At 61.5% G+C, this 57,322-nt stretch carries 55 protein-coding genes, 1 tRNA gene, 1 other RNA gene and 1 pseudogene (1 of these 58 cut by a window edge); 29 read left to right on the top strand and 29 right to left on the bottom strand.

The features are described from left to right. Both dapC and dapD read left to right on the top strand, forming a co-directional pair. Positions 1–393, top strand: partial view of a succinyldiaminopimelate transaminase gene (gene dapC / locus BMY52_RS07035; RefSeq protein WP_090252691.1) — the final stretch only. Its footprint begins 801 nt before the window's first position; only the last 393 of its 1,194 coding nucleotides appear in the window; the start codon falls outside the window, past its left edge; its stop codon occupies positions 391–393. A gap of 88 nt (positions 394–481) precedes the next feature. Then, the gene (gene dapD / locus BMY52_RS07030) at positions 482–1,303 is read left to right on the top strand and encodes a 2,3,4,5-tetrahydropyridine-2,6-dicarboxylate N-succinyltransferase (RefSeq protein ID WP_090252687.1); all 822 of its coding nucleotides are present in this window, start codon (positions 482–484) and stop codon (positions 1,301–1,303) included. Between the two features lie 80 nt (positions 1,304–1,383). Here the strand turns inward: dapD and BMY52_RS15835 are convergent, their stop codons facing one another. Genes BMY52_RS15835 through cysM form a run of 4 tightly spaced genes read right to left on the bottom strand, consistent with a single transcriptional unit; the run spans position 1,384 to position 4,542 of the window. Beyond that, entirely contained in the window at positions 1,384–1,512 is a 129-nt protein-coding gene (locus BMY52_RS15835; RefSeq protein WP_281244073.1) for a hypothetical protein, read from the bottom strand. 14 nt (positions 1,513–1,526) lie between these two features. Continuing rightward, positions 1,527–2,858: a 23S rRNA (uracil(1939)-C(5))-methyltransferase RlmD gene (gene rlmD / locus BMY52_RS07025; protein WP_090252684.1), complete on the bottom strand. Its 1,332-nt coding sequence runs from the start codon at positions 2,856–2,858 to the stop codon at positions 1,527–1,529. Continuing rightward, on the bottom strand, positions 2,855–3,655 hold the full coding sequence (locus BMY52_RS07020) for a 3'-5' exonuclease (protein WP_245740667.1): 801 nt from the start codon (positions 3,653–3,655) through the stop codon (positions 2,855–2,857). The genes rlmD and BMY52_RS07020 overlap by 4 nt, the downstream gene beginning before the upstream one ends. Beyond that, on the bottom strand, positions 3,652–4,542 hold the full coding sequence (cysM, locus tag BMY52_RS07015) for a cysteine synthase CysM (protein ID WP_090252682.1): 891 nt from the start codon (positions 4,540–4,542) through the stop codon (positions 3,652–3,654). The genes BMY52_RS07020 and cysM overlap by 4 nt, the downstream gene beginning before the upstream one ends. A 39-nt stretch (positions 4,543–4,581) precedes the next feature. On the opposite strand from cysM, the gene BMY52_RS07010 reads away from it, so the two are divergent. The 3 genes from BMY52_RS07010 to BMY52_RS07000 all read left to right on the top strand — a co-directional run bounded on the left by BMY52_RS07010 (position 4,582) and on the right by BMY52_RS07000 (position 10,369). Further along, positions 4,582–6,573 (top strand): TonB-dependent receptor plug domain-containing protein, encoded by a 1,992-nt coding sequence (locus BMY52_RS07010; RefSeq protein ID WP_090252679.1) that lies wholly within the window; start codon positions 4,582–4,584, stop codon positions 6,571–6,573. A 494-nt stretch (positions 6,574–7,067) separates the two neighbouring features. Then, positions 7,068–7,622 carry an ABC transporter substrate binding protein gene (locus BMY52_RS15385; protein WP_177169880.1) on the top strand — a complete coding sequence of 185 codons (555 nt, stop codon included), beginning with the start codon at positions 7,068–7,070 and terminating at the stop codon, positions 7,620–7,622. Then, positions 7,622–10,369 (top strand): ATP-binding protein, encoded by a 2,748-nt coding sequence (locus BMY52_RS07000; RefSeq protein WP_090252674.1) that lies wholly within the window; start codon positions 7,622–7,624, stop codon positions 10,367–10,369. The genes BMY52_RS15385 and BMY52_RS07000 overlap by 1 nt, the downstream gene beginning before the upstream one ends. On the opposite strand, the gene acpS is transcribed toward BMY52_RS07000, so the two are convergent. The 14 genes from acpS to rpoE form a co-directional block, all read right to left on the bottom strand. Continuing rightward, positions 10,356–10,736, bottom strand: coding sequence for a holo-ACP synthase (gene acpS, locus BMY52_RS06995; RefSeq protein ID WP_090252672.1), 381 nt, complete (start codon positions 10,734–10,736; stop codon positions 10,356–10,358). The two genes, BMY52_RS07000 and acpS, sit on opposite strands and share 14 nt — an antisense overlap. Next, entirely contained in the window at positions 10,736–11,476 is a 741-nt protein-coding gene (pdxJ, locus tag BMY52_RS06990) for a pyridoxine 5'-phosphate synthase (RefSeq protein ID WP_090252670.1), read from the bottom strand. Before pdxJ ends, acpS begins: the two co-directional genes overlap by 1 nt. Beyond that, positions 11,473–12,177, bottom strand: coding sequence for a DNA repair protein RecO (gene recO / locus BMY52_RS06985; RefSeq protein ID WP_090252667.1), 705 nt, complete (start codon positions 12,175–12,177; stop codon positions 11,473–11,475). Before recO ends, pdxJ begins: the two co-directional genes overlap by 4 nt. Beyond that, a complete protein-coding gene (gene era / locus BMY52_RS06980) occupies positions 12,174–13,115 on the bottom strand; it encodes a GTPase Era (RefSeq protein WP_281244072.1) in 942 nt (313 codons plus the stop codon). The genes recO and era overlap by 4 nt, the downstream gene beginning before the upstream one ends. After that, the gene (gene rnc, locus BMY52_RS06975; protein ID WP_090252664.1) at positions 13,112–13,795 is read right to left on the bottom strand and encodes a ribonuclease III; all 684 of its coding nucleotides are present in this window, start codon (positions 13,793–13,795) and stop codon (positions 13,112–13,114) included. Before rnc ends, era begins: the two co-directional genes overlap by 4 nt. A gap of 2 nt (positions 13,796–13,797) precedes the next feature. Continuing rightward, on the bottom strand, positions 13,798–14,169 hold the full coding sequence (locus BMY52_RS06970; RefSeq protein ID WP_090252662.1) for a DUF4845 domain-containing protein: 372 nt from the start codon (positions 14,167–14,169) through the stop codon (positions 13,798–13,800). A gap of 104 nt (positions 14,170–14,273) precedes the next feature. After that, positions 14,274–15,098, bottom strand: a complete 825-nt coding sequence (lepB, locus tag BMY52_RS06965; RefSeq protein ID WP_090252659.1) for a signal peptidase I — start codon at positions 15,096–15,098, stop codon at positions 14,274–14,276. Positions 15,099–15,211: 113 nt separating this feature from the next. Beyond that, positions 15,212–17,038, bottom strand: a complete 1,827-nt coding sequence (gene lepA, locus BMY52_RS06960; protein WP_090252874.1) for a translation elongation factor 4 — start codon at positions 17,036–17,038, stop codon at positions 15,212–15,214. Between the two features lie 124 nt (positions 17,039–17,162). Then, positions 17,163–17,405: a glutaredoxin family protein gene (locus BMY52_RS06955; protein WP_090252657.1), complete on the bottom strand. Its 243-nt coding sequence runs from the start codon at positions 17,403–17,405 to the stop codon at positions 17,163–17,165. A gap of 4 nt (positions 17,406–17,409) precedes the next feature. Next, positions 17,410–18,861, bottom strand: a complete 1,452-nt coding sequence (locus BMY52_RS06950) for a DegQ family serine endoprotease (protein ID WP_238626951.1) — start codon at positions 18,859–18,861, stop codon at positions 17,410–17,412. 70 nt (positions 18,862–18,931) lie between these two features. After that, on the bottom strand, positions 18,932–19,408 hold the full coding sequence (locus BMY52_RS06945; RefSeq protein ID WP_090252655.1) for a SoxR reducing system RseC family protein: 477 nt from the start codon (positions 19,406–19,408) through the stop codon (positions 18,932–18,934). After that, complete coding sequence (locus tag BMY52_RS06940) at positions 19,405–20,391, bottom strand: MucB/RseB C-terminal domain-containing protein (RefSeq protein ID WP_090252653.1); 987 nt, start codon at positions 20,389–20,391, stop codon at positions 19,405–19,407. Before BMY52_RS06940 ends, BMY52_RS06945 begins: the two co-directional genes overlap by 4 nt. Before the next feature lie 4 nt (positions 20,392–20,395). Continuing rightward, positions 20,396–21,022, bottom strand: a complete 627-nt coding sequence (locus tag BMY52_RS06935) for a sigma-E factor negative regulatory protein (protein ID WP_090252650.1) — start codon at positions 21,020–21,022, stop codon at positions 20,396–20,398. A gap of 24 nt (positions 21,023–21,046) precedes the next feature. Beyond that, on the bottom strand, positions 21,047–21,622 hold the full coding sequence (gene rpoE / locus BMY52_RS06930; protein WP_090252648.1) for an RNA polymerase sigma factor RpoE: 576 nt from the start codon (positions 21,620–21,622) through the stop codon (positions 21,047–21,049). 347 nt (positions 21,623–21,969) lie between these two features. On the opposite strand from rpoE, the gene nadB reads away from it, so the two are divergent. Together nadB and BMY52_RS06920 are read left to right on the top strand one after the other, a co-directional pair. Further along, positions 21,970–23,607: an L-aspartate oxidase gene (gene nadB / locus BMY52_RS06925; RefSeq protein WP_090252645.1), complete on the top strand. Its 1,638-nt coding sequence runs from the start codon at positions 21,970–21,972 to the stop codon at positions 23,605–23,607. A 4-nt stretch (positions 23,608–23,611) separates the two neighbouring features. After that, complete coding sequence (locus BMY52_RS06920; RefSeq protein WP_238626955.1) at positions 23,612–24,457, top strand: sulfurtransferase; 846 nt, start codon at positions 23,612–23,614, stop codon at positions 24,455–24,457. A 6-nt stretch (positions 24,458–24,463) separates the two neighbouring features. On the opposite strand, the gene orn is transcribed toward BMY52_RS06920, so the two are convergent. After that, the gene (orn, locus tag BMY52_RS06915; RefSeq protein ID WP_090252640.1) at positions 24,464–25,009 is read right to left on the bottom strand and encodes an oligoribonuclease; all 546 of its coding nucleotides are present in this window, start codon (positions 25,007–25,009) and stop codon (positions 24,464–24,466) included. Positions 25,010–25,105: 96 nt separating this feature from the next. Between orn and BMY52_RS06910 the strand changes: the two genes are divergently transcribed. Together BMY52_RS06910 and rsgA are read left to right on the top strand one after the other, a co-directional pair. Continuing rightward, the gene (locus tag BMY52_RS06910; protein ID WP_090252868.1) at positions 25,106–25,447 is read left to right on the top strand and encodes a 4a-hydroxytetrahydrobiopterin dehydratase; all 342 of its coding nucleotides are present in this window, start codon (positions 25,106–25,108) and stop codon (positions 25,445–25,447) included. A gap of 19 nt (positions 25,448–25,466) precedes the next feature. Further along, complete coding sequence (gene rsgA, locus BMY52_RS06905; RefSeq protein WP_090252638.1) at positions 25,467–26,345, top strand: ribosome small subunit-dependent GTPase A; 879 nt, start codon at positions 25,467–25,469, stop codon at positions 26,343–26,345. 24 nt (positions 26,346–26,369) lie between these two features. Here the strand turns inward: rsgA and BMY52_RS06900 are convergent, their stop codons facing one another. The 8 genes from BMY52_RS06900 to BMY52_RS06865 form a co-directional block, all read right to left on the bottom strand. Then, entirely contained in the window at positions 26,370–27,215 is an 846-nt protein-coding gene (locus tag BMY52_RS06900) for a hypothetical protein (protein WP_143050441.1), read from the bottom strand. A 22-nt stretch (positions 27,216–27,237) separates the two neighbouring features. After that, positions 27,238–27,582, bottom strand: coding sequence for a histidine triad nucleotide-binding protein (locus tag BMY52_RS06895; RefSeq protein ID WP_090252631.1), 345 nt, complete (start codon positions 27,580–27,582; stop codon positions 27,238–27,240). Between the two features lie 43 nt (positions 27,583–27,625). Then, entirely contained in the window at positions 27,626–28,222 is a 597-nt protein-coding gene (recR, locus tag BMY52_RS06890) for a recombination mediator RecR (protein ID WP_090252627.1), read from the bottom strand. Positions 28,223–28,229: 7 nt separating this feature from the next. Further along, a complete protein-coding gene (locus BMY52_RS06885) occupies positions 28,230–28,556 on the bottom strand; it encodes a YbaB/EbfC family nucleoid-associated protein (protein WP_090252624.1) in 327 nt (108 codons plus the stop codon). A gap of 107 nt (positions 28,557–28,663) precedes the next feature. Further along, on the bottom strand, positions 28,664–30,292 hold the full coding sequence (dnaX, locus tag BMY52_RS06880; protein ID WP_090252622.1) for a DNA polymerase III subunit gamma/tau: 1,629 nt from the start codon (positions 30,290–30,292) through the stop codon (positions 28,664–28,666). A gap of 61 nt (positions 30,293–30,353) precedes the next feature. Beyond that, positions 30,354–30,450, bottom strand: an RNA gene (gene ffs / locus BMY52_RS06875) — signal recognition particle sRNA small type. Between the two features lie 78 nt (positions 30,451–30,528). Next, positions 30,529–34,074 (bottom strand): ATP-binding protein, encoded by a 3,546-nt coding sequence (locus tag BMY52_RS06870; protein ID WP_177169879.1) that lies wholly within the window; start codon positions 34,072–34,074, stop codon positions 30,529–30,531. Next, positions 34,071–35,339 (bottom strand): metallophosphoesterase family protein, encoded by a 1,269-nt coding sequence (locus BMY52_RS06865; RefSeq protein ID WP_090252615.1) that lies wholly within the window; start codon positions 35,337–35,339, stop codon positions 34,071–34,073. Before BMY52_RS06865 ends, BMY52_RS06870 begins: the two co-directional genes overlap by 4 nt. A gap of 110 nt (positions 35,340–35,449) precedes the next feature. On the opposite strand from BMY52_RS06865, the gene ispG reads away from it, so the two are divergent. Further along, positions 35,450–36,679, top strand: coding sequence for a flavodoxin-dependent (E)-4-hydroxy-3-methylbut-2-enyl-diphosphate synthase (gene ispG, locus BMY52_RS06860; protein WP_090252614.1), 1,230 nt, complete (start codon positions 35,450–35,452; stop codon positions 36,677–36,679). Between the two features lie 20 nt (positions 36,680–36,699). Here the strand turns inward: ispG and BMY52_RS06855 are convergent, their stop codons facing one another. After that, a complete protein-coding gene (locus BMY52_RS06855) occupies positions 36,700–38,136 on the bottom strand; it encodes an HDOD domain-containing protein (protein ID WP_090252612.1) in 1,437 nt (478 codons plus the stop codon). 119 nt (positions 38,137–38,255) lie between these two features. Between BMY52_RS06855 and motA the strand changes: the two genes are divergently transcribed. The 6 genes from motA to pufA all read left to right on the top strand — a co-directional run bounded on the left by motA (position 38,256) and on the right by pufA (position 41,894). After that, positions 38,256–39,113 carry a flagellar motor stator protein MotA gene (gene motA, locus BMY52_RS06850; RefSeq protein WP_090252609.1) on the top strand — a complete coding sequence of 286 codons (858 nt, stop codon included), beginning with the start codon at positions 38,256–38,258 and terminating at the stop codon, positions 39,111–39,113. Positions 39,114–39,119: 6 nt separating this feature from the next. Beyond that, positions 39,120–39,974: a flagellar motor protein MotB gene (motB, locus tag BMY52_RS06845; protein WP_090252605.1), complete on the top strand. Its 855-nt coding sequence runs from the start codon at positions 39,120–39,122 to the stop codon at positions 39,972–39,974. Between the two features lie 9 nt (positions 39,975–39,983). Further along, positions 39,984–40,934 carry a LysR family transcriptional regulator gene (locus BMY52_RS06840; protein WP_090252602.1) on the top strand — a complete coding sequence of 317 codons (951 nt, stop codon included), beginning with the start codon at positions 39,984–39,986 and terminating at the stop codon, positions 40,932–40,934. Positions 40,935–40,991: 57 nt separating this feature from the next. Beyond that, a tRNA-Val gene (locus BMY52_RS06835) sits at positions 40,992–41,066 on the top strand. A gap of 381 nt (positions 41,067–41,447) precedes the next feature. Next, a complete protein-coding gene (gene pufB / locus BMY52_RS06830) occupies positions 41,448–41,606 on the top strand; it encodes a light-harvesting antenna LH1, beta subunit (protein WP_090252600.1) in 159 nt (52 codons plus the stop codon). Positions 41,607–41,696: 90 nt separating this feature from the next. Beyond that, positions 41,697–41,894 (top strand): light-harvesting antenna LH1, alpha subunit, encoded by a 198-nt coding sequence (pufA, locus tag BMY52_RS06825; RefSeq protein WP_090252597.1) that lies wholly within the window; start codon positions 41,697–41,699, stop codon positions 41,892–41,894. A gap of 179 nt (positions 41,895–42,073) precedes the next feature. Here pufA and BMY52_RS16010 read toward each other — a convergent pair. Continuing rightward, positions 42,074–42,340 (bottom strand): annotated as a pseudogene (locus BMY52_RS16010) (hypothetical protein); the annotation flags it as partial. 150 nt (positions 42,341–42,490) lie between these two features. On the opposite strand from BMY52_RS16010, the gene BMY52_RS06820 reads away from it, so the two are divergent. The 13 genes from BMY52_RS06820 to BMY52_RS06755 all read left to right on the top strand — a co-directional run bounded on the left by BMY52_RS06820 (position 42,491) and on the right by BMY52_RS06755 (position 56,809). Further along, positions 42,491–44,413 (top strand): methyl-accepting chemotaxis protein, encoded by a 1,923-nt coding sequence (locus BMY52_RS06820; RefSeq protein ID WP_090252594.1) that lies wholly within the window; start codon positions 42,491–42,493, stop codon positions 44,411–44,413. 29 nt (positions 44,414–44,442) lie between these two features. Next, a complete protein-coding gene (locus BMY52_RS06815; protein ID WP_090252591.1) occupies positions 44,443–46,032 on the top strand; it encodes a chemotaxis protein CheW in 1,590 nt (529 codons plus the stop codon). Positions 46,033–46,098: 66 nt separating this feature from the next. Then, positions 46,099–47,181 (top strand): protein-glutamate methylesterase/protein-glutamine glutaminase, encoded by a 1,083-nt coding sequence (locus tag BMY52_RS06810; protein WP_090252590.1) that lies wholly within the window; start codon positions 46,099–46,101, stop codon positions 47,179–47,181. Positions 47,182–47,206: 25 nt separating this feature from the next. After that, positions 47,207–47,833 (top strand): HEAT repeat domain-containing protein, encoded by a 627-nt coding sequence (locus tag BMY52_RS06805; protein WP_090252587.1) that lies wholly within the window; start codon positions 47,207–47,209, stop codon positions 47,831–47,833. A gap of 5 nt (positions 47,834–47,838) precedes the next feature. Further along, positions 47,839–48,684 (top strand): CheR family methyltransferase, encoded by an 846-nt coding sequence (locus BMY52_RS06800; protein WP_090252584.1) that lies wholly within the window; start codon positions 47,839–47,841, stop codon positions 48,682–48,684. Continuing rightward, complete coding sequence (locus BMY52_RS06795) at positions 48,681–49,058, top strand: response regulator (protein ID WP_090252582.1); 378 nt, start codon at positions 48,681–48,683, stop codon at positions 49,056–49,058. Before BMY52_RS06800 ends, BMY52_RS06795 begins: the two co-directional genes overlap by 4 nt. Continuing rightward, the gene (locus BMY52_RS06790) at positions 49,055–51,703 is read left to right on the top strand and encodes a chemotaxis protein CheA (protein ID WP_090252579.1); all 2,649 of its coding nucleotides are present in this window, start codon (positions 49,055–49,057) and stop codon (positions 51,701–51,703) included. The genes BMY52_RS06795 and BMY52_RS06790 overlap by 4 nt, the downstream gene beginning before the upstream one ends. Beyond that, complete coding sequence (locus BMY52_RS06785; protein ID WP_090252577.1) at positions 51,703–51,945, top strand: hypothetical protein; 243 nt, start codon at positions 51,703–51,705, stop codon at positions 51,943–51,945. Before BMY52_RS06790 ends, BMY52_RS06785 begins: the two co-directional genes overlap by 1 nt. A gap of 4 nt (positions 51,946–51,949) precedes the next feature. Beyond that, positions 51,950–52,324 (top strand): response regulator, encoded by a 375-nt coding sequence (locus tag BMY52_RS06780; RefSeq protein WP_090252574.1) that lies wholly within the window; start codon positions 51,950–51,952, stop codon positions 52,322–52,324. 10 nt (positions 52,325–52,334) lie between these two features. Next, positions 52,335–53,609: a methyl-accepting chemotaxis protein gene (locus tag BMY52_RS06775; protein WP_143050439.1), complete on the top strand. Its 1,275-nt coding sequence runs from the start codon at positions 52,335–52,337 to the stop codon at positions 53,607–53,609. Between the two features lie 35 nt (positions 53,610–53,644). Then, positions 53,645–54,436 (top strand): ParA family protein, encoded by a 792-nt coding sequence (locus BMY52_RS06770; protein WP_090252571.1) that lies wholly within the window; start codon positions 53,645–53,647, stop codon positions 54,434–54,436. A 504-nt stretch (positions 54,437–54,940) separates the two neighbouring features. After that, positions 54,941–56,071, top strand: a complete 1,131-nt coding sequence (locus BMY52_RS06760; protein WP_090252570.1) for a GGDEF domain-containing protein — start codon at positions 54,941–54,943, stop codon at positions 56,069–56,071. A 480-nt stretch (positions 56,072–56,551) separates the two neighbouring features. Beyond that, a complete protein-coding gene (locus tag BMY52_RS06755; RefSeq protein WP_143050438.1) occupies positions 56,552–56,809 on the top strand; it encodes a hypothetical protein in 258 nt (85 codons plus the stop codon). Positions 56,810–57,322 lie beyond the last annotated feature (513 nt).

The raw sequence follows: 57,322 nt of genomic DNA, 5'->3' as shown, positions 1-57,322 counted from the left end.
CATTTCCACCAGTACCGCACCTACCATGGCTGTGCCATGGCACCTCCAGCCCAGGCCGCCAGCATTGCCGCCTGGAATGACGAATCCCACGTGCAGGAGAACCGGAGGCTCTACACCCGCAAGTTCGATGCGGTTCTCCCCATCCTGAACGGGGTGCTGGAGGTTCAGCGGCCCGACGCAGGCTTCTATCTATGGGCGCACACCCCCGTTGATGACGACACCTTTGCCCGCGAACTCTTTGCCCGTGAACACGTGACCGTGCTGCCTGGCAGTTACCTCTCGCGTTCCACCGCGACAGGCAATCCAGGCCAAGGGCGGGTTCGCATGGCGCTGGTAGCGCCGTTGGAAGACTGCATCGCCGCTGCCCACCGCATTCGCCGTTACCTGGAGTGAATGAATCCGACCCAGGCGCAATGACAGCAGTGATAATCACCCTTTAAAATTCACACATCAATCGTTTTGCCCCCCCAGAGGAACTCCCATGAGCGACATTCAGACCCTGATTGAAGACGCCTTTGAACGACGTTCGGAAATCACCCCACGCAATGCCGAGACCCGCCTGCGGGATGCGGTGATGGAAACCATCGACATGCTGGATCGGGGCACGGCCCGGGTGGCGGAAAAGCGCGATGGCGAATGGGTCGTGAATGAATGGCTCAAGAAGGCCGTGCTGCTTTCCTTCCGCATTAATGACAACCAGTTCATCAAGGGGGGCTTCACCAATTATTTCGACAAGGTGGATTCCAAATGGGCCGACGTGAACTCGCGGGAATTACGTGAAGGCGGCGTGCGCGTGGTGCCACCTGCCACCGCCCGTCGAGGTGCCTTCATCGCACCGAGCGTGGTCCTGATGCCCTCCTATGTAAACATCGGTGCCTTTGTGGACACAGGCACCATGGTGGACACCTGGGCCACGGTGGGCTCCTGTGCGCAGATCGGCAAGAACGTGCATCTGTCCGGCGGTGTGGGTATCGGTGGCGTGCTGGAACCCCTGCAGGCCTCGCCCACCATCATTGAAGACAACTGCTTCATCGGAGCCCGCTCCGAGGTGGTGGAAGGGGTGATCGTGGAGGAAGGCTCGGTGATCTCCATGGGGGTCTACCTGGGTCAGAGCACCCGCATCTACGATCGGGAGAAGGATGAGATCACCTTTGGCCGCATCCCGGCCGGCTCCGTGGTGGTCTCAGGCAACCTGCCCGCCAAGGATGGCAAGTACAGCCTGTACTGTGCCGTGATCGTCAAGAAGGTGGACGAGAAGACGCGCTCCAAGGTGGGCATCAACGAGTTGTTGCGGGACATCTGAGCTCCGGGGTCTCCCTTGACGCCCCTCTCCCGCTGGCGGGAGAGGGGTTGGGGTGAGGGCGGAGCGGCTGACCCATCACATCAGCCCCTCTTCTCCCTCCGCTCCCTCAACGCCCGCTTCACCGACCAGATTTGCCAGGCGCAACCGCCCAGCAGGATCGCAGCCGTCAAAAGGCCCTTGCTCAGGACCAGGGTGGTGGTATCGATCATGATCTGCCTCGCTGTCAGCGGCTGAACACCGCCATGGACTCCACGTGAGCCGTGTGCGGAAACATGTCCATGACACCCGCCGCCTCCAGACGATAGCCATGTTGCCGGACCAGTTCGCCCGCATCCCGGGCCAGTGTGGCCGGGTTGCAGGAGACATAGACGATCCGGCCTGGCGCCAGGGCCGCCACCGGCCCCAGCACCTCCCGGGCGCCCGAGCGGGGCGGGTCCAGCAGGACCCGATCCACCGGCTCGGACAACCAGGGGGCCCCGGCAAGGTCCGCACTCAGATCGGCGGCAAAGTAACGGGTGTTGTGGATACCGTTTTTGACTGCATTCTCCCGGGCCCGTTCCACCATGGCCGCATCCCCCTCCACCCCCGTCACCCGGGCGGCCCGCCGCGCCAGCGGCAGGGTGAAATTACCCAGGCCGCAGAACAGATCCAGCACCCCATGCTCCGGCGCCACCTGCAATAGCTCCATGGCCTGAGGCACCATGCGGTGGTTCACGTCGCGATTCACCTGGATGAAGTCCACGGGGGAGAACGGGATACGCAGGCCCTCGTCCGGGTGGGTGAAGCAAAGCCCCGCGGGTGATTCCGGCCACAGGGGGTTGATGCTGTCCGGGCCACCGGGCTGCAACCAGATCTGCAGATCATGGGCCTGGCCGAAGGTCTTCAGACGCTCCCGGTCCCCCTCGGTGAGAGGATCCAGGTGACGAAACACCAGGGCAGTTGCATCATCGTCCCCCACACCCACTTCAATCTGCGGGATCCGGTCCCGCGCCTGCATGGCGGTGAGCAGATCCCGCAGGGCCATGATGCGCTCACCCACCGCCGGATGCAGCACGTGGCAGACCTCCAGTTCGGCCAGATAGGGGCTGCCCCGCTCCCGAAAGCCCACCAGCACACCCCCCTTTTTGGGCACATGCTTCACGCCCAGGCGGGCCTTGCGCCGGTAGCCCCACCGGGGGCCGGTGATGGCGGGGAGCACCCGTTCGGGACTCACACCCCCAAGATGCTGAAGATTCTCCAGCATGGCCTGCTCCTTGGCCCGCACCTGGGCGGCTGGATCCATGTGCTGGAGCACGCACCCGCCACAGATACCGAAGTGGGGGCAACGGGGTTCCACCCGATCGTTTGAGGCCTCCAACACCTGGTCGACACGACCTTCGTCATAACGGCGGCGACGCTGGGTATATCGGAAGGTCACGGTCTCGCCGGGCAGCACCCCATCCACGAAGACGGCCTTGCCTTCCACGCGGGTGACACCGCGCCCCTCGTGGGTCATGGAGTCGATATGCGCCTGCACCGGCGTATCCGGCAGTTTATTGCGTTTTCTGGGACTCATTCCGGGGGGTGTCCGAGCCAGGCCTCATGGAAGGCCTGAAGATGGGTGGCCTCTGAGGCCTGCAACAAATTGGCCACGCGCCCCTCTTCCCGGGCCAGGCCTTCATCGCTGAGGCGGCCCCTGAGGTGTTCAAAGCGCAGAAAGACCAGGTAGGTGTTGAGCACGTCCGTCTCGCAATAGTTGCGGATACCCTGGATATCACCGCCCAGCCAGGCATCCCACACATGGGCGCCGTTCATGCCCATCTTGCCGGGAAAGCCCAGCAGCGTGGCGATTTCGTCCAGGGGCGCATTGGCGCGCATCTGGAAGCCGGCCAGCACATCCATCAGGTCCACGTGGCGCCAGTGAAAGCGGGAGAGGTAGTTGTTGTAACGAAAGCTTCGATCATCATCGCCGGTATCCCAGTACCGGGGCGCCGACACCTTGTGGAGCAGCGAGCGATAATGCAGCACCGGCAGGTCGAAGCCGCCGCCGTTCCAGGTCACAAGGGTGGGACCATACCGCTCAATGCCCTCGAAGAAGCGTCGCACCAGTTCGGCCTCGTCCGAGTCCGGGCCTCCCAAAGACCACACCCGCAACTGGTCACGGGTGGCCAGGACCACGGAAATGGCCACCACCCGATGCAGGTGGTGAGCCAGAAACTCATTACCGGTCTTTTGCAGCCTCAGTTGGGACAGGGCCTTGGCGACCTTGGCATCATCCAGATCATCCAGGCCATGAATCCTGCGACCACCGTCGACGTCGGGGATGGTCTCAATGTCGAAGACCATCACCGGTTCCGCAAAGGCAGCCGTCATGCGGGAAACACGCCAGTGGAGATATAGCGGTCACCGCGGTCACAGACGATGGAGGCGATCACCGCATTCTCCAATTCAGCCGACAGCCGCAGGGCCGCCGCCATGGCGCCCCCGGACGAGACACCCGAGAAGATGCCCTCCTCCGCCGCCAGTCGCCGCATGGTCTGCTCGGCCTCGTCCTGGGAGACATCGATCACCGTGTCCACGGCGGCGGGATCAAAGATGCGGGGCAGATAGGCCTCGGGCCAACGGCGGATACCCGGGATGCTGGAACCCTCGATGGGCTGCACCCCGATGATCCGGATGTTCGGGTTCTGTTCCTTAAGATAGCGCGACACCCCCATGATGGTCCCGGTGGTGCCCATGGAACTGACGAAATGAGTGATCTGCCCCTGGGTGTCCCGCCACAACTCCGGGCCGGTGGTCTCATAGTGGGCACGGGGGTTGTCCGGGTTGGCAAACTGGTCCAGCACACGCCCCTTGCCCTCGGCGTGCATCCGCTGGGCCAGGTCCCGTGCGCCCTCCATGCCCTCCTCTTTCGTGACCAGGATCATCTCGGCGCCGAAGGCCTTCATGGCGGCACGCCTTTCAGCACTCATGTTTTCCGGCATAATAAGGACCAGCCGATAACCCCGGATGGCCGCCGCCATGGCCAGGGCAATGCCCGTGTTGCCACTGGTGGCCTCGATCAGGGTATCCCCGGGCTGGATGTCACCGCGGGCCTCGGCATGGCGGATCATGCTCATGGCCGGGCGATCCTTGACGGAACCGGCCGGGTTGTCGCCCTCCAGTTTGGCCAGCAGGACATTGGAGGTGTCACCCGGCATGCGCTGCAGCCGTACCAGGGGCGTGTTGCCCACGCAGGATTCCATCGTCGGATAATTCATCGCTAAAGGTCGCCTCGAGACTCAGGGCCCATTATAACCATGCCGGACACCCCTTTCGAAATGCCACCCGAAAGTCGCCGGAAGCTCCTGTCGTCAGGCAACTACCGCTGGATGGGGCTCACGGGTCTGGGCCTGGTGGGAATGAGCCTGATCTTCCCCGTGGTGGCCGAGGAGTCATGGCCTACCGAGCAGGATTATTTCATGGATCTGCCCGTGGTCCTGACGGCTACCCGCCTGGAGCAACCCCTGTCCGAGGCGCCCGCTTCCATCACGATCATCGATCGTGAATGGCTGGAAGCCAGCCAGGCGCGGGACCTGACGGATCTGCTTAGGCTGGTACCGGGCATGATCGTCGGCCAGCATGATGGCAGCCGGCCCATGGTTGTGTATCAAGGTCTCGGCCAGCATTTTGCCCGCCAGATGCAGGTGCTCATTGATGGCCGTTCGATATACAGCCCAACAAATGGGGGGGTTCAATGGGCGGATCTTGACCTGGCGCCGGATGATATAGAGCGCATCGAGATCATCCGTGGGCCCAATTCTGCCGCCTATGGCTCCAATGCCTTCTCAGCCATCATCAACATCCTGACACGCCATCCTTCCGAGACACAGGGGCACCAGATCCAGACACGTCTAGGATCCCAAGGCATCCGTGACCTCCGATACCGCCAAGGTGGTGGCAATGACGACGCCACCCTCGCATACAGGCTCAGCTTCAGCCAAAAACACCATAACGGCCTGACCTCCATTCACGACGAATCCATCCTTAACACGCTAAGACTTCGCGGAGACTGGCATCTCTTACCCGGATTGACGCTGACAGCCTACGCTGGGCTTACACAGGCAAACCGGCATTTGAGCAAATCCCATGACTCGCGGCCACCATTACATAACAACCAGCTTGACTCAGGACATATGCAGTTAAGGCTGGAGGATCAAAGAGAGCCAGGAACCCACAACGTCATCCAATACTTTTTTCATCAAAATGATGGACGTAATGTTTTCTCTCTCAGCCCTGAGCAAACCGCCTACATCACCTCCCGCCGCCATGATATCGAAGTGGAACGACACAAGGCCCTGGGCCAGGCTTCCCGATGGGTCATAGGCGCGGGTGCACGACGTGATCAATCCCGATCTGACTTCTACTATAACCAGGGCAACTGGGTAAACAACGACCTGTACCGATTGTTTGGCCACCTGGAATGGACACCGACTCCGCATTGGATGATTCATCTGGGTGGGATGTACGAAAATGACGACCTGGTCGGTGACGAATTCCTGCCACGCGTGGGCATGACTCTCATGCCCACGGATGCGCACAGCCTGCGCGCCGTGGCTTCCCGGTCCATCCGCACCCCCAGCCTGATAGAAGCCCATGCGAAGGGTCGCACACCTGGCAAAGACGTTTTTCTACTCACCACTGAAAACAATCTCCAGGCGGAGGTCATCCGCGCTTACGAACTGGGTTACCACGGGCAATTCGACCAAGGGCATGTCACCGTCGATCTCAAAGGTTTTCATAAAACCATTGAACGCATCATCCAGATGCCTTACGAGGCCATCATCAATGCCAACCTACCCGGCATCATCAGGAACGAAGGCAACCTGAACATCCGGGGTGTGGAGGCGGAATTTGGCTATCGTCCCCATCGTCATCTCCGCCTGATGGGCGGTGTCAGCCTGATGCGCGCACACAGCGATGATCACGGCCAGATCCAGGCCGATTCCGTGCCCTCGAGCGTGGTCAACCTGGGTATGATCCTGCGTCCCACCGATGACTGGCATATCATGGGCAGCTATTATCACTACAGCAGCCTGAAATGGATCGACGATCCCGGCGGCCCGGCCAGCGATGGCGGGGACGGCTTTCTGGATCTGCACGTCACCCATTCGCTTACCCCCAAAGTGGAAGCCGCTCTATCCATCACTGATCTCCTGGCCAGCGGCCATGACAGCCGTTTACCAGGGAGTGACTGGCGTGCCAATCCTCGCAAGACGGGGACCTGGTTCACCCTCACCGCGGAGTTCTGAAACTGCCCATGGAAAGGCCCCCCTCCTCCCTGGCAAATGCCTTCAGGTGCATCCACAGGTGCTCCCCGGCAACGCTTCGCCCCGAGCGGTCTCGGGCGCGGAGCCGACGTTGTCATGGGGTCATCACTTCGCTGACCTGGATCTGCCTGGGCATCGCCCTGGGGGCGGGAATGGGCGGGGCCGCCCTTGCTCAGGGCGCTGATCGGTCAGTCCCGCCAGTGGGGGAGTTTGAACGGCTGCTCTTTCTGGCCAGTGCTGACACCCCCTTGCATCAAGAGGTTTTCGAGGGCCTTTCCGGGGCCCTGCCTCCGGATCGACAGGCGATTTTTACCGCCGTCGATGCCCCGGATGCAGCCCTCTGGATGCAAAGTGCCGATTGCAATCGCTGCCTCGTGATCACTTCCGGGACACGGGCGCTGGAATCCGCGCAATGGCAAATGCGAAAGGCACGGGTGCTCAGTATCACCTTACCCCGATTGAGCCACGAGCAAATCATGGCCGATCAGGAAGCCGATCCGCGTTTTGCCGCGATTTTCATAGACATTCCACTGGAGCGTCGACTGGAAATGGTTCGCCGACATGTCCCTGCCCTGAACCGTTTTGCCATTGTCCAGAGCCCGGGGTTTGGCACCACCGGCGACGAAGCCAACCTTCGGGAAAAGGACGACCCTCAGGCCTTGCAGCGATTTGCCGCCGAGAACGACGATGATCTGATCCCCACCTTCATCCGGGCGTCCCGGGCAGCGGACGCCATTGTCACCGTCCCCGACCGCCGTATCTACAACCCACGCACCATCGTCAGTATCATGATGACGACCTACCGGCAGAGGACGCCACTGATTGGTCATTCCGAGGCCCTTCACCGGGCGGGAGCCCTGATGTCCATCCATAGTCCACCCTCGGCCCTGGGTCATGAAGCCGGCCGATTCATCCAATCCTTGCGGGGCCCCGCCGACTGGAAACCAATACGACGTCATACCGGGGTCCACCAGGTATCCATCAACCACCAGGTAGCCCGCTCCCTGCGCATCACGGTGGAAGATCCCTGATGCAAGGTCGCATTCGCTATCGCATCCTGACGCTGTCCCTGTTGCCCAGCCTGGCGGTGGCGCTGGCCCTGACCCTCTACTGGACAGACACCAAGGTGCGCGAATTGGATGCCCAACTGACGCTGCGCGGCGAGATGCTGGCCGCATTCCTGGCGCCCGCGGCTGAATATGGGGTGATCTCGGGAAACCAGAACTACCTGGAAGCGATCACCGCCAAGGCCCGCATGCAGCCCGATGTGCTGGTGGTCTCCATCCGGGACCACCAGGGACACCGGGTCTACCATCACGAACAACGTCCGGATGCCAGTGATCCCGACTCGCCCATGGCCTGGATGGCCTCACAGCTGTTTGGGGAGGAGGTAAGACACTTCCAGGAGGAAATCCGTCTCACCGCCCTGGATGAATTCGACCTGCCTCTGCCCGATGCCTCTCAGGCGCAAGGCCAAGGCGATCCGCGTCTCATCGGGAGCATCTCACTCAGCCTGACCAACGTCCCCACCACAGTGCACCAGACCCACTCCATGCTGCAGAGTCTGATGATTGCACTGCTCCTGCTGGCCGCCACCTGGGTGCTGGTGAGTCGCTGGAGCATGCGCCTGTCCACGCCACTGGAAAAGATTGCCGCCACGGTAAAGTACATTGACCAGGGAGACCTGACAGCCCGCAGTCGGGCCCGAGTGGGCGGGGAAATCGGTGTGCTCCAGGCAGGCATTAACAGCATGGCGGAGAGTATCGAGCGTTCCCAGCAATCCATGAGTGAACGCATCCTTCAGGCCACTCAACGCTTGCAGGAGAAGCTCGACGAGATTGATGAAAAGAACCATGCGCTGACCCGGGCCCGTGGCGAGGCTGATCAGGCCAATCGGCGCAAATCCGAGTTCCTGGCCAGCATCAGCCATGAACTGCGCACCCCCCTCACCGCGGTGCAAGGATATGCGGAGCTGCTCATCCAGCGGGGCACCCTGGATGAGCAGGAGCGGGCCTGGGTCAATATCATCGATGAGTCCAGTCAGGACACCCTGAAGCTGGTCAGCGACTTGCTGGACATCTCCCGCATCGAATCGGGTAACGTTTACATCAACCGCACTGCCTTCAACCTGCGGCAACTGCTGGGCGAGGTCATCAGTGTCTGCGACAAGGCAGTGCCCGACCGGACCGTCAACATTACCCTGCTGATGGAACCGGGCACGACAGAGTACCTGATCAGCGATCCGCTGCGCGTGAAGCAACTGCTGACCAATGTACTCAGTAATGCGGTCAAGTTCACGCTCAACGGGCATGTCATCCTGCGTGTAAGGATCCGTGGGGAGCAGGGCACCCTTCTGGAGATGGAGGTGCAGGATTTCGGGCCGGGCATCGACGAGACCCAACTGGAACGCATCTTCGAACCCTTCTACCAGGTCCAACCCGACAACGCTCAACGGGTCGGTTCAGGTCTGGGGCTTGGGATTACGCGCGGTCTGATCAATGTGCTCGGCGGACAGATTTCCGTCAACAGTCGGCCTGGGAAAGGCGCTACATTCCGCCTGAAAGTGCCTGTGGAGACCACCGATGCGCCGACCCGGCTATCGAGGCCCAAACCCATGGCTGGCGGTCTGGTCATCCTCGCGGATGATATGGAGGCTCGTGACCTTGCCCTGGCCTGCGGACGACGGCAAGGCCTGCAAGCATGGCCCGTGGACGGCATCAAGGGGTTGCTGGATGCCTTGGGCGCCTCGGATGAGCATCGGGGCCTGATCTGGCTGCGCCGCCCGGATGCAGAAACACTGCGCGCGCTCCGGCAACACCCTCAACGGGCCCATCAGATGATCCTGGTCGCCTTCGCCAGCCTACCGGAGGATCTCACCGCGGAATGGCGCCGCCGAGGAGCCCTGGTGGTGGCACCGCAACTGTCCGAGGGGATTCTACGGGACCACCTCTTGCGACACGGCAACGACTCCGAGCGTTCATTCAGTAGCGAGCGGCACCGGATGGCACGCCCAGGCCCCCGATCCATCAGTGGCAAGCGGATTCTCATCGCCGATGACAACGCCATCAATCGCCGTTTGCTCACGGAATTCGTCAATGGCATGGGGGGGCTGGTGGATGAAGCCGCCAATGGCCGCCAGGCCGTGGAATCCTACCGGGCGCGACGCTGCGATATCGTATTCATGGATGTACACATGCCGGTTCTGGATGGTCCGGGGGCTTTACGGCTCATCCGTCGGGAAGACCCGGGGGCCAGGATCATTGCCGTCACTGCCGATGCCCGTCCGGAGTTTCATGGGGAACTGCTGGAGATGGGGTTTGACCGTATTCTGACCAAGCCGGTCTCCCAGCATGATCTGCTGGACTGTGTGCAAAAGGCCACTGACGATCCCCCCACGGTGGATACGGCTCCCCATGCCCACCCGCTCGAGATTCCTCCCGGCGGGCCACTCCACGATCCGGAACGTGCGCTGCGCATGGCGGGCGACTCTCCGGAACTGGCGATGGAACTGCGACAATTGTTGATCCGGGATCTGGGACGCGCGCGGCAGGAATTATGCGATACCGGGCTGAAACGCCCGGCACTGCTGAAACTGGCACACCAGCTCAAGGGGGCATCGCGCTATTGCGCCACACCACGCCTGGAAGCAGCCAGTACGGCCCTGGAAAAGGCATTGCGCGAGAGTGATGAGGTCTCCATCCCCGGTCTGCGGCAAACCCTGCTGGTCGAAGTGGAGGCACTGCTCTCCACCTGGAACAACGTGATCAGCCTGACATGACCACGAAGGCCAGGGCGTACTCACGCTCATCGGAAAGACTGATCTGCGTCTCCCTGACCCCCAGGGCCTGGGCGGTTTCCTGCGCTCGACCATCCAGGCGCAGCACGGGACGCCCACTGGGCTCATGGTCAACGCAGGCATCCTGAAGCGACATCCGCGCGCCGATTCCCACCCCCAGAGCCTTGGCCACGGCCTCCTTGGCAGCGAAACGTTTTGCCAGAAATGCGGCCGGGGTGGAGCTATGGCGAAAACCTTGCCACTCATCCGGATGCAAAATGCGCCGGGCAAAACCTTCCCCATGGCGGGCCAACGAGGCCTCGATGCGATGCACGGCAACGATATCGGTGCCGATGCCCATCACGCGCATCAGCGGGCTGTGTCCATGGCAGATCGCATCTCGGCCACGGCTTGCTGTACGCCACAGAACAGGGCCCGGGCCACGATGGAATGGCCGATATTCAGCTCGAAGAATTCAGGGATTGCGGCGATAGGCCCCACGTTGTCGTAGTCCAGACCGTGACCGGCACTGACCACCAGCCCCAACTCATGTCCGTACCGGGCTGCCCGGCCAATCTGTTCCAGCAGGATATTGCGCTCCTCCGGAGTGCTGGCATTGGCGTAGGCTCCGGTATGCAGTTCCACCACCGGCGCACCGATGCGGTGGGCGGCATCCAGATGCTGGGGATCCGGCTCCACGAACAAAGAGACCTTGATACCGGCCTCCACCAGACCAGCACAGTAGTCCGCGAGGCGTTCCTCATGCCCCAAAACATCCAGCCCTCCCTCGGTGGTCAGTTCCTCGCGCCGTTCGGGTACCAGACAACAGGCTTCGGGCTTCACCTCCAGGGCAATGGCATGCATTTCCGCCGTTGGGGCCATCTCCAGGTTCATACCGCTCTGAATCGTACGGCGCAGCCCGTAAACGTCCGCATCCTGAATATGACGCCTATCCTCCCGCAGATGCAGCGTAATGATATCCGCGCCGGCGGCCTCAATGCGGCGCACGGCGTCTTCCAGATCGGGGTAGGCGGTGTGACGCACCTGACGGATAGTGGCCAGATGATCAATGTTCACACCCAGGCGTAAACGGGGAAAGACAAAGCTCATGATGTGGCATCCGATCGCCCGCGGGCGATGAGTTGACGTGAAACGAGGGGCTGACCCTCCAGATGGTAATCCAGCAACAGGCGCAGCAACCGCCTCGCCTGACGCCGGTCTTCGCGATCTTCCAATTGACCACGCAACAGGGCGGCCAGTGCCCGCCCGGTAATGCAGTAAGGTGAATCCGTCTCGCCAGCACGAGCGGGGTACGGCATGTGCTGAGGTCTCACCAGGTAATAGGCAACGGGATCCAGCGCCTCGGTCGACAAAAACTCCAGCCCTTCTCCCAGCCATTGCAACAGAGCCAGTTCGTACTGGCGCAGCGGCATCTCCACCGCAGTGCCGACATTCGTCAGTTGGTGCAACACCCGCTCATACGCTTCAAACAGCTCGGGTGTCTGGATCTGCCGGGGAAGCAACTTCATGGCCAGTTCGTTCACATACAGACCGCAAATCGCCCGATCCCCCGTCAGCCGCAATGCGCTGGTCTCGTCGCACTGATTGAGCGTTGCTACCTGACCCCGTCCGGACCAGGCCAACTCCATGCGACGAAAGGGCTGGGCTGCATGGCGACCCCGGCCACGGGTACCACGCAGCACGGCCGCCATGCGCCCTTCGGATGCGGTGAACAATTCCAGCAGCTGGCTGGTCTCCCGGTAGGCGCGGGCATGCAGCACATAGCCAATGCTGCGTGAAACGCTGCTCACGACTCCACGTCGATCCCCATGCGACGGATGCCATCCAGGTCATCCTGCCAGCCGTCACGCAGCTTCACCCAGAGCTTGAGCATCACCTTGCGTTCAAGCATCTGTTCCAGTTCCAGCCGGGCCCCGCTGCCCACGCCCTTGATCATGCGGCCGCCCTTGCCCACCACGATGGCCTTTTGGCCCTCGCGCTCCACCCAGATCACCGCACCGATATGCAGCGCCGTACCGGAATCTTCCCATTGCTCCACCTCCACCGAGGTGGCATAAGGCACTTCCTGGCCCAGGCGCTCCAGGAGTTGCTCGCGGATCACCTCGGTGACACGGAATCGCTGGCTACGGTCAGTGATCTCGTCATCGGGGAACAGATGAGGGCCCGGGGGCAAGAGCTGCATCAGTGTCGCCACCAGGGGATCCACGTTCTGGCCCTTGAGGGCTGAGAGCGGCACCACATCATGGAATGGCAACCGTCCCCGCACCTGATCGATATAAGGCAGTAGGGCCGACTTATCCTTGAGCCGGTCCACCTTGTTGATGACCAGCACCACAGGGCGGTTGCCGTTTTCGAGCCGTTGCGCCAAGGCCTCATCGGAGGGTTCCCAGCGGCCCGCCTCCACCACCAGGACCACCGCGTCCACGTCATCCACTGCCGCCTGGGCGGTGCGGTTGAGTACCTTGCCCAACAGCTTGGGCGTGGAGGGGTCCACTCCCGGCGTATCCACCAATACCAGTTGGTCCGGGCCGTGGGTAATCAGGCCACGTATCCGGTGCCGCGTCGTCTGAGCCTTACGGCTGGCAGCGGCAATCTTTTCCCCGACCAGATAGTTGAGCAGGGTCGACTTGCCCACGTTGGGGCGCCCAACAATGGCCACATAGCCACAACGTGTGGATGAGAGGTGATCACCCTGGCCCAGAGAGCCAGGATCGGAATGTTCAATCAAGAGTTTTTCTCCACGGCCTGGAGTGCTTCCATGGCCTTGACAGCGGCGGCCTGCTCGGCCCGACGACGGCTGCTGCCCTCGCCTTTCACCGATAAATCCCGAGCAGGGATATGGCAGGCTGCCTTGAAATGCTGATCATGGGGTTTGCCCGACACTTCAAGAATCTCGTAGTCGGGAATGTCCAGGTTTCTGCGCTGCAGCCACTCCTGCAGACGCGTCTTGGGGTCCTTGAGGGACTCGGCACTGGGCAGACTGGCAAAGCGGGAGGCATAGAGTTCGAGTACGAACTCCCGCGTGGTTTCAAACCCGGTCAGGACGTATACCGCACCGATCACCGCTTCCAGGGCATCGGCCAGGATGGAATCGCGCCGATGCCCCCCGCTCTTGCGCTCTCCCTCACCCAGGCTGAGCAACTCCCCCATGCCCTGATCCCGGGCGATCACCGCCAGGCTGTCCTTGTTGACCAGAGCGGCCCGCAGGCGGCTGAGTTCGCCCTCCGGGGCCTCGGGGCGTACCTGAAAAAGACGGTCGGCAATAATGAAGTTGAGTACGCTATCGCCCAGATACTCCAGGCGTTCGTTATGGCGCTGACCTGCGCTACGGTGGGTCAGCGCCTGTTGGAACGCATCCGAATCCGGTACCGATGCCGGTAACAGCGCCATAAGACCAGGACGTGCCATACTCAATCCGCCAGAGGGAACGCGCGATCAAAGCTCACCACCGCATCCACATTGGCAATCATGGCGGTGCGCACCTCGTACTGCACCCGCAGGACCTGTCCCCCCCCCTGCTGCTCGAGGGTGACATGATCGCGATCGACATTCTCCACCGAATTGATCTGGAAGCGGCGGTTGACATCCGTCCACAACTGACGGGCATTCTTGTCGGCGGCCCCCGGTTCGCTGGCCACATCCTTCACAATGGACATCACGTTCCAGTACTCGGTATAGACCGGAAACAGACGCAGGCCCACAGTCCCCAGCAGTACGAGGAGACCAATGATCAACAGCAACGGAATGAATCCCGCACCGGATTGTGTATGCAGCCTGTTCATGTAGGGAACCCCCGGCAAAATGAATGGAAAGGCGAAGAGTATAACGCCTGTTGGGACGCCCCGGAGCCGTGGCCGATGCCCGATGCCTGATGCCCGTGATCATGCTATTGGATCCGGGTACCCAAGCGACCAAGATCCATCGCCTTCGCGGCATGGTCCCAGTGCATCCAGATGAACATCGCCCGACCCACCAGGTTCGCCTCGGGCACGAATCCCCAGAAACGGCTGTCGTTGCTGTTGTCACGATTGTCCCCCAGGACGAAGTAATGCCCTTCGGGCACCACCACTTCCCCTTCGGCGGACTGGCGATTCGGCCAGGTCAGCACCTGATGCGTCACGCCGTCAAGGCGCTCTTCCATCAAACGGGCTCCGGTCATCACCGCGCCTGAGCCTTCCCCCTCGTAGGTGCCAAGCACCTCCTGGGGCACGATGTCGCCGTTGATGTACAGACGTTTATCGTAGAAACCGACTCGATCACCGGGGATCCCGACGATGCGCTTGATATAGTCCTCACGCGGATTGGCAGGATAGCGGAAGACCGCCACATCCCCACGCTGAGGCTGCCCCGTCTCCATGATGCGGGTACGCACCACCGGCAAGCGGATGCCATAGCTGGACTTGTTCACCAGAATGAAGTCGCCCACCAGCAGGGTGGGCATCATGGAGCCGGAGGGAATACGAAAGGGTTCGGCCACAAAGGCGCGCAGCACGAGCACGATGAGCAGCACCGGGAAGAACGCCTTGGCATAGTCCACATACCAGGGCTCTCGGGCCTTGGCCGCGGCCTTTGCCGCCCGCTTGTCCCGCTGGGGCCCTGCCTCCTCAACCTTGGCCATGCGCGACTTGCGCCACCAGATCATGTCCGCCAGCCACACCAGGCCGGTGACCAAGGTCCCCAGCACCAGAATCAATTCCAGATCGAATGTCATAGCCCCAGTCTCCGGTCACCCTGCGGCGTCAGCGTGCCGTTGTTTGTTATTGATGATAAAGACGCCAGGCGCCCTGGATGTTTCCGGATAAAACACGCGGTGCTTGTGCCGGATCAGTCCTTGTTGTCCACCTGCAGCACGGCCAGGAAGGCCTCCTGGGGGACCTCCACACGGCCGATATTCTTCATGCGTTTCTTGCCCGCCTTCTGCTTTTCCAGCAGCTTGCGCTTGCGGCTGGCGTCCCCACCGTAGCATTTGGCGGTCACGTTCTTGCGCAAGGCCTTCACGGAAGAGCGGGCAATGATCTTGGACCCGATGGCAGCCTGGATGGCCACCTCGAACATCTGCCGGGGGATCAGTTTGGCCATGCGCTCAGTGAGATCCCGGCCGCGGCTCTGGGCCTGATCCCGATGGGTAATCATGGAAAGGGCATCCACACGCTCGCCATTGATGAGCACATCCACTTTCACCAATGGGGCCGCCTCAAAGCTCTTCAGTTCATAGTCAAAAGAGGCATAGCCACGGCTGACCGACTTGAGCCGGTCAAAAAAGTCCAGTACCACTTCCGACATGGGCATGTCGTAGCCCAGTGAAACCTGTTTACCCAGGTACTGCATGCGCGTCTGCACACCCCGTTTTTCCACGCACAGGGTGATGACCGCGCCCACATAATCCTGGGGCAGCAGGATGTTGGCGCTGATGATGGGTTCGCGGATCTCGGCCAACTCATTGACCGGTGGCAGCTGTGAAGGATTGTGAATCGTCATCACCTCACCGCTGGTGGTTTCCACCTCGTAGATCACGGTGGGCGCCGTGGTGATCAGATCCAGGTCGTATTCCCGCTCCAGACGTTCCTGGATGATCTCCATGTGAAGCATGCCCAGGAAGCCGCAACGAAAGCCGAAGCCCAGGGCCTGGGAGGTCTCGGGCTCATAGTGCAGTGAAGCATCATTGAGGCGGAGCTTGTCCAGGGCATCCCGCAAATCATTGAAGTCGTCGGCGCTGACCGGAAAGATGCCCGCGAACACCCGGGGCTGAACCTCCTTGAAGCCTGGCAAGGGGGAATCGGCCGGGTGATCAGCGCTGGTCAGGGTATCCCCCACCTTGGCGCCGGTGATGTCCTTGATGGTGGCGATGACAAAACCCACCTGCCCCACACCCAGTTCATCGCAAGGGGTGGGCTTGGGGTTGAACACCCCCACCTTGTCCACCAGGTGGTTGCGCCCCGTGGACATGGCCATGATCTTCTGCTTCGGCCGGATACTGCCCTGCTTGACGCGTACCAGTGCCACCACGCCCATGTAGTTATCGAACCATGAATCGATGATCAGGGCCTTCAAGGGGCCATCCGCGCTTCCCTGGGGTGGCGGGATCCGAGCCACCAGGGCTTCCAGGAGATCCGAGACACCCTCGCCGGTCTTGGCGCTCACCCGCACGGCATTCTGTGCCTCGATGCCGATGATTTCCTCGATCTCGTGAGCCACGCGCTCAGGCTCGGCGGCGGGCAGATCGATCTTGTTGAGTACCGGCACCACTTCCAACTCCTGATCGATGGCAGTGTAGCAATTGGCCACGCTCTGCGCCTCGACTCCCTGAGAGGCATCCACCACCAGCAGGGCGCCCTCACAGGCATACAGGGATCGGGAGACCTCATAGGAAAAGTCCACGTGCCCCGGAGTATCGATGAAGTTCAGTTGATATTCCTGGCCATCCCGAGCCTTGTAGAACAGCGACACGCTTTGCGCCTTGATCGTGATGCCCCGTTCCCGCTCCAGGTCCATGGAGTCCAGAACCTGCTCCGCCATCTCCCGCTGGGTCAGCCCACCACATTCCTGAATGAAGCGATCGGCCAGGGTGGACTTACCGTGGTCGATATGGGCAATGATGGAAAAATTCCGTATGCGCTGCTGTTTATCGTTGATTGGGGGACGACTGCTCATGGGGCGATGCTCGAAATGATGCGCACCCGCCCGTGCCCCAGAATCCTGGGCCCGTGGCGGGTGCAGCCAGATGGGTTGCGCGCATTGTACAGACTCGGCCAAGACAGGAACAGCAACGGGGGGATCAGTCCGGCTCCAGCGCCCGTTCAAAGCCCGGCACATCCAGGACATGGCAGCAGAGGATCTCATCCTCCACTGCCAGCACGGGCACCTTGACGTTGAAGCGCGCCCTCAATGCGGGATCTTCGTCGATATCCACCGGCTGGACATGAAAGTCCAACCGGTGCTGTAACGAACGAAGCTCATCGAACATGCGATCGCAAAGATGACAACCCTCACGATGATAAACAGTCACCTGGGTTGCCATGGACTCACTCGGGCACTTCCAGTGGCATCCAGATAGGACCCTGGCTTCGCTGCACCAGCACCCGCGCAGAGCGACCCGCGGGAAGTTCCTCGAGCACCTGGAACATCTGCTCCGGGGACTCCAGGGCATGACTGTTGATCATCAACAACACATCTCCGGGCCGGATACCCGCCCGCTGGGCGGTCCCCTGGCCCAATTCCTTCACCAGGACGCCCCCTTCCGGAAGGTCCAGCGCCTCACGGATCTCATCGGGGACCGGCCCCACTTCCATGCCAAACATCTCCATGGCCAACGATGGTGGCGCGGCAGGAGCACTGGAACGCTCACGAGCCGAGTCATCCTCGGGCAACTTGGCGATGGTCACAGGGAGGGTTTTGGGCTCACCGTCACGCAGGATATCCACCTGAGCGGTATCACCGATGGGGAAGCGGCTGACAATGGGTGGCAGCGCGGACGACCGGGGTACTTCCTTGCCGTCGAAGCCCACGATCACATCACCGCTCCGGAGGCCGGCCGCCTCCGCAGGGCTGTCAGGCAGGACCCGAGCCACCAAGGCGCCCATGGGGCGATCCATGCCAAAGGAGTCGGCCAGATCGCGCGTGACCTCCTGGATCATTACACCCAGCCAGCCCCGGCTGACTGCCCCTGTTTCCCTCAATTGATCCACCACATCCATGGCCACCTCGATGGGGATGGCAAACGACAAGCCCATGAAACCGCCAGTCCGGCTGTAAATCTGGGAGTTGATGCCCACCACTTCTCCATCCAGGTTGAACAGCGGGCCGCCGGAGTTACCCGGATTGATGGCCACGTCAGTCTGAAGGAACGGGACATAATTCTCGGTGGGCAGGCTACGTCCCTTGGCACTGATGATGCCGGCCGTCACCGAATGATCGAACCCGAAGGGAGATCCGATGGCCAATACCCACTCTCCCACCTTCAGGTCCTGAGAGTCGCCAAGCTCCAGGGTAGGCAGATCCTTTGCGTCAATCCGCAGCAAGGCCACATCGGTGCGGGCGTCGGAGCCCACCAATTCTGCCTCAAAGGTGCGCCGGTCGCTGAGTCGCACCTCGATCTGATCGGCATCCTTTACCACGTGGTGATTGGTCACCACGTAGCCATCATCGGAAATAATGAAACCCGACCCCAGAGAGCGGGAGTCAAATCCGCGCCGGGGTACCCCCTGCCCGCCCTCACCGAAGAAGCGGCGCAACAGATCCCCGAAAGGTCCGTCCTCGGGAAAACCTTCGGGCAGATCGATGGGGGGATGCCCCGGCCCCATCTGCCTTTCTACTGTGCGCGAGGTGCTGATATTCACAACGGCCGGGCTATTGGCCTCCGCCAACGGCACGAAGTCGGGAAGGCTCCTGGACTGGGCAGTTCCGGTCACTGAAAGCAACAGCACCGTGGCCAGAAGCAGAGTGAAAAGTTGTTTGAAACCAGTGTTCGGCATCATGAACATGCGCTCGCAGGTCGATCCGTGGATTGAATTGCGGTGGATTGATTGCGGATGGGGGGTTGCCGGATCAAGGCGCCAGCACACCGTCCATGGGTATGATCGGCTGACCCAGGCGGCGAACCACCACGGGCTGAAAACGGGGATCACGACGAATCCTTCGCGTATACAGGGCCAGTAGACCCAGGCCACCACCCAGTCCCAACAGACCGGCAAGCACCACAGGAAGTTCACCAGCACCCGACCACAATGCCTGGGCCACCAAGGCAGCGACGAGCATGGTGAGCAAGGGCAGGATATACACCGCCAGGGACCCGCGCACCAGCGCCGATTCCTCAATGCCCACCATCACCTGCTCGCCCAACTCGACGCCCAGGGGGTCGATCACCCGGACCTGAGTCCGCTGACCGCTGAATAATTTGGCGATGACGCTGGTGCCACAACCACTGGCCACAGCACAGGAGCCACACGCCGTCTTGCGCTGGGTATCCACCCAGGCAAAACCCGGCTCATCCACGGCAATCACGCGGGCAGTCTCTTCTATCACGGGCTTTCCTCGTGGACGACGGATTCGGCAATCAGGCGTACCGTGGCGGCAGGCACCTCACCCAATACGGTGATCTGGTAATCTCCCACCGGTCTGGCCGCTGCATGCAGCGCGCCCGAGCGCGTCACTCCCATCAGGAGGTCATCGGGGCGCTCAGCCTGGGCGATGAACACCGATACCGTGGCCATGCCATCGGATAGCAGCATGTGTTGCACCGGATGGGGGTTGGCTTCCATGGTGCGTTTACGCACCTTGGTGACACGAAAGCCCTCAGGCAGATTGCGTAGATGCCAGTGGGGGTCAGGTTCCATGAACTCCCGCTCGGCACGCGCCTCCTCCATGCGCTGTACACTGAACCCCTCCCCCTGGATCGCTGGCTCAAAGCGCTCTTCGTCCAGGGTCTCGGGGAATTCAATATGAGTAAACATGAACTGCTCAAGCACAACACCCTCCTGCCCCTGGAGTTGCGCCTTGAGGAGCATGCCCGAATCTTCGTGTATGCACAGGAGATGACCGTAACGCAGTGCATCCCTGGGGAGGATGGTCACTTCACGACAGGAAAGACCGGCAATCCTCTGGGAGCCGCCCACGCCCAGGCGATAGTTGTCGCGCAAGCCGTTTGTTCCGTCCTGCAAAGGACTCATGCCCGGCATGCCCAGCAGGGTCTTGCGCGGCTCCATGCACACCGAGCCCCCGTCCGCCCGAATGCAGGTGATGGATTGGTCATCCTTGATCACCTCACGAGGCTCACCGGTGAGGGCGGTCAAACGTTCGCGAGAGCCCTGCTCGTTCCGGCTGTGCAGAATATGCATCGTTTCCATGTGACCGTCCCGGGCGAACACGAAAACCCCTTCGTAGTTCAACCGATCCACCGCCCCAACCATCTTCCCGATCAATGCGTCGGCCCCTGTTTCGGACGCAGCGGCCATTGCCGAGACCAGCAACATGGCCATCACCAGGGAGGCTGGGAGCCAACGCATCATGGGATCATTCACCCGAGGCGCCGTAACCCACATTCCGCGTCTGGGGGAACGCACCCGCCCCGACCGTCGATTCTGCGTGATTGATCAGGTAACTGTTGAAACGCGCGTCACCCATATCAATGCGCAGGGCCCGCTGACCACCGATCTCGACCGGAGAGTGCTGAACCTGGGTGCCACGGGCGTTTGACGGGAATACGGACTGATAGCGCGGCCCCTGGCCCTCTCCGAGCTGCACCGATCGCATGCCTGACTCGCCGCTCGCCATTGCCGGCTCAGCCGCCCCTGGATCGCTGCCGTCCCCGGTGAAGTTCTGCACACCCACCAGCACCGCCACGGCCACGGCTGCCGCCATGCCCATGCCGGCCACCGGGCGCAACATCCAGCCGTGCCTGGCCCAGGGCGAAACCGCGGGAGCGGGCTCTTCCTCTATGGCCTGCATGACCCGTTCGCTGAAACCCGCAGGGGCACACAAGGTGTTACCGCGCATGACGTCCCCGATGAGGTGGTAACGACCCCACTGGGCCCTGTCCTCCGGGTGTTTCTCCATCTCGTCCACCAACCGGCGGAGCTCGAATGCATTGGCCTCGTCATCGACCAGTGCAGAGAGTCTTTCCTCTTTAGTGGCTGTCATGTGACTTCTCGCTTATGTAGAGCTTTAATCCAGCAAAGGCCGCAAGGTTCGGTCGATCGCCTCACGGGCCCTGAAAATCCGGGAGCGCACCGTCCCGATGGGGCACCCCATGGTCTGCGCGATCTCCTCATAACTCATGCCCTCCAGTTCACGAAGCGTAATGGCGATTTTCAGATCTTCCGGAAGACCGCCGATGGCTTCCTGAACGGCTGCGCGTATCTCATCGGACATCATTTCCCCTTCCGGGGTTGCATATTCCTTGAGAGCCGACTCACCGCCCATCTGCTCGGCATCCTGGGCATCCACCTCGAAATCTGGCGTTCTGCGACTTTGCGATACCAGATAATTCTTTGCGGTGTTGATCGCGATCCGATACAGCCATGTGTAAAAAGCACTCTCTCCACGGAAGTTGGCTAGGCCCCGATAGGCCTTGATGAAGGCTTCCTGGGCCACGTCCAGTGCCGTGGAGGGGTCATGCACGTAGCGCGAGACCAGATTGACGATCTTGTGCTGGTACTTCAGAACCAGCACATCGAATGCCTTCTTGTCCCCGGCCTGAACACGCCTGACCAATTCCTCGTCGGTAACTTTATTGCCCATGCGGGCACTCCCCCTTTGAGGGCACCTCCTGTACCCTAACTGCGATGGACATGAAAACCCTTTTTAAGTTCTGGCAAATGGGTGAAACTCTTCCCCATCTGCAGGCCTCTTCCCGCAAATACTTGGCATAGGTCAATTTTTGAGCCCGCCCCCCGGCACGTGTGACAGCGCAAAAAACTGTGACAAAATAACCCAGATAACAATACCGCCTCAAGCAAGCCCTGCGCGGCGCTCCAATAACCGGATACGGGTTCCGGCGGAGTCGAGCACTCCCCGTACGGTCGGAAGTGCGCGGTGCCCACAGATGAATCGAACGAGGCAGACATCTTACGCGAGGCTGTAGATCCATGCAGGAAGATACCCAGGGGCCCAAGCGCCAATCAGCGGATATCCTGATCATCGGCAGTGGCGCAGCCGGCCTGAGTCTGGCACTTCATCTGGCCACCGAGCGCCAGGTGGCCGTGCTGAGCAAGGGGCCGATCACCGAGGGCAGCACACTCTATGCCCAGGGCGGCGTATCAGCCGTACTCGATCAGCAGGACTCCATTGACGCCCATGTGCGCGACACCCTGGGGGCCGGCGCAGGCCTGTGTAATGAAAAGGCGGTGCGTCATACGGTGGAAAACGGCCCCCAGAGCATCCAGTGGCTGCTGGATCTGGGCGTGCCCTTCACCCGCGAACCCACCCAGGACGGCCGCGTACAACTGCACTTGACCCGTGAAGGGGGGCACAGCCACCGTCGCGTGGTGCATGCTGCCGATGCCACCGGCCAGGCCATCGAATCCACCCTGGTGGACCAGGTGCGCCGTCACGACAATATCCAGCTATTCGAACACCATATCGCTGTCGACCTGATCACCAGCGCCAAACTGGGGCTGCCCGGCCAACGCTGCCTGGGCGCCTATGTGCTTGATCTGGAGGCCCAGCAGGTGGAGATCTTTGATGCCGCTGCCGTCGTGCTGGCCACTGGCGGCGCCAGCAAGGTCTATCTGTACAGCAGCAACCCGGACGGCTCCACAGGCGATGGCATCGCCATGGCCTGGCGGGCCGGCTGCCGGGTCGCCAACATGGAATTCATGCAGTTTCACCCCACCTGCCTGTTCCACCCCAAGGCCAAGTCCTTTCTCATCTCCGAGGCGGTGCGCGGTGAGGGTGGACGCCTGCTGCTGCCCAGCGGCGAGCCCTTCATGCACCAGTTCGACGCCCGTGCCGAACTGGCTCCGAGGGATATCGTTGCTCGGGCCATTGACCACGAAATGAAGCGTCTGGGTGCGGACTGCCTCTTCCTGGACATATCCCACAAGCCGGCCGACTTCATCAAGGAGCACTTCCCCACCATCCACGGGCGCTGCCTGGAATACGGCTTTGACATGACCCGCGACCCACTGCCGATCGTGCCCGCCGCCCATTACACCTGCGGCGGGGTGGTAACCGACCTCAGTGCACGCACAGACCTGGACGGCTTGTATGCCATCGGCGAAGTGGCCTATACAGGCCTGCACGGGGCCAACCGCATGGCCAGCAATTCGCTACTGGAATGCCTGGTCTTCGCACGCTCCGCCGCTCAGGATATTCTCGAACACTCCGGGCAGGTCATGCCTTCTCGCGAGATTCCTCCCTGGGATGAGAGTCGGGTGACCAATTCCGACGAGGAGGTGGTGGTCTCACACAACTGGGACGAATTGCGACGCTTCATGTGGGACTATGTCGGCATCGTGCGTTCCAGCAAGCGCCTGCAACGCGCCCAGCGCCGCATTGAATTGCTGCAGGGTGAAATTCACGAGTATTACAGCAACTTCCGGGTAACCAACGACCTGATCGAACTGCGTAACCTGGCGGTGGTGGCGGAAATCATCATCCGCAGTGCCCTCGCCCGCCGGGAAAGCCGAGGCCTTCACTACACCATCGACTACCCGGACACCGACCCGTCTCTGGATGGCATTCCCACCCTGCTGACCCCGGGGGCCAACCACGGGTTGGACTGACCCCATGCGCGACCTTCTCGAGGAATCGACGATGCCTACGGAGACACCATTGATCATCGACGCCCGTGCCCTGGAGGCCCGACTCCAGGACACCACCCTGAGACTCATCGATGTGAGTGACGCCGACTGTTACGCGCAGGGACATCTTCCCGCCGCGGTGCATCTGGAATACGCCCGTCTGTTACGCAACGATCCGCCTGCCATGGGCATGATTCCCGAACCCGATGACCTGGAACGGTTGTTCAGGGCACTGGGCATCCACCGGGGTAGCCACGTGGTGGCTTATGACGACGAAGGGGGAGGCAAGGCCTCACGCCTGCTGTGGACGCTGGCGGTGGCAGGGCATGAGCGACTTTCGCTACTGGATGGGGGCCTGGACGGCTGGCGACGGGAGAATATGCCGGTCACCACTCAGGAGCCGAGCATCGACCCGGGTCACTACTCGGTGAGTGGATTCGACATGTCCCACGTGGCGGATCGCGAGTGGATCATTGAACATCTGAACACCCCCCAGGTGGCCTTCCTGGACGCCCGAAGCCCAGAGGAATTCGATGGCCGGGACGTCCGGGCCAAACGCGGCGGGCACATCCCCGGCGCCGTTTCGTACGAATGGACCCAGGCCATGGATCCGAACAAGGATCGCCAACTCCGCCCGCAAAGGGCCCTGCTGCAGGAACTGGGCACCCTGGGGATCACCCGTGACAAGGAAATTGTCACCTACTGCCACAGCCATCATCGCTCTGCCTACACCTGGGTGGTGCTGAGACACCTGGGATTCGAGAAGGTGCGCGGCTATCCGGGAAGCTGGTCCGACTGGGGCAACTGCCCGGACACTCCCATCGAGCCCTGAGCCTGACTACACCTTGAGCAGATGCTCCCGGTAGTGGCGCAACTCGGTGATGGAGTCCCGGATATCCTGTAGCGCTTGATGGGTCGCATCCTTGGACAACGTGTTGAGCACACCTGGCGCCCAGCGCCGGGCCAGTTCCTTGAGCGTGCTCACGTCCAGATTTCGGTAATGGAAGAAGGCTTCCAGATCCGGCATGCACCGATACAGGAAACGCCTGTCCTGGCAGATGGTGTTGCCGCACATGGGTGACGTTCGGGGCGGCACGTAATCCTTCAGGAAACGCAAGGTGGCCTGTTCGGCATCCACCTCGTTGTACATGCTGCTTCGCACCCGCTGCAGGAGGCCGGAACGGCTGTGGGTGCTGTGGTTCCAGTCGTCCAGGCCACCGAGGATCTCCTCATTTTGATGGACGGCGATGACCGGACCCTCAGCCAGGATATTGAGCTCCTTATCCGTAACGATGGTGGCAATCTCGATGATGTAGTCGGACTGAGGGTCCAGACCGGTCATCTCAAGGTCAATCCAGACCAGGTTATCCGGGTGCGGGTTCATGGGGTTCCTTTTTTGTTCGAACATGACGTCTGTGGCACAGTCTACACTGTAGAGACGCGCATTTTCGAGGCGGCCAGCGCCGCCGTGGGAGGTTGCATGAACGAATCACTGAGTCAGAAACAATGCCTGCCCTGCGAAGGTGGAGCTTCCCCTCTTGATGAGGGGGCGGCCAAGGGCTTGATGGAAAAGCTTGCCAGCGACTGGCAGTTATCCGACGACGCTACGACATTGAGTCGCACCGTACGCTTTCGCAACTACCATGAAACCATGGCCTTCGTGAATGCCGTGGCCTGGATTGCCCACCAACAGGATCATCACCCGGACATGGCCGTCAGTTACAATCAATGCCGGGTGGATTTTGCCACCCACGCCATTGGCGGCCTGTCGGAAAACGACTTCATCTGTGCCGCCAAGGTGGATCAATTGCTGCACACATAGACAACCCACGGGACACGCAATGACCCAATCCATGGCCGGCAGAGTGGTCACCCGCTTCGGATCACAGGTACTGGTGGAAGACGACCAGGGAACGGTCCACCGCTGCACAACCCGTCGGCGCCTGGAAAATGGCGTGTGCAACGACCGGGTGCAGTGGCATCGGGATGCCCAGGGACACGCCGTGGTCACCGACATTCTGCCCCGTTCCAACCTGCTGGAGCGGGTCGATCCCCGCGGCACTCCCAAGAGCGTGGCTGCCAACCTGGATCAGGTGGTCGTGGTCATCGCACCGGCTCCGGCACCCAACTGGTCGCTGGTGGACCGCTATCTGGCGGCGATTGAGCGCATGCCGGCCCGGGGAGTGATCCTGTTCAACAAGGTGGACCTGATGCCTGCCGGGACCCCACTGCCTCCTCCCCTGGCGGAGTATCGGGATCTGGGTTACGAGGTCATACACGCCAGCGTGCCACACAACCACGGCATGGAGGTTCTCCGCGCCACGCTGTCGACGGGTGTCAGCGTTCTGGTGGGGCAGTCCGGCGTGGGCAAGTCATCCCTGGTCAAGGCCCTGCTCCCGGACCTGGAGATCCGCATCGGGGCCCTCTCCGAGATGGGGGGTGAAGGGGGGCGACATACCACCACCAATGCCACGCTGTATCCCCTGGCCTGCGGTGGAACCCTGATCGACTCCCCTGGCGTCCGTGACTTCACGCCGGGGCCAGCCTCCCGGGAGGCGCTGGTGCAAGGCTTTGTGGAGCTTCGAAATCTGGCCGGGGAATGTCGCTTTCAGGACTGCAGTCACACGGTGGAGCCGGGTTGCGCCGTTCTCGAAGCAGTGAAGGCCGGCCGCATCAGCCCGCGACGATATGAGAGTTATCGGAGTTTGCTGCCGGGGTAAGAAGACGGCGAGCGGGCGTCGGATTCAGAAATTCATGCCCATCTCGATACCGAAGATTTCCACATTGCTCTGTGAGGATCCGGTGCTGCAGTCGACGCAATCCAGCCCGGATGCTTCGAGGCCACCGCCCCCAAAGCCCGGGGATGACAACCGATACCGATCATAATAGAAGTCCAGACGGAATTCGCTCCCCCCCACCAGGAAGAGATTACTGAAGTTCACGAAGCTTCCAGAGTGATACTGGGACATATGCGCCGGGTCCTGACCAAACATCAGGGAGGCCAGATCCAGTTCCTCATCCAGATCCAGGGGATACTTCAGACCCATGTGAAGACGGCCCCGCCACTGTTCCGTTTCAAAGACCGGGCCAGCACCAATTCGAGTGTAAAACACCGGATGCAATTCATCCTGGAAGGCATCGACCCCGCCAGCGCTCTGGATGCCCTGGTTCCAGGCCTGACGAACGCGGTCGTAGCCCACCCCCATCACCAGGTCATAACGTACCCGATCCGCCACATAGCCCAGTTGGTAACCGCCCACGGCCTCCATCCCAGTCCCCGTCATGCGACCCGTGGGTACCGGCACATGGTCGGTCTGTCGACGCAGGTCATAATCCAGGCGCTCGCGGAACAGGCGGCCGTCCAGGGCTGTGAGGTGTCCGTTCCCCTGGGTAAGGAAATTCTCCCAATAGGGCCCGACGCTGAAGCGCGGACCCACCTCTGACTCGAGACCCCAGGCGCTGGGGACATCCCACTGAGCCAGGCTGACCCCCGGGGAAAGGGCCGGGTGCACCGCCTCATCCGCACTCACACCCGCAGGGCACCACAGCAACACACCCAGGCATAGAGTTGAGAGAGACGACTTGTTCATTCCGGCAATCCTCGGTGTGCAATCAGCCTGGGGGCCACTCCATCTGGCGCCCCCCCAGAAGGTGCATGTGCAGATGATAGACGGACTGGCCACCGTCTGCATTGCAGTTCATCACGGTTCGATAGCCATCCTCGGCAATCCCCTCCTGTCGCGCCAGGTGTGTAGCCACCCACTGCAGCCGCCCGATGAGGGCACTGTCTTCATCGGTGATGTCGTTCAAGGTGGCAATATGCTTGCGCGGTATCAACAGCACATGCACCGGGGCTTGCGGATTGAGATCACGGAAGGCCACCACCTGCTCATCCTCATACACCTTGTCGGCGGGGATGGATCCTTGGGCAATCTTGCAAAAGATACAGTCGGTCATGCATTCACCATGGCAGATTCAGGCGGATAGCGTGTCCGCTCTTTCAGTAATCCCGGCGCCCGTCAAAGGCATGTGACAGGGTGCCGCGATCCACGTATTCCAGTTCCCCCCCCAGGGGGATGCCGTGGGCGATCCGGGTAGTACGGATACCCCGGGACCGGGCCATCTCGCTGATGTAGTGGGCTGTCACCTCGCCCTCCACAGTGCTGCCCGTGGCCAGGATCAGCTCGGCGACCTCCCCTTCACTCAGGCGGGCCTCCAACTGATCCAGCCCCAGCTCCTCGGGCCCCACCCCGTCCAGGGGAGATAACTGGCCCAGCAGGACATGATACTGACCGCGAAAGCCAGTGGCCTGCTCAATGGCCAGCACATCCGCGGGTGCTTCCACCACGCACATCACCTGCCGGTCACGCCTCGAATCGGCGCACAGGTGACACACCTCATGTTCGGTGAGGGTGCGACACACCCGGCAGTGTCCAATCCGTTCCACAGCCTCGCGCAGCACGGCGGCCAGGCGCAGGGCCCCCTCGCGATCCCGCTCCAGCACATGCAATGCCATGCGCTGAGCGGATTTCGGGCCCACGCCGGGGAGGCATCTCAAGCCCTCCACCAGGCGCTCCAGCAGAGAGGTCTCGGCCACGGAGGACTCAGAACGGCATCTTGAAGCCCGGGGGCAGACCCATGCCCTGAGTCAGATTGCCCATGTGTTCCCGGGTCATGTCTTCCACCTTCTGCACGGCGTCATTCATGGCGGCGGTCAGCAGGTCCTCGAGCATGTCACGGTCATCTTCCAGCAGGCTGGGGTCGATGCTGACCTTGCGCACGGCGTGCTTGCCGGTCATGATCACGTTCACCAGGCCGCCACCGGACTCACCGGTCACTTCCATCTCGGCCAGCTCGGCCTGAGCCTTGGCCATGTCTTCCTGCATCTTCTGGGCCTGCTTCATCAAATTGCCAAGTCCGCCTTTCAGCATATCTTCACCTTACAAACGTCAGTGGAATCAAGAGGCCTAGTGTATCGCCTCGGGGTCAATGAAACATCCTCGCCAACCCGAATTCATGATCTGGAGCGGGTCGGGCATTACTGCCGATCGCGTGGCCGCACGGAACCCGGGATCAGCTCAGCATCAAATTGATCTTTCAATCCCTGCGCCCAGTGATCCTCTTCAATGGATTGCTCGGCCGCCCGCTGGCGGTCGGACTCCCGACGCGCGGCCATGGCGGCCGGCGTCTCCCCCTGGGTATCGCCTACCTGGATGGTGAGTTTCACCTCTTCGCCCAAGTGCCGGCGTAGCGCTTCCTGTAGCTTGTCCTGAGCCTTGGTTGTCCTGAAGTTGTCATGCTGGCGTGCCAGACCCAGGACCAGCTCCCCCTCCTCGTAACGCAACAGCGCGCAATGGCTGGCCAACTGACCCGGGATCCCCCCCAGTCCGAGGCTGGCAGCCAGTTGCGGCCAATCCAGATTCCCACTCCCGGCAGCCGGAACCGAAGTGGCCACAGGGGGCGCGGAAGGGGCAGAAGGCGGCGCAGCAGGCCTGGGGGCGGCCTTTGGAGCCGGCGTCGAGCGATCGCCAGCAGGTGCGGACGAGGGGGATTGAGTGATCGCGGCCTTCGGCTGCTGGGCCTCCACCGGCCGGAACGCCAACATGCGCAACAACACCATTTCCATCCCGGCGCGGGGCTCCGGCGCCAACGGCAGGTCCCGGCGCCCGATCAGGGCCACCTGGTAGAACAATTGAACATCTTCGGGCGACAGGCGCGCCGCCAATTCCCTGAGCATGGATGGCTCATCGGGCAGACTGTCCGCCACCTCGGGCACCTGCTGGACGAGGGCCAGATGATGCAACAGGGTCATCACCTCTCCCAGTACCGCCGCATAATCCGGGGCCTGCTCCGAGAGCGCCTCCACCGCCGCCAACAACTCACGGGCATCGCCCTCGGCCAGGGCCTGCAGAAGCCGCTTTAGATGATCCCGGGAGATCGCCCCGAGCATATCCAGCACCTCGGCCTCGCGCAGCGCACCGCCACCAAAACCAATGGCCTGATCCAGCAGGCTCAGTGCGTCACGCATACTGCCCGAGGCAGCACGCGCCACCTGCATCACTGCAGCAGGCTCCGCCTCGATGCCTTCACGTTCCAGCAACTGGAGCAGATGACCCTGGATCATCTCCGGCGGCATGGCCTTGAGATTGAACTGCAGGCAACGGGAAAGCACGGTGACCGGGAGCTTTTGCGGATCCGTGGTGGCCAGCAGGAACTTGACGTGGGGCGGGGGCTCTTCCAGCGTCTTGAGCAGGGCGTTGAAACTATGGGTGGAGAGCATGTGCACCTCATCCACCAGGTAGACCTTGAAGCGGCCACGGGTCGGCGCATAGGGTACGTTTTCCAGCAGATCCCGGGTGTCCTCCACCCGAGTGCGGGAGGCGGCATCCACCTCAATCAGATCGACAAAGCGGCCTTCGTCGATCTCACGGCAGGCGCTGCATTGACCGCAGGGCTCAGCCGTGATGCCCGTCTCGCAGTTGAGGCATTTGGCCAGAACGCGGGCGATCGTCGTCTTGCCCACGCCGCGGGTGCCAGTGAACAGGTAGGCGTGATGAAGACGGTCTTCGCGCAGGGCGTTGGAGAGGGCACGCACCACATGGGGCTGACCCACCAGTTGTTCGAAGGTGCGGGGACGCCATTTGCGGGCCAGGACCTGATAGCTCATGGATCTCGTTACGGGTCGCTGAAGAGTGCCAAGCCCGGCATGGCCTCGAAAGGGTGGCAACCCACACCAGCCACACCCCGGCGCCCAAGTCCACTGCTACCGTTGCTCCCTTCCGGGCCTGGCGGGGTTCACAGCTTGTTGTCGCGAGGGGACCGGTGCAGGTCACCATTGCTCGGTACGTTTGGCGCACGGGCGCCAAAAAGGTGTTGAATTATGCGGGCTTTGCTGTGGGAGCGTCAACCCGCGCAGCGCTCCATCCCCAGTTCATGGATGCGCAGGGCATGGGCATCCACTGCCCCTCGGGCCACCTCCAGCAAATGTCTGTGATGGGTGAACAGCATCACCTGCCCCGCTCCGGCGAACTGCGCCAACGCCTGCAGGATCAGGCCGGCGCGAACATCGTCAGAAGTCATGAGCACATCATCGAGGATCAGCGGCATGCCGGGGTGAGAGGCTCGCCGCAACTCCAGGGCCGCCAGACGCAATGCCAGGTAAAGCTGGTCACGGGTGCCCTCACTCATGGCATCCACGCCGATCAGATTGCCGTCATCCCGCATGGCCTTCAGTACGGGCACGTCCTGGGACTCATCGGCCTCCAGGTGCGTGTAGCGCCCCCCAGTCATCAGTGCCAGATACTTCGAAGCTGACGCCACCATGGGCGCCTGGGAACGCTGACGGAATTGTTTGAGGGCCTCCTGAAGCAATGCATGGGCCAGCCTCAGGCGCATCCAGGGACGGATGGCTCCCTGGATGCACGCAGCAGCTGATTCCATTGCCTCCCGAGCCTGGGCTGCCTCATCGGAGGTATCCACGGCTTCCAGATCCCTGCGGGTGCGCTCTTCCACCCTGCGGGCCTCGGCAACCCTCTGCCCCAGACGCTCGATGTCCGCCTGACAACGGGCCTGATCCGCCTCGATCGCGATTACATCCAGCCCCTCAAGGCGCTTGCGCAGCTCCGCCTCTGACTGGCTGGATGCCTGGGTGAGCTGCCGCTGCCGCTCTTCCAGTACCCTGCGCACCTGGCGCTTGCGATCCGCTCTGGCCTCGATCTCGGGCAGATCCTCCTCAACGGCCACCCCTGCGGCCTGACACAGGGCCTCAAGCGCCCCGGCCTGGATATCGAGTGCTTCCCGGGCTCGGGCCCGGGAGGCGGCCGCCGCGCTCTGCTCCTGAAGCCCCATGGCCCGCTGATGATCCCGCTCCCGGGCAACCCGCAGCCTTGTCTGTAGCTGCCCCGTATAGTCATCGGGTGAACCGGGCGGTGGCTCACCCAGCAAATCCGCCAGGGTGGCCACCTGATCCTGGAAATCACGCACCAGCGACTGCTGACGTGCCTGAGCGGCGAGCATATCCTCTCGCTCGACACGCAAAGCCTCCAGGGCATCCAACTCCTCCAGGCGCGCGCGCACTGCTGCCGGCACTGCCTCCACAGGCAGCCCGAGACGATCATGCCAGGCTGCCACAGACCGGGAGCGGGCCTGCCACTCCTGCTCCATGACCTCGATTTCCCGAGTCAATGCGGCCCGATCCTTTTGCCGCAGCCTTGCATGGTGTTCCCGTTCCTGACGACGTCCCTGCGCGGCAGTGGCCTGACGTTCCCAGGCGCCGGCCTGCTCGATCAGGGTGGCAAGGTCAGTTCCAGCCGGTCGCTCGCCCACGGCAGTCAACGCCTGCCTCAACGCCTCAACGGCCTGTCGACGCTGCTCATGGCGTGCTGACTTGTCGCGCTCCAGCCTTTCCAGGCGTCTTGTCAGTTCCAGCAGGGTCTCGCGGCGTCCCTGCCATTGCCCCAGGGCATCGGGCGACAGATCCGGCAACCCCTGGGCATTCAGGCGCGCCCGCCACTGCTCTCTCAATGCCTCATACTCCCGCACCCCCTGCATATGCTGGGCCTGGATCTCCTGGTGGCGTTCCTCCATCGCCTTGAGCCTGCTCTGACACTCCTGGATCCGGGCTGCTTGACCGGCATTTTCCCTGAGCTGATCGGCCTGATGATCGGCCTGCACCTGGGCCGCCTCGAAGCTTTCCGGCAAGGGACGAGCGAGATCAAGATCATTGATTGCGCTCTCAGGCGTTCCTTCACCCGCCACATAGACCTGCCGCAGACGCGACCACAAGGCATCGCGCCATGCCCGAGCCTCACGCAGGGTATCCAGGGTCACCACCCGCCCCCCGGCTGTCAGCTGTTCCAGCTGCCGGGATTGTTCCTGCATATCCCGCTGCAGTCGGGTCGCCTCCTCCTTCAGCCCCCGCAAGGTATCGTCCACCGCATCCATGGCATCCCGGGTTTCGTCCAGCTGAGCCTGCATCAGGGGCTGGATTTCCCGCACGGCCTGAAGATTCGTCTGGCCCAGGTCGATCAGATGCTGCTGCACCTGGCTACGCAGATCGTCCTGATCCCGTTCCAGGGCCTGGGCATCCGTGGTCATCTCTCCGAGGGCCCGGGCCTGATGCAAGGCCTGTGCAAGATTTTCACTGGCCGCCACCTCGGGTTCGAGCGCGTCATCCTGGGCTTCCCGCTCGGCAGCCTCCAGCGCCTCGAGGCGAGCCCGGCGGTCCTCCAGGCGAGGTCCGATCACTGCCAACGCATTGAGATCAGCCTCCAGACCGGCCCGATCCGCCGCTGAGGGCAGGTTTTTCAGCAATCGCTTCACATCGGCCTCGCTCCCCAAGCGATGGACCTGTTCAGCCAGACGCACATCCAACTGCTCCACGCGAGCCTGTTGACGATGCAGCTCCACCCGGGCCTCGGTCACCGTCTCCAGGCGCCCGGACAAACGCTCAATGCTGGCCGCATGCGCCAACAAGGGCATTTCAATCACCTGGGCCTGCAATCGGCGCTCGCATTCCTGCCATTGGGCCTCGGCATCCCGCAGATCCTGCTGGGCGCGGCTGCGGGCCTGCTGAGCAGCCAGGCGTTCCTCGCGGGCCTCTGCCGCCAGATCGGGGATGGCGTCCAGTGACGTCAGTTCCTTGCGCAACCGGTCCAACTCTTCCAGGAGCGGCGCCACGGTGCGCAGGGCGGCCAGGTCCCGTTCATGGCGCTGGGCCTCCTCCCGTCGGGTTTCCAGGGTGGTGAGTTCTTCCAGAGCCTGCTGGTGGGCGCGCTCCAGGGACTGCCACTGGGCAGGTCGCGTCAGCGCCTCCCTGTGAACTTTGCGCTGTGCCTCCAGGGTCGCTCGGGCCTCATTGATCACGGCCTGGGTGGCACGCGAGTGTGGACTGAAAAGGCCTTTGGCATCCGCATCCAGGGCCTCAAGAATGCTGGCGATACCTCGGGTACCGGCACTGGCCTCGAACAGGGCAGACCCCAATTCCCCCTCTCCCTTGAGCAAACGGTTCCCACCCTCGCGCAATCGCAGGTGATCCAGACCGAACATGGCCTCGAATGCCTCTCGGGTCAGCCCGCCGGTGAGTTGCTGCTCCTGCTCCGGCGTGGCGGCGGGGGCATCGGTCAGGGGGGTCTCTTTCGTATCCGGCCGGTGCAGGGTCACACCACGCCCCTTGCGACGCACCAGATAGACAGGCTGCCTCCGAGCATCCACAAACATCCCGGCAATGCGCAGCCGTTTAAAATCATGAACGAAGTTGTCTCGGCTGCGCTCGGGGATGCCAAAGCGCAGATCGGTCATGGCTCGCAGTGCTGAGGATTTGCCGGCCTCGTTGGGGCCATGGATCAGGTGAAGCCCATTGGCGTCCTGCCCATCCTCTGCTTCGCCAAAGACGATCCGGGTATCGGTAAATGGCCCAAAGGCCTGAAGATCCAGCCGAATGAGTTTCACGATGCGCCCTGCCCTTCATCACTCAGCCGTGCCAGCACAGTGGATTCGGCATCCAGCAGCAGATCGCGCATCTGCTGGGCATCCCGCAGGTCCACCCCGTCCAGAAGGTCCAATTCGCTGGGGAGTTTATCCAGGAGACTTGCAAGCGGCTGTTGAAGGAACTGGGCCGCCTCGTCCGGATTTTCCATCATTGCATCCACCAGACGCAGCAACTCGCCCACTGCGTCATCCCTTGCTGCCACCTGCGTCCGCTCCAGTGGGCGAGCCAGGCGCACACGCACCTGCTCCACCCATACCTGGGGTCCGTCCAGATCCTGCGCAGCGGCACGCACCTGTGCCTCCAGCGTGCCCGGCTGACGTGCCTCCAGGTTTCTCAGGGCACTTGTTCCGGTCAGGTGCACACGCACCGCATGCAGACGCTGCAGATCTCCTTCCAGCACCTCATCCAGTGCCCGCGTGACCCGGCGCACAAAGTGAGCAACATCCTCCACATCACTGATATCCAGTTCGAGTCGATGCCAGCGCACCACATCCAGGGGCATGAATTCGGACTGAATCCCCGCCGGGGTCACCCGCACCAGATCGCAGCCCTTGGGGCCAATCTCGTTGGCATGGCGGCCCTGCAAATTGCCTGGGAAAACGATGCGCGGGCTTTCACACACCACCTCACGATGGTGCACGTGCCCCAGGGCCCAGTAGTCGTAGCCCTTGGCCGTCAGCGCCGTCACCTCGGTAGGGGCATAGCGATCATGGCCTGCGCGTCCACTCAGACTGGTATGCAACAGCCCGATATTGAAGCAACCCGTCACCGGCGCCGGATATTCGGGCACCCAGTCCTCATCCACCGCGCGATCAGGAAAGCTGCGCCCATGGAGGGCCACGGGCAGATCTTCCAGTTGCACCGTCTGTACCGTTCGACTGGAAAACACAGTCACGTTTTCGGGCAGAGGTAACTGGCGACTGATCACCCCCTGGGCATCATGATTGCCCTGCACCATGAAGACCCGAACCCCGCCCCGTTCAAGACGCACCATCTGCTCGCGGAAGAAGAGGCCGGTGTGAAAATCCTGCCAGTCCCGATCATAGATATCGCCGGCCAGCAGCAGGAAATCCACCCGGGCATCCAGGGCCATGGCCACCAACCCCTCCAGGGCCTCACGCGTGGCGTTGCGCAAGCGCTCCACCGGCGCCCCGTCATAGCGGTCCAGCCCCTTGAGCGGACTGTCCACATGCAGGTCCGCCGCATGCAGGAAAGTGAAGTTCATTCAGTCGTCCCGATGTCCGTTTGACCGCAGCAGGATCAAGCCACGCCCGTACAAGGGAGGCGGGCAACCTGCTACCATTATGTCACCTCAATCTGCCAGAACCGTACGCCATGATGACGAACAATCCTGAGTACCGTCGGCACACCACCGTTCCGGTGCGTGTGGGCCATGTCACGGTGGGCGGCGACGCCCCAGTGGTCATTCAGTCCATGACCAACACCGACACCGCCGATGTTGACGCCACCGCCCGGCAAGTGGCCGACCTGGCACGGGCCGGCTCCGAACTGGTGCGCATTACCGTGAATACCGACGAGGCCGCCGATGCCGTCCCCCGGATCCGCGAGCGCCTGGATGCCCTGGGGGTGAACACCCCCCTGGTGGGGGATTTCCACTTCAATGGGCACAAGTTGCTGAGCAAGTATCCCGCCTGCGCCGAGGCCCTGGCCAAGCTGCGCATCAACCCGGGCAACGTGGGCCGCGGGGCCAAGCGCGATACCCAGTATGCGCAGATGATCGAAATGGCCTGCCAATATGACAAGCCGGTGCGCATCGGTGTGAACTGGGGCAGCCTGGATCAGGACCTGCTGGCCCGCATGATGGACGAAAACGCCCGTCAACCCCAGCCCCTGGGCATGCATGACGTCAATCGCGAGGCCTTGATCCAGTCGGCGCTGGGCAGCGCGGCGCGGGCCGAGGAGATCGGCCTGCCGCGGGACCACATCATCCTCTCCTGCAAGGTCAGCGGCGTACAACCTCTGATCCGTGTCTACAAGGATCTGGCATCGCGCTGCGACTATCCCCTGCACCTGGGCCTCACCGAGGCCGGCATGGGCGTGAAGGGGATTGTCGCCTCCACCGCCGGCCTGGCAGTGCTGCTGCAGCAGGGCATCGGCGATACCATCCGCGTCTCACTCACCCCGGAGCCAGGCGCGGAACGCACCAAGGAAGTCATTGTGGCCCAGGAAATCCTGCAGAGTCTGGATCTGCGCCGATTCCTGCCAGCCGTGGTGGCCTGCCCCGGTTGCGGCCGCACCTCCAGCGATTACTTCCAGCATCTGGCACAGGACATCCAGAACTACATCCGCCACAAGATGCCCGATTGGAGTCGACAGTATCCCGGCGTGGAGGAGATGACTGTGGCGGTGATGGGCTGCGTGGTGAATGGCCCCGGTGAGAGCAAGCACGCCAATATTGGCATCAGCCTGCCGGGGACCGGCGAGACCCCGATTGCACCAGTCTACGAGGACGGCGAAAAGACGATCACCCTTAAAGGCGAACGCATCGCCGAGGAGTTTCAGGTGCTGGTGGAACAATACATCGAACGCCGTTACGGGCGGTAGACACCCGGGTCACCGAAGCGTCAGAAACCCTGGCCTGTCCGTCGCAACGACTCCAGGTGAGCACTGGCCAACTCGACCAGCGCCTTGAATCCCTTCAGCGCCCGCCGATCCAGCGCACAGGCTTCGGAACGGCGGTCGGCATAGATCAGACCGTAGGGCTGATCCCCCACAAATACTGAATGGGCGAAGAACTCACGCACGCCGATCAGGGTGCGCATGGAATGCGGCACCCGTGGCCAGACCTCATCACAATTGGAGGGGTTCAACCAGAAGGCCGAAGGTCGCTTCATCATCACCGCAATCAGGTGTCCCCCAGCCAGGTTGAGTTCGAACCGATTGAAAGCTGGCTCGTGATCCGTACCTTCCATGCGCTCAGCCGACAAGGTGTCGCCAATGTCGCTGAGTCGTGCAAATACCGCCCGGTTGAGCCCCAGGCCCTCGTGCAACCCCTTCAGCAGCACATCCAGCACCTGATCACTGTCCTGCAGTGAATGGGAGGCCAGCTGGCGGCGTGCCTGCTCGAACCGATCCGAGCGGGGCATGAGGCAAAATACCGGCTCGGGCGGCTTGGCACCCTCTTCGCGATAGGCCTTCACCCTGTCCTCGTCCAGCAAGGGAACGGGATCCAGGCCATAGAGATCCACATGGGTATTGAAATGCTCAGTGGCGCCGTTGATGTAGTCGGCCAGCTCCCCGGAACTGCAATCCAGATAGCGGGCTGCCTGCTCCAGGTTGCCCCCCACCCCCGGATGGTCCCAGGCGGCCATGGCATCCCGCGCCAGGTTGGAGGCCAGCATCACCCCCATGGCACGGGCATGACGCGCGTTGGCAGGGCACATGCATTCGCGCACCATGGCCGGCAGCTGCCAACGCTCTGCCAGGGCGTGACCCACCGTTTCAAGACTGACATCCAGGGCCACATACTCGGCTTCATGAGGCAGCACCTGACCGTCCAGGACCAATTCCATATAACGTGACATGCGGCGCTCGTCATGGATTGTCCAGATCAACTCCCCAAGGTCGTAGAGCAACGCCGCCAACCCCACTTCAGAGGGGATCATATCGTGACGATTTTCTGCCCAGGTCTCCGCAAGAATCGCCGCATAGGCCACTCGCCCCGCCAGATAACGGTAATGCGACTGGGCCTGCGCGGAGAGGATATCCGGGAGCTTGTCCGTCTCGCGGATGACCCGTTTCAACCCATCAGTGCCGATCATCATCACCGCTTCATCCAAGGACACCACCTCGGTACGAAAATGACGATGGGGCACACCATTGGCCACCCGAATCAACTTGAGGGCAAGCCCGGGATCCCGCTGCACCAGACGCCCCACGGCTCGCATGCTCATCCGGGAGTTGGCCTCCACAACGGACAAGAGAACGGGGGTTCCCTGGAGCAGCGGCAGGTCCCGGTCACCCAGGTGGTGCACCCAGTCCGCCAGCGATTGCTTGTCCATTAATGTGGCTCCTTAGCCCAGTTGAGTGTGATGGGCGTCTCGATTGCGCTATTATCGCGTGGTTTTTTGTCGGCAAGCCAGCCCCCTAGTCATCGCGCCACCCCGGAGGATAGCGGCTCGTGAATCTGATCATTGGTTCAATCATCGTGATCGTCGCCGTGCTAGGTGGTTGGTCCCTGCACGGCGGGCAGCTGATCCTTATCTGGCAGCCCTACGAATTCATCATCATCTGCGGGGCGGCGCTGGGCGCCTTTGTCATCGCCAACCCCATGAAGACGATCATCCAGGTGTTCAAGTCCATCCCCAGACTCCTGGGCGGGGCCACCTACAAGAAAGACGATTATCTTCAACTACTCGGCCTCATGTACGAGATGTTTTCCAAGGCCCGCAAGGAAGGCTTGATGTCGATCGAGGCGGACATCGAGGAGCCGGAAAGCAGCCCGCTGTTTGAAAAATACCCTCGCATTGCCAAGAACCATCATGCGGTGGAATTCATCTGCGATTACATGCGCTTGGTGGTCAGCGGGGCCATGAATCCATTCGAGCTGGACAACCTCATGGATATCGACCTGGAAACCCACCATGAGGAGGCAGCCGAACCCTCCCATGCGGTGGCCCGGGTCGCCGATGGCCTCCCGGCCTTTGGTATCGTTGCGGCGGTACTCGGGATCGTGAACACCATGAGCGCCCTGGATGGCCCCATCGACAAGATTGGCGCACTCGTTGCCGCCGCCCTGGTTGGCACCTTCACCGGTATCCTGCTTGCCTATGGCTTTGTTGGCCCCATGAGCTCCGCCCTTGAGCGGCGGGCTGAGGAAGAGGCCAAGTTCCTGGCCTGCCTCAAGGCCTGCATCCTGGCCAACGTACAGGGCTACAGTCCGCAGGTGGCGGTGGAATTTGGGCGCAAGGCCATGGCCTCCGACCTGCGCCCGAGCTTCGCGGAACTGGAATCCCATCTCCGCGGCGCCAAGGAGTAAGGCCCCATGGCGGCCGAAGACAAAAAGCAACCCATTGTCATCAAGCGGGTGGTCAAGAAGAGCGGCCACCACGGTGGCGCATGGAAAATCGCCTTCGCGGACTTCGCCATCGCCATGATGGCGTTTTTCCTGTTGCTCTGGATCCTGGGCATGACCGACGATCGGCAAAAGGCCGCCATTTCGGAGTATTTTCAGAACCCATCGGCCGCCATGGGCATCAGTCCCACGCCCCCCTACCCCACCGAGGGGGACGGCGCCTCGCCATCCATTATCGATTTTGAAGGGGCCATTGACATGGATCGTGCCGAAGAGACGGCACGGGAGCAGGATGAGGCGCGCCTTGAGTCGTTGATGGAGGTGCTGGAAGAAGCATTGGACAAGAGCCAGGCTCTGGAACCCTTCAAGGACCAGTTGTTGCTGGACATCACCCCCGAGGGGCTAAGGATACAGATCGTTGATCGCGAAAACCGGCCCATGTTTGACCTTGGCAGCGATAGCCTTCGCGATTACTCCCAGGCAATCCTTGCTGAACTGGGCTCCATCATCAACGAAGTACCCAATCGGGTCACCATCACCGGACATACCGACGCCCGCCCTTTCCCCAGGACCAACTACACTAACTGGGAGTTGTCCGCAGACCGGGCCAACGCAGCCCGCCGAGCGCTGGTGACCGGCGGCATGGAAAGTGACAAGGTGGGCCGCGTGACGGGCCTGGCCTCCACGGTACTGTTCAACAAGGATGACCCCGCCGACCCCATCAATCGGCGCATCAGCATCATCGTGATGAACAAGGAGGCAGAAGATGCCATGCTTGAGAGCACCGCGGTGGAGTATGAAGGGGGTGAGGCGAGTCCCCTCTGACGCGAATTTATGAACTTCACCTTCCGCCAGCTCAAGGCCTTCGAGGCCGTTGCCCGACATCTGAGCTATACCCGCGCCTCGGAGGAACTCCACCTCACGCAGCCTGCCGTCTCCATGCAGATCAAGCAGCTTGAGGAGCATGTGGGCCTGCCGTTGTTCGAGCAGATCGGCAAACGCATCCATCTCACCGACGCAGGGCGCGAGCTCTACCACTACAGCTGCGCCATCGCCGCGCAACTGGCAGAAGTGGAGATGGTCCTGGACGAGATGAAAGGCCTGCGTCGCGGCCATCTGACCATCGCCGCCGCCAGCACCGCCAACTACTTCGTGCCCCGCCTCATCGCTGCATTCTGCAAACGTCATCAGGGCGTCTCGGTCACCCTGGAGGTGACCAACCGTGAAGAACTACTGAACCTGCTGGCCATCAACGCCATGGACCTGGCCATCATGGGGCAGCCCCCCACATCCGAGCCCATTGCCCACCCTTTCATGGACAACCCCCTGGTCATCATCGCCCCACCGGATCACCCACTGGCCGGCGAAAGGAACATCCCGTTGAGCCAGCTCTCCGGGGAGTGCTTCGTGATGCGAGAGAAGGGCTCGGGAACACGGGGCGCCGCCGAACGCTTCTTTGCCGAGCACGGCGTGGCACTGCGCGCAGCACAGCAGATGCATAGCAGTGAGGCCATCAAGCAGGCGGTAGAAGCGGGCATGGGCCTGGGCGTACTGTCCATGCACACCCTGGAGATGGAGTTATTGTTGAACCGACTGGTGGTACTGGATGTGGAAGGCTTCCCCATCCGTCGGCATTGGTATGTGGTGTATCCACGGGGCAAACGCTTCTCGCAAGTAGGGCAGGCCTTCCTGGATTTCACCCTTCAGGAGGCGCCGCACGTGCTCAGAGCCCCCCCTCTGACGACCGGCCGTGACACCTCGCCAGCCCTGGAGACACCGACCTGACAAACAGGTATTGACGACCCTCACTGCCCCCCCTATAATCTGCGCTTCTTTCGTATCGGGCGGTTAGCTCAGCGGTAGAGCACTGCCTTCACACGGCAGGGGTCAGTGGTTCGATCCCACTACCGCCCACCAATAAGTGTCAACAAAATTAGCGGCTTACGGTTCAACCGGGCCGCTTTTTTTGTGTCTTCGCGGAGTCCACTCCGAAAGGCGTCATCGTGACCCCGGATACCGCCCCCCCTGATCTGTTACCTTCACACCACGGGCTTCGTGGGCTTGACGCCCCCTGCGCGCGAGGGCCTCACGAACATGGCCAGCATCTCATCCATGCCCATAATTGACGCCCCCTGCGCGCGAGGGCCTCACGAAGCTGACTTCAACCAAATTTCGGTTTTTTTCCTGTGCTGGATCATGATCCTGGAACTTATCCTGTTGTAGTGTCTACATCGACGTACGTGATGGCGTTGAGCCACCGCGGTATTTGCCAATAAGACTCACTTGGAGGGTATTGAAATGGTTGGTGAAACAAAAGGTTCGCTCTCGGGGCTCAACGAAGAAGAAGCCATGGAGTTTCATGGGGTCTTCATGTCCAGCATGATGGGCTTTCTGGGCGTTGCCGCTGTAGCCCACGTTCTGGCCTGGATGTGGCGTCCCTGGGGTGTGGCTTGGTAAGACTTCTCGCCTGAACGGCGAATCAAGTCTCAAGCGGTCCCTTTAGCGAAGCATTAAAAGCAGTTTCTTTCCGATATAGGAGATTTCAATATGTGGCGTACTTGGCTGCTGTTCGATCCGCGCAGAGCGCTGGTTGCCCTGTTTGCATTCCTGGCCGTGCTGGCTCTTCTGATCCACTTCATCCTGCTGAGCACCGAACGCTTCAACTGGATGCACACTGCCTCCCTGGTCGACACGACCGAGCAGGTCGCAGTACAGGGTCAGACGGACAAGGCAAACCTGGCCTAAGCGTCTGACGCCCATGCCTCCGGGCGGGATGGCAGTGCAATTCGCATCCCGCCCGGTGTCTGCTCGGCTTACCGGCCGCCCCCCCCTCCCCCGCAACATCTGACCACCCTGCCCCACGGGGTCGTCCCGCACCTTACGCTCGGCCATGAGCTCGAATAAGCCCTCCACGGTCTTGTCGTTCACGTAAGCGTCCAGATCGAAGTCCCTGATGCCAGCCATCCCCGGCAGGCGATGATCAATGCAGTCAATGAGATTCGCCAGAGTCTAAGTGGCTCCCGCATCCTCGAGGGCACGCTGGGTCTCGGGAAGCAGTGCTTGGGTGACGCGCGCTCCCTGCCGATCCTGCAGACACCGGGCAACGGTATCGTGATGGAAGGATTCTTCAGAAATCCGCCACTTTGAGAGGCCGTGGACACCGCATGATCACTACAGGTGTTGAGCAAGTCCTTGAGGCCCTCGACTCAACCACCTGACCCATTTCAGGCCTTTCGGCACTCCAGAATCAACCGTTCCTGCCGATAACCGTTATAGAATGACATCAGCGTCGATGTACACGCAGCCCCCTTTTGATTGGTCACCCAGTCCAGGAACGCGCCATGGCCCTTGTGAAAAAGACTCCGGGCACTTCGCCCTCATCCGCCGGCGGTGAGGATTCCCGCACCCAGGCCGCCGCAACCCGCGAGGCGGAAGCCCAGCGCAAACGCGCCCGCACCCTGGCAAAGCAGCAACAGGCCGCCGAGCGCATCGCCTCCGCCACCGCCCAGCTGGCCTCCGGCATCAATGAGGCCGCCTCCGCCGCCGAGGAACTCAAACGAGCCTCCGACCAGATCGCTTCGGGTGCCGAAGAGGCCTCCGGTGCCGCCCAGGAATCCCTTACCGCCTTCAAGCAGGTCACGCAGGCCCTTGACCAACAGCTGGAAAATGCCAACAGCGCCCAGACCCGGGTGGAGAACCTCAAGGAACTGGTTATTGGGGTCAGCGGCGAGATCGCTGGCTTCATCACCAATGTGCGGGTGAGTGCCCAACGTCAGGGTGAGTCGGTAAAAATGGTCGGCGAACTGGAGCAGCAGGCCGCCAACATCGGCGATATCGTCAAGGCCGTGGCCCGCATCGCCGATCAGACCAATCTCCTGGCCCTCAATGCCGCCATCGAGGCCGCCCGAGCTGGCAAGCACGGCAAGGGCTTTGCCGTAGTTGCCGACGAGGTTCGTACCCTAGCGGAAACTTCAGAAAAAAGCGCCAAGCAGATCCAGGATCTGGTAGCACAGATACAAAACGACGTTAAGCATATCTCTGAAGGCATCAACACCTCCGCTGACAAGGTGCAGCAGGAAGTGGAAAATGGCAAGCAGATCACTCAGCAACTGGACCAAATCCGCAATGACACGGCCTTGATCACCAGTGGCATTCAGGAAATCGCCAACGGTGCTCAGCAGTCCGAGAACGCCGCCAGGCAGGCCCTGAAAGGCACTGAAGAGATTGCCACCGCCGCCGAGGAGCAATCCGCTGCTGCCGAGGAGTCGGCCAAAACCGTGGAAGAGCAGACCCAGGCACTGTCTGAATGCGAGCAAGCAGCCCAGAACCTGTCGGAACTGGCGGAAGAACTGCGCAGTTCCACCGATATCAGCAAGAGCGCCGAAGAAGTGGCCTCGGCCGCAGAACAGCTATCGTCAGCGGTACAGGAGATCAACCGCTCCGGGGCGCAGATCATGGCGGCCCTGGACCAGATCCGCAAGAGCGCCCAACTACAGTCCTCTGCCACCGAGGAATCTGCCGCCGCCGTCAACCAGATCGAGCAGGGGCTGGTGGTGGCCCAGCAGCGGGCGAAGAGCGCGGACGAGAACATCAGCAGCATCACCGAGCTGCTCAAGTCCAACCAGGACAAAATGGAAAACCTCATCCAGGGCGTTGCGGAATCCGCTGATGCTTCCCGGGAAAGCCTGAGCCAGATCAAGAACCTGGAACTGGTCTCACGGCGTATCGACAAGATCGTGGACGCCATCACCACTGTGTCCATCCAGACCAACATGCTGGCGGTCAATGGGTCCATTGAAGCCGCCCGTGCCGGCGAGTTCGGCAAGGGCTTCGTGGTGGTGGCCACGGATATCCGCAACCTCGCCCATGACTCGGCAGAGAACGCCGATCGCATCAAGGATCTTGTAAAGGCAGTTCAGGATCAGATCGATACCGTCTGGCGAGACCTGGACGAGAATATCAATACCGCCAATATCGAGGCGCAGAAGGCCAAATCCATCACCCGGGGTCTGCAGACGGCAACAATCGACGTGGCCACGGTGCAAAAAAATACACTGGAGGTGCTCAATGCTGCCACCGAGATTGCCACGGCCATCGGCCAGGTGAAAACCGGTGTCGAGCAGATCGCTGCCGCCGCCGAAGAAGCAGAAAAGGCCTCCGCAGAAGCGGCCTCGGCCGCTGGTCAGCAGGCACAGGGCGCCGAGGAACTGGCAGCGGCCATCGAAGAGATCGCCTCTTTGGCCGACGAACTCCAGAGCGCCTGACCTCAGCCACCGTATTGCGGGAGATCGTCATGACCAACGAAACGGTCGCATCGTCCCCCCCAGGCGGGGGTGATCCTCAGTCGCCAGACCCGGAGCACGAATCTAACGTCCGGCAGTTCGTGATCTTTATCTGTGGCAATGAGGTCTTCGGGGTGGACATGGCCCCGGTGCAGGAAATCATTCGCGTTCCCGATGTAGTGAGGGTACCTCTGGGCCCCACCACCCTGGAAGGGCTGGCCAATCTGCGCGGCAAGGTGTTGCCCATCATCAATCTGCGCCGCCTGTTCGGTTTTGATGAACAGAACAGCGACGATTCTTCTCGCGCCCTGGTGATTGATCTGGGCCAGCCGCTGGGATTCGTCGTGGATCGGGTTAGCAGCGTGGTGGCGGTGGAACCGGAACAGATCGAGGATATCACCGACCTGAGCACGACGGTAAACACCGAAATGCTGGCAGGTTTGCTCAAGGACGTGGGTGGCTTTCCCATGGTCATGGTCATGGATTTCCAACACCTGATCAGTGCGGAATTTGCCGAGATCGCCCGCATGGCTCGAAGCACTGCGGCCCGTGCCCTGACCCAGGAAAACTACAGCAACGAGGATGACAGCGAGGACGCACTGGATGAACTCCAACTGGTCAGCTTCGAGGTAGCGGAACAGGAGTACGCCATCCCCATCGAGCATACTCAGGAAATCGTGCAGTTCCCCGAGCATGTCGTGAAGGTTCCCCGCTCCGAAGCCCACGTACTGGGGGTGATGACCCTCCGCAACCGACTACTGCCCTTGGTCTCGCTGCGCTGCCTGTTCGAATTGCCCGCGCGCATCCCGGATGAGCACAGCCGCATCGTGGTGGTACGACTGGGCACGGTGACCGTGGGACTGGTCATGGACAGTGTCAACGAAGTGCTGCGGGTACCCCTGGCCGCTGTGGAGGCCATGCCGGCCATGCTCGCCAGCAGCGGCGACATGGGTGAAATCTCCAGAATCTGCCGCCTGGGACAGGACGGCAGACGCCTGGTATCCATCATCGCCATCGAGCACCTGTTCCGGCACTCTTCCATTCAGGAGGCGATCAGCACCGTGAAAGACATGCAAGAAGACGACCCGTCCGCGCACGACGGTCAGGAAGAACAGGACGACGACGAAGAGCAGGTGGTGGTATTCCGTCTCGACAAGGAGGAGTTTGGTGTCCCCATCAGCAGCGTGCAGGAGATCGTGCGTATCCCCGACGAACTCACCCGAGTACCCAAGGCGCCTGCCTTTGTCGAGGGCGTCATCAACCTGCGTGGTTCGGTGCTGCCGGTTATCGACCAGCGTCAGCGGCTGGGCCTCCCTCCCAAAGAGCGCAACGATCGCCAGCGCATCATGGTCTTCCTGCTGGACGGCATGCGCACCGGGTTCATCGTCGATTCCGTGGCCGAGGTCCTCAAGATTCCCCGCGCCGCCATCGAACCCGCTCCGCAACTGTCCGTGGAACAGGCCCGCCTGATCGCCCGGGTGGCCAATCTGGAGCAACACAAACGCCTGATTCAGTTGATTAACCCATCACATCTGATCGCCCGGGAACAGCGGGAAGCACTTGCGACCCTATCGGATCAGGAAAACGGCGAAAAACCGTAAAAGCAACCGGACCGAGCCGGGCCGGCGCCGGCTTCACCCCAATGCCAACAGGACCCAGGGCAGACTGTGATCAAGCTGCTGATTGTCGATGACTCCGCGCTCATGCGCCGCCAACTCAAGGCCATTTTCACGGCGGAAGGGGACTTCCAGGTGGAAGTGGCCCGCCATGGCCAGGAGGCGGTGGAACTCAACCGGACCTTCGAGCCAGATGTCATCACCCTGGACATCAACATGCCGCAGATGGACGGACTGACCGCCCTGTCCCTACTCATGGCGGAGCGTCCCGTTCCCGTAGTGATGGTCTCCTCGCTCACCGAGAAGGGTGCCATCTCCACCCTGGAGGCCCTCAACCTGGGGGCCGTGGACTACATCCCAAAACCAGGTGGCACCATTTCCCTGTCCATCGCCGAGGTGGAAGCGGAGATCATCGCCAAGGTGCGGGCCGCCGCTGGCGCCCGCATCCGGAAATCCCGCGGCCTGGCTTCCCGTATCCGCGGCAATCTGAGCGTTGCCGCGGCAGCCAGGCCTACCCACACGCCACCGCCCTCGCCGATGGGAAAGGACATCTCCGATGATGGGCTGGTCATCATCGGCGTCTCCACCGGAGGACCGCGCACCCTGGAAGAGATCCTGCCCCGGCTACCAGCGGACTTCCCCTGGCCGGTCCTGGTGGCCCAGCACATGCCCCCCAGCTTCACTCGCCCCTTCGCGGAGCGCATGAATGCCCTCTGCGCCCTGGAAGTACTGGAACTGCGCCGGCCGCTGGAACTGGTGCCCGGGCAGATCCACATCGGTCGGGGCGGTGCAGATATCCTGGTCACGCGCCGTGCTGGCCGACTCCTGGTCAGTGCTCGCCCGGAATCAGCGGAGATGCTCTGGCACCCCTCGGTGGAACTACTGGGGTGCTCGGTGCTGCAGCACTGTGACCCGCGCCGGGTGATCGGCGTCATGCTCACCGGCATGGGCTACGACGGAGCAGATAGTTTCACCAAACTCAAGCGCCAGGGAGCGCGCACCGTTGCCGAGTCTGAACAATCAGCTGTGGTCTTTGGCATGCCGGCGGAACTCATCAAGCGCGGCGGCGCCACCACCGTACTGCCGGTGGAAAAGATTGCGGAACAGATCATCAAGTGGGTGAGGGCATGCTAAACCCACCGCTCACCAGGAATTCATCATGGCATTGAAAAGGGGACAGCCCACGCCGGCCGACCATAGCCCCGGCGAGCGACAGGAGCCAAGGGACCTGGAAACCCTGCTGCAGACCCTGCTGGACGGGGATCCCATGAAACGTCGCTGGGCCGCCCGTGATCTGGCGGACCATCCGACGGCGGCCGTGGCCCTGGCCACTCAGCTACAACATGAAACGGATACCACCGTACTGCAGATCATTATCAGCTCGCTGGGCTGCATAGCCAACGATGTCGCCGTTCGCGGACTGATCGACTGTCTTTACTTGGAACAGGCCCTGCTGCGCAACACTGCCATTGAAGTGCTCAAGGAGCTGCCCGAGCCAGTGGCACCCCACATGGGTCAGCTACTGCAGGATCCTGACCCGGATGTGCGGATCTTTGCCGTCAATGTGCTGGAATCCCTGCGCCATTCCAACGTGGAGGAATGGCTAATCGGAGTCATCCTCAAGGACGACCATGTCAACGTCTGCGCCACCGCTCTGGACCTTCTGAGTGAAGTCGGCAGTCCCCGTGCCAGGGAAGCCCTGCAAGCACTCAAGCAGCGTTTTCCCGAGGAACCCTACATCCAGTTTGCCGCCGAGTTGGCCCTCAAGCGCATTGGGGTCGAGTAATTCTCATGCAGACACCCACCGTCATCAGTGGTGAGGATTTTCAGAAGTTTAGGGAATTCTTCCATCGCAAGACCGGCATGCTGTTCGAAGACAGCAAGCGTTACTTTGTGGACAAGCGACTGCTGGAACGCATGACCGCCACCGACAACGAGAGCTTTCGCAGTTACTTCACCATGCTGCGTTTTCAGGCCTCGGGTGCGGAACTGCAAACGCTGATCAACGCCATGACAGTGAACGAAACCTACTTCTTCCGTGAGGAGTATCAGTTCCGCTGCTTGGTGGACTCCATTCTCCGCGAGGTCGTGGCCCGGCGCTCATCCTCCCGCCCCATCCGTATTTGGTCCGTCCCCTCTTCCTCCGGCGAGGAACCCTACGGCATTGCCATCTACCTGCTGGAACACTGGCCATTGCTTGAAAAGTGGGATGTGGAGATCATCTCTTCCGATATCGACACCCGGATCCTGGAAAAGGCTCGTAACGGGCTTTATGCCGACCGGGCGGTTCAAAATATGCCCGGCCCGCTGCTGAAGAAATATTTTCGTCGGGTGGGCAGCCATTACCAGATCAGCCGGAGCCTGCAAGAGGCGGTGGAATTCACGCGGGTGAACGTCCACGATGCCGCCGACATGCGCAGTCACCGGCAGTTCGATGTGATCTTCTGCCGCAACCTGCTGATCTATTTCGACGATTTGTCCCGCAAAAGGACCGCCGAGTCCTTCTTCGATGCCCTCAACCCCGGCGGCTTCATCTGCCTGGGGCATTCCGAATCCATGAGCCGCATCTCATCACTGTTCCAGATCCGGCGCTTTCCCGAAGCCATCGTGTATCAGAAACCTCTGGAGGCGAGATGAAACGCATTCTCGTCATAGATGACGCAGCCACGGTCAGGCTCTATCACCGTGAAATCCTCGAACAGGCCGGCTTCGCCGTCACCGAGGCCATCAACGGCCTGGAGGCCCTGGAGAAACTGGAAGCGGATGGTCCATTCGATCTCTATCTGGTGGATATCAACATGCCCAAGCTGGACGGCTACGGCTTTCTCAAGGCACTGCGCGAAAAGGATATCCCGCAGGCACCGGCCATCATGATTTCTACCGAGTCATCCCCCAGGGACCGTGAGGCCGCCCTGGTCGCCGGTGCCAACCTCTACATCATCAAGCCGATCAGGCCCGAACAGCTACTGCCACAGGTAAGGGGCCTGCTCGGAGAGGGGCATCCGTCATGAATCCGTTACTGGATCAGTTCATCAGCGAATCAAGAGACACCATCCAGTCCATCGGCGAACGACTCCTGCAGCTGGAAAACGCCCCGGCTGATCATGAACTCATGAATGAACTGTTCCGACTGGTGCATACCCTCAAAGGCAACAGCGGCCTGTTCGACTTCCCCGAGATGACCCGGGTACTGCACGGCGCCGAGGATCTGATGGATGCGGTCAGGGATAGCCGAATCGGCTATTCGCAGTCGCTTGCCGATCAACTGCTTGAAGCCATGGATTTTATCTCTGCCCTACTGGATGAGATTCTCGACGGCGGAGACGCTAGCCTGCCGGCCGACACGGAGCGCACCGCAGCCGCCATGGTACTGACCGACTCACTGCGGCAGTTGATCACGGCCCAGGCCACACAGGAAGATACCGCAACACCCGCTCCCGAAACCTTGCTGGCACGAGATCCAGCAATGGCTTCATGCGCAGAGGCGCAAATCCCCGAAGCTGCGCGCATGGAGGCATACCGCCAGATAATCCAGGGACAAGCTTGTTCCTGGATGAGCTATCAGCCTGAGGAAGACTGCTTCTTCAAGGGGGAAGATCCGTTCTATCAGATCACCCAGCTCCCCGCCCCCCTCTGGCGCCGGGTGACTGCCCGGGAACCTTGGCCCGCCCCTGAAACCCTGGATGCCTACCGCTGCCTGCTGCACTTTGAATCCATTGTCCCGATGGACCTGCAGGGGCTGACAGGACACTTCCGCTATATCCCCGACCAAGTGCAGCTCAGCTCTCTTTCCCCGGCGGCACTGGCCATACCCACAGGGGATGCCCATGACAGCATCCCCGCCGCTGAATATCTACAAACCGCCACGGAACACCTGCAATCCGGTGATCATGAAGGCCTGATTCAGGCCAGTCGCCTCCTGCTGGAACTGTCATCACCCAAATTAAGGGTGGCCTCGGCACTGCGCTGGCTGCTTCTGGTAATGGAAACCCGTCCGGACGATGTCCCGCTGCAACAACAGTTGCTGGACGACATCCGCCACGGAGCAGGTATCGACACCGACGCCGCAAATGCCGCCGCCCCATCCTCCCTTGCACCAAATATGAGGGACATGAGCGATCCCATCGCCGGCATCATCGCGACCCAGGCCGAAATTCTCGCCCTGACCGATGTACCGCCCTGGCTACCGGGACGTCTGCGGGCAATCGCCGCCAGCCTGCGGGCCGCCTTTACCCACGTGGGACAACTCACGCTCATTGAAGGTCTGGATGAGGCCCTGCAGGCTGCGCTGGAGCGGAATCAATCCACTCCCCTGGCCCGATGGCTGGCCGACCAGGCCCTGCCATCGGCGGCCGAGGCCAATACGGTACTGGCTGCGCCCCCCATCGCCGCAACCGTGCCCCCCGCCGCGCCCTCAGACACAGCGACCAGTGCTGGTGAAACTCGCAAGTTCGGTCGGCGCATGGAAGACGCCCATGCCGGCCCCAGTGCCATCAAAGTGGATCAGGCCAAGATTGACCGCCTGATGAACCTCATTGGCGAGATGATCGTGGCCAAGAATGCCCTGCCCTATCTGGCCGCCCGGGCTGAAAATGTGTTCGGAGTGCGGGAACTGTCCCGGGAGATCAGGGGGCAGTACTCCACCCTCAATCGCATCGCCGATGAAATGCAGGACGCCATCATGCAGGTCCGGCTGCTGCCGGTATCCTTCGTCTTCCAGCGTTTCCCGCGTCTGGTCAGGGATACCGCCCATAAACTGGGCAAGGAGGTGCGGCTGATACTGGAAGGCGAGGAAACGGAGGCGGACAAGAACGTCATCGAGTCCCTGGCCGACCCCCTGGTTCACATCATCCGCAACAGCCTGGATCATGGCCTGGAAACACCAGAGGAACGTCGCGCTGCCGGGAAGCCCGCCGCAGGCCGCCTCACCATCAGGGCCCGCTCCGAATCGGACCGGGTGGTGATCGAGATCGCCGACGACGGTCGCGGCATCGATCCCACGGTGATCCGCCGGAAAGCCTATGAAAAGGGTATCATTGACGAACAAACACTAGAGCGGCTGACGGATCAGGAAGCACTGAATCTGATCTTTGCCCCGGGTTTTTCAACGGCCGGGCAAGTGTCCGACCTGTCCGGACGTGGCGTTGGCATGGATGTAGTGCGCACGGCGGTGGCACGGGTCAACGGCAGCATCGACCTGAAGAGCCAGCCCGGCGAGGGAACCCGACTGCGGCTTTCACTGCCCCTGTCCATGGCCGTGACTAACGTAATGGTCATCGTTTCCGCCGGACAGCGCTTTGGGGTCGCCATGGATGCGGTTGCAGAAACCGTGCAGATAGCACAGACCAACATCCAACGCATCAAGCACCAGACGGCCACGGTTCTGCGCGACCGGGTAGTGCCCCTGGTGACACTCAACGACCTGCTGGGCCTGGACGAAGCTCAGGTCCCCAACGAAGATGGCGAACTGGCTGTGGTGGTGGTGCGTATCGAAAATGATTTTCTCGGCATCATCGTGGATGACTGTCGCGAAACCGTGGATATCATCCTCAAACCCCTGGCCGGATTCCTCGGCAACCTGCAGGGCTATGCCGGCTCCGCCCTGCTGGGGGACGGCTCAGTACTGCTGGTCCTCAATCCCCGGGAGCTGCTGTAATGGGCATCGAAATCCACGATGACACTCTGCGGATCAGTGACATACTGGGAGTCGAGGACGCCGAGATCCTGCTCGAGTGGCTGCTCAAGAATCCCGGCGGCGCGGTGGATCTGGCCGAATGCACGCATCTGCATGCCGCCAATCTGCAGGTACTGATGGCCAGCCCCCCCCGCATTACCAACTGGCCTGATGATGCCCTCCTGGCGGACTGGCTCAAGCACGCACTCAATCAAGAGGAATGATTTCATGCCCAAGACCATCCTTGTGGTGGATGATTCAGTGACCATGGTCATGAGCCTGAAGACCAGCCTGCAGATCGCTGGCTTTACCGTGGAGACGGCCCACGACGGCCAGCAGGCGTTGGACAAACTCAAGACAGGCATCAAACCAGACCTGATCATCACCGACATCAACATGCCCCGCATGGGCGGCATTGATTTCATCCGTCATGCCCGGACCCTGCCCGGCATGCGCTTTACCCCTATCCTGGCACTCACCACGGAAAGCCAGCAGGCCAAGCGGGACGAAGCCAAGAAATTGGGTGCCACTGGATGGTTGCTCAAACCGGTAAGCGGGGCTGACCTGGTCAAGGTCATCAAACAAGTCTTGCCCGGTGCCTGAAGGACGCCTCATGACAGTCTTGACGGAGCAGCGCCGAAAACTGGCCGAAGCATCGGTGCAGCAGGCCCGCAGCCTGCGTCGTAACATGGCCATCTCCACCGTTCTGGGCACCCTGCTACTGTCCCTCATGGTGTATTACACCCATGAACTGCCAACACAGTTATCCCAGTGGCTGGGCATCAGTGAAGCAGCGGCATTGGCGGCGCTCGTCGCCATTGCCCTGCTGGGCACCAATTTCCTCGCTGGGCTGGTGTTCTTTCGCATCAGTTATCGCAACGCCGGCTCCTTGTGCCGCACCCTGGAAGAACTGGACAGGGAACTCGTGAAAACTGAAACGCAGCTACAGGCCAGCCGCAGCGCCATGCATGCCACGGCCGACATGGATCAGGCCTTTCAGGGTTTCCTGCAGCAAAACCTGCAGGAGAGCGAGACATCCACCCTGGGCATCATCGAACGGACCGGCCGGCTTAACCAGGCAGCCGGAAAGCTACTGGAGTACCTCCAAAACTCCAGTGACAATGCCTCCACCATGGCGGTAGACATCCAACAGGGTGTGGAGGACATGAACAAGATCGCCGGTTTCGTCCGCGAACTGCCGGACAAGATCCGCCAGGACGCCGAGGTGATCCACCATATTCTCCAGGAGGTCAAGCAGTTGGAGGGGCTGGCGACATCCATCAAGGAGATCAGCCAACAGACCAACCTGCTGGCCCTGAACGCCGCCATCGAAGCTGCCCGGGCTGGAGAATCAGGGCGCGGGTTTGCCGTCGTAGCCACCGAGGTACGCGCCCTGGCTAACCGCGCCTCAACAGCCGCCGACACCATCGAGTCCGGTCTCAGTCAAGCCCTGGCAGCAGTGGAAAGCAGCCTGGTTGACAGCAACCTCGGCGATTCCCAGCACCATCTGGAGAAGGCCACCCAGGTGGTCGATGCCTTCCAGAAGCTGCAGAACAGTTACGAGGAGATGCGTCAGTTCTACAAGAGCCTGTTTTCCGTGGTCACCCAGCACAACACCGAGCTGGCAGAGGAGATTTCCGACATGCTGGGCCTGATGCAGTATCAGGATGTCGAGGGCCAACGACTGACCCGCATGACCGATACCCTGGCGGAACGCTGCCAGCTCTACGCCGACGTAGAACATTCGCCAATAGGTTTCAAAGGACTCACAGAGGATCTGCAGCAGTTACTGGCCCGTTACCTGGAGGATGAATCCCGGCATAGTCACCCCGGCAATCGGAATAAGACAAACGCCACCGATGCTGGTCCGAATATTGAGCTATTCTGATGCCACGCATCAGCCCTTAAGAAAACGCAAAGCTAATGAGCACGGCAGGCAGCAGGACCGGCCCCACCGTACTGGTGGTTAGTAATCGCAAGGGGGGAACCGGCAAGACCACCACAGCAGTCAACCTGGCGGCGGAATTCGCCGCGACAGGTCGCCGTACTCTGTTGATTGATATGGACACCCAGGGGCATTGTGCCCTGGGTCTTGGCGTCACCCCCTCCCCGGGTCGGCCCACGGCACACCACATCTTCCAGGACAACGGCATCAGCCTTCTGGAAGCGCGGTATCCCACCTGCTGTCCGGGCCTGGATCTGACCCCCGCCAATCCGGATTTCCAGCACGGCAGCACACCCAATGATGAGCAGGTGCTAGCCCGGGCTATGGCAAATCCGGAAGTAATCTCCCGCTACGATCAGGTTGTCATCGACTCCCCTCCTTCCCTGGACCAGCTCCTGCTCAATGCCCTGGCGGCCGCTCACTGGGCCGTCATTCCATTTATGCCACACCCACTGGCTGGCGAAGGGGTCCGGCAACTGTCGAAGGTCTTTTTCAAAGTCGCCATGCGCAGCAATGCCAACCTACGTCTCATGGGGGTACTGCCCGTCATGCTGGACATGCGGATCAGACAACATCAGGCCGTTCATGATCAGGTGGCCCGGCAGTTCGGCAAGGATCGAGTACTGGGGGGGATTCGCAACGACATCAAGCTGGCAGAGTCCTTTGCGGCTGGGCAGCCCATCCGGCTGTATGCACCACGCAGCCGTGGCAATGAGGATTACAAGATGGTCTTCGGACTCATCGAACAACGCATGCAGAACGCGCCCTGAAGCCTGGGTATGCCCAGGATGATCTTTGCCGACTCACCACTCCAGCCGCAAGAAACGAAGGCGCCCCACCACCACGGCCTGACAGCGCGCCATGTACTCCTCTAGCTCACCCTGGGGCAGGGTCTCGATATCTGCCACATGGGCCTGAAACGGCCGATGACCCGGTGGTGAATCGGGCTGATATCCATGCTGACTACCTGGCGCTGACGCACTATCATTGAAGATGTGCTGTCGCCAAGGGCGCTGTCATTCGACGGCCCGCCGGAAATCGACGGCTCTTTTTAACGTTCGCTGTCCATGACTGTTTCAGGCCATGCCAAGCAATCCGGGGTACGAGTGAATGGTGGCGGGTCGACTTAGGGGGTGCCTCACCACCTTGATGCATTAGAGTTAGGCGGGGGAGGATGTCAACGATGTATCATGGACAGGCAGTACCCGATTGATCTTCCTCCAGCGCGCGTCTTTCCAGCAGCGCTCCGGTTCCATTAAAGGGGGCCCCTTCCCATGCGCGCATTCCAGTGGAACGCCAACTTTGTTACCGGCCTGTCGGCCGTCGATGAGCAGCATCAACACCTGGTCGAACTCATCAACCGCCTGGGTAACTTGCTGGGAACCAACAAGATTCATCGTGAGGACCTGGAAACACTCTACGGGCAGCTGGTGGATTACGCCGGCTACCATTTCAGGGAAGAGGAAGGGCTGATGGTGACCATGAACCTTGATACTCGCCATGTGGATGCCCATATCCAGATGCACCGCGACTTTCTCGAGGAAGTCACCCGGCTGCATGAGTCCCTCATTCAAGACAACCCCCTGGCTGGCAAACATCTTCTTGACTACCTGGTCCACTGGTTGGCCTTTCACATCCTGGGCCAGGATCAGCACATGGCCCGGCAGATCGAGGCAATACGCAAGGGCGTCGCCCCCGAAGCCGCCTATGCCGACGTGGAAAAGGCCAGCCATGAATACATCGAGCCGCTACTGACCGCCGTAAGCCACCTGTTTGCCCAGGTATCGGAACGCAACCGACAACTGGATCATCTCAATCAGTCCCTCGAGGCCCGGGTGGCCGCCCGCACCCTTGAACTCTCGGAGGCCAATCGCCAGCTGGAAGTGCTGTCGCGCACGGATGTGCTCACCGGCCTGCCCAACCGGCGCCACGCCATGCAGCACCTGGAGGCCCTGTGGGAAGAGTCCGACCGATTGGGGAAACCCCTGGCCTGCATGATGATCGACGCGGATCACTTCAAGGAAGTGAATGATACCCACGGTCATGAGGCCGGTGATCGGGTACTGATCGAACTGGCCAGGACCTTGCAGCACGCGCTTCGCAACGATGACATCGTCTGCCGGCTGGGCGGCGATGAGTTTCTGGTCCTCTGCCCGGCCACCCCGTATCAGGGCGCCATGCACATCGCCGAGCAGATCAAGGATGCGGTGGCCGCCCTGAGGGTCCCCACGGGCCATGATGCCTGGCAGGGCAGCGCCAGCATTGGCGTCGCCGTGCGCAGCCCAGCCATGAAAGACCCGGATGACCTCATCAAACTGGCGGACGACAGCGTCTATCTGGCCAAACGAGCAGGCAAGAATTGTGTGCGTTCCGCCAACGACGTGCCCCCTGCCCCCGAGAAATAAAGGGGACAGACCCCTTTTCCCATTGGGGGCGGCCAGGAGAAATAAAGGGGACAGACCCCTTTTCCCATTGGGGGCGGCCAGGGGGTGGCCCTGGCACTGGAGCGGAACTGAGCAGGACGTGGCTTAAGGCCCCATCCAGGTATTCCAGGATGTCGGCCTCGTTGGCGTTATCCAGCGCCAGTCGGTTGAGCCGCGAGCCGTCAAAGCCGGCGCCCAGGTACAGGTTGTAACGGCCGGGAGCAGCCGCTGATACGCACGGTGATCGTGGGCGCGACCCGCACATCGCCCACCCTGGCGGACATCTTATTCCCGTCGCGGCGCAACGAGTGACAGGGCCCGCCCGGATTATTGGCCCGGAGGAGGGCCCCGCCTTGGTACTCAGCAGGATTGACCAAGGTCAAGGGCTGCCGGGTCAGAGACTCGCGACAATCCTCCACGATATCTGACCCTCCCCTTTAACTCCCTGCCTACGGTGCCCGCATGCCTACCTTAATGAAACAGACCTGGCACCACTACAGCACCGCCCCGCATCGGCTGATGTTCCTGCCCGGCATGATCCAGCTGGTACTGACCGTCATCTACTGGGGGATCGAACTGGCCGGGCGATACACCACCTGGTGGTCGCCGCTCACCCTGAACGTGCCCGGCTTTGCCCTCCGGGGTGAGTTGTGGCGGTACAAAGAAATCACCACATTCAGGCACCCGTTGAGTACTGGACAGGTTCCAGTGCTCCGCTAGAGCGTTAGGCGTTTTTGACATAAGCAGGCACTTTGGGGTGATTCTCAAAACCGCCGTATTTGACCGACGAGGGATAATATTCTGAAGCCAATTGTACTTTCCCCGCGGCCTCTTCACCGTCAACGCTGGCAATAAATGCCAGCATGAGAACGGTGCCAGCCGCAGCAGAGACGCCGGCAGATGACCATATGTTGCCGCCTTGGTCGTGAGCATCTCCCACGGCCCAACAAAGTCGAGTTCCTCGACCTGATTGAATATAAGAACGCCAAAATTCATAGTCACCTCCTCGGCAGTCGACGTCAGCCCGCCACCGCGCCCTTCCCGCTATCGGCTGCATGGCTTTGTTCGACTTTTGCGATCTTCAGCATCTGATTCCCACCCCGCTGGAATTCGTACGGAACCTGGACCTGGCCTGCTTGTATCCGTCCGGTAGCCCCCATATTCCATAGTCCCCGCTAATCCCACATCATCACCGGCACGATCTCAAGCAATAGAGGGGTGTGCCGGTATGAA

This window comes from Ectothiorhodospira marina (genome assembly GCF_900109495.1).
Lineage (GTDB): Bacteria > Pseudomonadota > Gammaproteobacteria > Ectothiorhodospirales > Ectothiorhodospiraceae > Ectothiorhodospira > Ectothiorhodospira marina.
The sequence above is the reverse complement of the archived record's forward strand: the minus strand, read 5'-3'. Positions and strand labels throughout refer to the sequence as shown.

Excerpts from the sequence above, each read along its gene's own strand:
- BMY52_RS06805 (WP_090252587.1), top strand. The coding sequence starts at position 47,207 with ATGGCATTGAAAAGGGGACAGCCCACGCCGGCCGACCATAGCCCCGGC.
- motB (WP_090252605.1), top strand. The coding sequence starts at position 39,120 with ATGGCGGCCGAAGACAAAAAGCAACCCATTGTCATCAAGCGGGTGGTC.
- ispG (WP_090252614.1), top strand. The coding sequence starts at position 35,450 with ATGATGACGAACAATCCTGAGTACCGTCGGCACACCACCGTTCCGGTG.
- rnc (WP_090252664.1), bottom strand. The coding sequence starts at position 13,795 with ATGGCACGTCCTGGTCTTATGGCGCTGTTACCGGCATCGGTACCGGAT.
- BMY52_RS06775 (WP_143050439.1), top strand. The coding sequence starts at position 52,335 with ATGACAGTCTTGACGGAGCAGCGCCGAAAACTGGCCGAAGCATCGGTG.
- BMY52_RS06935 (WP_090252650.1), bottom strand. The coding sequence starts at position 21,022 with ATGACAGCCACTAAAGAGGAAAGACTCTCTGCACTGGTCGATGACGAG.
- BMY52_RS06795 (WP_090252582.1), top strand. The coding sequence starts at position 48,681 with ATGAAACGCATTCTCGTCATAGATGACGCAGCCACGGTCAGGCTCTAT.
- orn (WP_090252640.1), bottom strand. The coding sequence starts at position 25,009 with ATGAACCCGCACCCGGATAACCTGGTCTGGATTGACCTTGAGATGACC.
- BMY52_RS07000 (WP_090252674.1), top strand. The coding sequence starts at position 7,622 with ATGCAAGGTCGCATTCGCTATCGCATCCTGACGCTGTCCCTGTTGCCC.
- BMY52_RS15385 (WP_177169880.1), top strand. The coding sequence starts at position 7,068 with ATGGCCGATCAGGAAGCCGATCCGCGTTTTGCCGCGATTTTCATAGAC.
- BMY52_RS06865 (WP_090252615.1), bottom strand. The coding sequence starts at position 35,339 with ATGAACTTCACTTTCCTGCATGCGGCGGACCTGCATGTGGACAGTCCG.
- BMY52_RS06970 (WP_090252662.1), bottom strand. The coding sequence starts at position 14,169 with ATGAACAGGCTGCATACACAATCCGGTGCGGGATTCATTCCGTTGCTG.
- acpS (WP_090252672.1), bottom strand. The coding sequence starts at position 10,736 with ATGCGCGTGATGGGCATCGGCACCGATATCGTTGCCGTGCATCGCATC.
- BMY52_RS06955 (WP_090252657.1), bottom strand. The coding sequence starts at position 17,405 with ATGGCAACCCAGGTGACTGTTTATCATCGTGAGGGTTGTCATCTTTGC.
- pufA (WP_090252597.1), top strand. The coding sequence starts at position 41,697 with ATGTGGCGTACTTGGCTGCTGTTCGATCCGCGCAGAGCGCTGGTTGCC.
- lepA (WP_090252874.1), bottom strand. The coding sequence starts at position 17,038 with ATGAGCAGTCGTCCCCCAATCAACGATAAACAGCAGCGCATACGGAAT.
- BMY52_RS06790 (WP_090252579.1), top strand. The coding sequence starts at position 49,055 with ATGAATCCGTTACTGGATCAGTTCATCAGCGAATCAAGAGACACCATC.
- nadB (WP_090252645.1), top strand. The coding sequence starts at position 21,970 with ATGCAGGAAGATACCCAGGGGCCCAAGCGCCAATCAGCGGATATCCTG.
- BMY52_RS06815 (WP_090252591.1), top strand. The coding sequence starts at position 44,443 with ATGACCAACGAAACGGTCGCATCGTCCCCCCCAGGCGGGGGTGATCCT.
- BMY52_RS06770 (WP_090252571.1), top strand. The coding sequence starts at position 53,645 with ATGAGCACGGCAGGCAGCAGGACCGGCCCCACCGTACTGGTGGTTAGT.
- BMY52_RS07010 (WP_090252679.1), top strand. The coding sequence starts at position 4,582 with ATGCCGGACACCCCTTTCGAAATGCCACCCGAAAGTCGCCGGAAGCTC.
- cysM (WP_090252682.1), bottom strand. The coding sequence starts at position 4,542 with ATGAATTATCCGACGATGGAATCCTGCGTGGGCAACACGCCCCTGGTA.
- BMY52_RS06785 (WP_090252577.1), top strand. The coding sequence starts at position 51,703 with ATGGGCATCGAAATCCACGATGACACTCTGCGGATCAGTGACATACTG.
- rsgA (WP_090252638.1), top strand. The coding sequence starts at position 25,467 with ATGACCCAATCCATGGCCGGCAGAGTGGTCACCCGCTTCGGATCACAG.
- BMY52_RS06755 (WP_143050438.1), top strand. The coding sequence starts at position 56,552 with ATGCCTACCTTAATGAAACAGACCTGGCACCACTACAGCACCGCCCCG.
- BMY52_RS07020 (WP_245740667.1), bottom strand. The coding sequence starts at position 3,655 with ATGACGGCTGCCTTTGCGGAACCGGTGATGGTCTTCGACATTGAGACC.
- dnaX (WP_090252622.1), bottom strand. The coding sequence starts at position 30,292 with ATGAGCTATCAGGTCCTGGCCCGCAAATGGCGTCCCCGCACCTTCGAA.
- BMY52_RS06800 (WP_090252584.1), top strand. The coding sequence starts at position 47,839 with ATGCAGACACCCACCGTCATCAGTGGTGAGGATTTTCAGAAGTTTAGG.
- BMY52_RS06820 (WP_090252594.1), top strand. The coding sequence starts at position 42,491 with ATGGCCCTTGTGAAAAAGACTCCGGGCACTTCGCCCTCATCCGCCGGC.
- lepB (WP_090252659.1), bottom strand. The coding sequence starts at position 15,098 with ATGACATTCGATCTGGAATTGATTCTGGTGCTGGGGACCTTGGTCACC.
- BMY52_RS06900 (WP_143050441.1), bottom strand. The coding sequence starts at position 27,215 with ATGAACAAGTCGTCTCTCTCAACTCTATGCCTGGGTGTGTTGCTGTGG.
- pufB (WP_090252600.1), top strand. The coding sequence starts at position 41,448 with ATGGTTGGTGAAACAAAAGGTTCGCTCTCGGGGCTCAACGAAGAAGAA.
- BMY52_RS15835 (WP_281244073.1), bottom strand. The coding sequence starts at position 1,512 with ATGATCGATACCACCACCCTGGTCCTGAGCAAGGGCCTTTTGACGGCT.
- BMY52_RS06895 (WP_090252631.1), bottom strand. The coding sequence starts at position 27,582 with ATGACCGACTGTATCTTTTGCAAGATTGCCCAAGGATCCATCCCCGCC.
- rpoE (WP_090252648.1), bottom strand. The coding sequence starts at position 21,622 with ATGGGCAATAAAGTTACCGACGAGGAATTGGTCAGGCGTGTTCAGGCC.
- BMY52_RS06780 (WP_090252574.1), top strand. The coding sequence starts at position 51,950 with ATGCCCAAGACCATCCTTGTGGTGGATGATTCAGTGACCATGGTCATG.
- BMY52_RS06855 (WP_090252612.1), bottom strand. The coding sequence starts at position 38,136 with ATGGACAAGCAATCGCTGGCGGACTGGGTGCACCACCTGGGTGACCGG.
- BMY52_RS06910 (WP_090252868.1), top strand. The coding sequence starts at position 25,106 with ATGAACGAATCACTGAGTCAGAAACAATGCCTGCCCTGCGAAGGTGGA.
- BMY52_RS06885 (WP_090252624.1), bottom strand. The coding sequence starts at position 28,556 with ATGCTGAAAGGCGGACTTGGCAATTTGATGAAGCAGGCCCAGAAGATG.
- dapD (WP_090252687.1), top strand. The coding sequence starts at position 482 with ATGAGCGACATTCAGACCCTGATTGAAGACGCCTTTGAACGACGTTCG.
- BMY52_RS06950 (WP_238626951.1), bottom strand. The coding sequence starts at position 18,861 with ATGATGCCGAACACTGGTTTCAAACAACTTTTCACTCTGCTTCTGGCC.
- pdxJ (WP_090252670.1), bottom strand. The coding sequence starts at position 11,476 with ATGAGCTTTGTCTTTCCCCGTTTACGCCTGGGTGTGAACATTGATCAT.
- rlmD (WP_090252684.1), bottom strand. The coding sequence starts at position 2,858 with ATGAGTCCCAGAAAACGCAATAAACTGCCGGATACGCCGGTGCAGGCG.
- BMY52_RS06760 (WP_090252570.1), top strand. The coding sequence starts at position 54,941 with ATGCGCGCATTCCAGTGGAACGCCAACTTTGTTACCGGCCTGTCGGCC.
- BMY52_RS06940 (WP_090252653.1), bottom strand. The coding sequence starts at position 20,391 with ATGATGCGTTGGCTCCCAGCCTCCCTGGTGATGGCCATGTTGCTGGTC.
- BMY52_RS06840 (WP_090252602.1), top strand. The coding sequence starts at position 39,984 with ATGAACTTCACCTTCCGCCAGCTCAAGGCCTTCGAGGCCGTTGCCCGA.
- BMY52_RS06920 (WP_238626955.1), top strand. The coding sequence starts at position 23,612 with ATGCGCGACCTTCTCGAGGAATCGACGATGCCTACGGAGACACCATTG.